67 protein-coding genes, 1 tRNA gene, 1 other RNA gene and 1 riboswitch (2 of these 70 running past the window's edge) are annotated in these 56,973 nt (G+C 31.2%); of the genes, 44 read left to right on the top strand and 25 right to left on the bottom strand.

What is annotated here, in order from left to right; all coding sequences use genetic code 11:
- Positions 1-141, top strand: partial view of an aminoglycoside 6-adenylyltransferase gene (locus AB1J10_RS04360; protein ID WP_069803760.1) — the 3' end only. Its footprint begins 699 nt before the window's first position; only the last 141 of its 840 coding nucleotides appear in the window; its start codon lies off the left edge, out of view; it ends in the stop codon at positions 139-141.
- A gap of 179 nt (positions 142-320) precedes the next feature.
- Here the strand turns inward: AB1J10_RS04360 and AB1J10_RS04355 are convergent.
- Positions 321-392 (bottom strand) — tRNA-Arg (locus AB1J10_RS04355).
- 150 nt (positions 393-542) lie between these two features.
- Between AB1J10_RS04355 and clpP the strand changes: the two genes are divergently transcribed.
- On the top strand, positions 543-1,127 hold the full coding sequence (gene clpP / locus AB1J10_RS04350) for an ATP-dependent Clp endopeptidase proteolytic subunit ClpP (protein WP_046207443.1): 585 nt from the start codon (positions 543-545) through the stop codon (positions 1,125-1,127).
- 141 nt (positions 1,128-1,268) lie between these two features.
- Here clpP and AB1J10_RS04345 read toward each other — a convergent pair whose 3' ends face one another.
- The 3 genes from AB1J10_RS04345 to AB1J10_RS04335 form a co-directional block, all read right to left on the bottom strand.
- Positions 1,269-1,466: a hypothetical protein gene (locus AB1J10_RS04345; RefSeq protein ID WP_046207444.1), complete on the bottom strand. Its 198-nt coding sequence runs from the start codon at positions 1,464-1,466 to the stop codon at positions 1,269-1,271.
- 18 nt (positions 1,467-1,484) lie between these two features.
- Entirely contained in the window at positions 1,485-2,381 is an 897-nt protein-coding gene (locus AB1J10_RS04340) for a TIGR01777 family oxidoreductase (RefSeq protein ID WP_064209495.1), read from the bottom strand.
- A 365-nt stretch (positions 2,382-2,746) separates the two neighbouring features.
- On the bottom strand, positions 2,747-2,935 hold the full coding sequence (locus AB1J10_RS04335; RefSeq protein ID WP_064209494.1) for a hypothetical protein: 189 nt from the start codon (positions 2,933-2,935) through the stop codon (positions 2,747-2,749).
- A gap of 281 nt (positions 2,936-3,216) precedes the next feature.
- Here AB1J10_RS04335 and AB1J10_RS04330 point away from each other — a divergent pair, with 281 nt between their 5' ends.
- A complete protein-coding gene (locus AB1J10_RS04330) occupies positions 3,217-3,864 on the top strand; it encodes a DUF4887 domain-containing protein (RefSeq protein WP_070039124.1) in 648 nt (215 codons plus the stop codon).
- A gap of 143 nt (positions 3,865-4,007) precedes the next feature.
- On the opposite strand, the gene AB1J10_RS04325 is transcribed toward AB1J10_RS04330, so the two are convergent.
- Entirely contained in the window at positions 4,008-4,235 is a 228-nt protein-coding gene (locus AB1J10_RS04325; protein ID WP_070039127.1) for a hypothetical protein, read from the bottom strand.
- A gap of 408 nt (positions 4,236-4,643) precedes the next feature.
- On the opposite strand from AB1J10_RS04325, the gene AB1J10_RS04320 reads away from it, so the two are divergent.
- The 13 genes from AB1J10_RS04320 (at position 4,644) to AB1J10_RS04260 (ending at position 17,880) form a co-directional block, all read left to right on the top strand.
- Positions 4,644-5,618 carry a sugar-binding transcriptional regulator gene (locus AB1J10_RS04320; protein WP_226857817.1) on the top strand — a complete coding sequence of 325 codons (975 nt, stop codon included), beginning with the start codon at positions 4,644-4,646 and terminating at the stop codon, positions 5,616-5,618.
- 39 nt (positions 5,619-5,657) lie between these two features.
- A complete protein-coding gene (gene gap, locus AB1J10_RS04315) occupies positions 5,658-6,665 on the top strand; it encodes a type I glyceraldehyde-3-phosphate dehydrogenase (RefSeq protein ID WP_019469448.1) in 1,008 nt (335 codons plus the stop codon).
- Positions 6,666-6,795: 130 nt separating this feature from the next.
- Positions 6,796-7,986, top strand: coding sequence for a phosphoglycerate kinase (locus tag AB1J10_RS04310; RefSeq protein WP_046207450.1), 1,191 nt, complete (start codon positions 6,796-6,798; stop codon positions 7,984-7,986).
- A gap of 64 nt (positions 7,987-8,050) precedes the next feature.
- A complete protein-coding gene (gene tpiA / locus AB1J10_RS04305) occupies positions 8,051-8,812 on the top strand; it encodes a triose-phosphate isomerase (protein ID WP_070039130.1) in 762 nt (253 codons plus the stop codon).
- A gap of 1 nt (position 8,813) precedes the next feature.
- Positions 8,814-10,331, top strand: a complete 1,518-nt coding sequence (gene gpmI / locus AB1J10_RS04300; RefSeq protein ID WP_046207452.1) for a 2,3-bisphosphoglycerate-independent phosphoglycerate mutase — start codon at positions 8,814-8,816, stop codon at positions 10,329-10,331.
- Between the two features lie 194 nt (positions 10,332-10,525).
- On the top strand, positions 10,526-11,830 hold the full coding sequence (gene eno / locus AB1J10_RS04295; protein WP_046207453.1) for a surface-displayed alpha-enolase: 1,305 nt from the start codon (positions 10,526-10,528) through the stop codon (positions 11,828-11,830).
- A 263-nt stretch (positions 11,831-12,093) separates the two neighbouring features.
- Positions 12,094-12,555 (top strand): hypothetical protein, encoded by a 462-nt coding sequence (locus AB1J10_RS04290; protein ID WP_046207454.1) that lies wholly within the window; start codon positions 12,094-12,096, stop codon positions 12,553-12,555.
- A 68-nt stretch (positions 12,556-12,623) separates the two neighbouring features.
- Positions 12,624-12,857: a preprotein translocase subunit SecG gene (gene secG / locus AB1J10_RS04285; RefSeq protein WP_019469442.1), complete on the top strand. Its 234-nt coding sequence runs from the start codon at positions 12,624-12,626 to the stop codon at positions 12,855-12,857.
- 140 nt (positions 12,858-12,997) lie between these two features.
- Positions 12,998-13,738, top strand: a complete 741-nt coding sequence (locus AB1J10_RS04280; RefSeq protein WP_046207455.1) for an alpha/beta hydrolase — start codon at positions 12,998-13,000, stop codon at positions 13,736-13,738.
- A 35-nt stretch (positions 13,739-13,773) separates the two neighbouring features.
- On the top strand, positions 13,774-16,146 hold the full coding sequence (gene rnr / locus AB1J10_RS04275; protein WP_046207456.1) for a ribonuclease R: 2,373 nt from the start codon (positions 13,774-13,776) through the stop codon (positions 16,144-16,146).
- A gap of 22 nt (positions 16,147-16,168) precedes the next feature.
- Positions 16,169-16,633: an SsrA-binding protein SmpB gene (smpB, locus tag AB1J10_RS04270; protein WP_046207457.1), complete on the top strand. Its 465-nt coding sequence runs from the start codon at positions 16,169-16,171 to the stop codon at positions 16,631-16,633.
- 98 nt (positions 16,634-16,731) lie between these two features.
- Positions 16,732-17,091: a transfer-messenger RNA gene (ssrA, locus tag AB1J10_RS04265) on the top strand.
- 495 nt (positions 17,092-17,586) lie between these two features.
- Positions 17,587-17,880: an antibiotic biosynthesis monooxygenase family protein gene (locus tag AB1J10_RS04260; protein ID WP_070039133.1), complete on the top strand. Its 294-nt coding sequence runs from the start codon at positions 17,587-17,589 to the stop codon at positions 17,878-17,880.
- 1,007 nt (positions 17,881-18,887) lie between these two features.
- On the opposite strand, the gene AB1J10_RS04250 is transcribed toward AB1J10_RS04260, so the two are convergent.
- The gene (locus AB1J10_RS04250) at positions 18,888-19,499 is read right to left on the bottom strand and encodes a hypothetical protein (protein ID WP_070039136.1); all 612 of its coding nucleotides are present in this window, start codon (positions 19,497-19,499) and stop codon (positions 18,888-18,890) included.
- A 1,584-nt stretch (positions 19,500-21,083) separates the two neighbouring features.
- On the opposite strand from AB1J10_RS04250, the gene AB1J10_RS04245 reads away from it, so the two are divergent.
- Together AB1J10_RS04245 and AB1J10_RS04240 are read left to right on the top strand one after the other, a co-directional pair.
- Entirely contained in the window at positions 21,084-21,293 is a 210-nt protein-coding gene (locus AB1J10_RS04245) for a hypothetical protein (protein ID WP_046207460.1), read from the top strand.
- 229 nt (positions 21,294-21,522) lie between these two features.
- Positions 21,523-22,278 carry an SGNH/GDSL hydrolase family protein gene (locus tag AB1J10_RS04240; protein WP_107365884.1) on the top strand — a complete coding sequence of 252 codons (756 nt, stop codon included), beginning with the start codon at positions 21,523-21,525 and terminating at the stop codon, positions 22,276-22,278.
- 102 nt (positions 22,279-22,380) lie between these two features.
- Here the strand turns inward: AB1J10_RS04240 and AB1J10_RS04235 are convergent, their stop codons facing one another.
- A complete protein-coding gene (locus tag AB1J10_RS04235) occupies positions 22,381-23,520 on the bottom strand; it encodes an MFS transporter (protein ID WP_070039139.1) in 1,140 nt (379 codons plus the stop codon).
- 364 nt (positions 23,521-23,884) lie between these two features.
- Here AB1J10_RS04235 and AB1J10_RS04230 point away from each other — a divergent pair, with 364 nt between their 5' ends.
- Entirely contained in the window at positions 23,885-24,268 is a 384-nt protein-coding gene (locus AB1J10_RS04230) for a YxeA family protein (RefSeq protein WP_046207461.1), read from the top strand.
- Positions 24,269-24,382: 114 nt separating this feature from the next.
- On the opposite strand, the gene AB1J10_RS04225 is transcribed toward AB1J10_RS04230, so the two are convergent.
- Both AB1J10_RS04225 and qac read right to left on the bottom strand, forming a co-directional pair.
- Positions 24,383-24,571, bottom strand: coding sequence for a hypothetical protein (locus AB1J10_RS04225; RefSeq protein WP_070039142.1), 189 nt, complete (start codon positions 24,569-24,571; stop codon positions 24,383-24,385).
- A 208-nt stretch (positions 24,572-24,779) separates the two neighbouring features.
- Entirely contained in the window at positions 24,780-25,103 is a 324-nt protein-coding gene (qac, locus tag AB1J10_RS04220; protein WP_046207463.1) for a QacCGHJ group quaternary ammonium compound efflux SMR transporter, read from the bottom strand.
- 216 nt (positions 25,104-25,319) lie between these two features.
- Between qac and isaB the strand changes: the two genes are divergently transcribed.
- The 5 genes from isaB (at position 25,320) to AB1J10_RS04195 (ending at position 30,111) form a co-directional block, all read left to right on the top strand.
- Entirely contained in the window at positions 25,320-25,799 is a 480-nt protein-coding gene (isaB, locus tag AB1J10_RS04215) for an immunodominant staphylococcal antigen IsaB family protein (protein WP_046207464.1), read from the top strand.
- Between the two features lie 696 nt (positions 25,800-26,495).
- A complete protein-coding gene (locus AB1J10_RS04210; protein WP_261660231.1) occupies positions 26,496-26,642 on the top strand; it encodes a glycerophosphodiester phosphodiesterase family protein in 147 nt (48 codons plus the stop codon).
- A gap of 212 nt (positions 26,643-26,854) precedes the next feature.
- Positions 26,855-27,226, top strand: a complete 372-nt coding sequence (locus tag AB1J10_RS04205) for a VOC family protein (RefSeq protein ID WP_046207467.1) — start codon at positions 26,855-26,857, stop codon at positions 27,224-27,226.
- Between the two features lie 179 nt (positions 27,227-27,405).
- Positions 27,406-29,472, top strand: coding sequence for a heavy metal translocating P-type ATPase (locus tag AB1J10_RS04200; protein ID WP_070039145.1), 2,067 nt, complete (start codon positions 27,406-27,408; stop codon positions 29,470-29,472).
- Between the two features lie 159 nt (positions 29,473-29,631).
- The gene (locus tag AB1J10_RS04195) at positions 29,632-30,111 is read left to right on the top strand and encodes a GNAT family N-acetyltransferase (protein ID WP_070039147.1); all 480 of its coding nucleotides are present in this window, start codon (positions 29,632-29,634) and stop codon (positions 30,109-30,111) included.
- 347 nt (positions 30,112-30,458) lie between these two features.
- On the opposite strand, the gene AB1J10_RS04190 is transcribed toward AB1J10_RS04195, so the two are convergent.
- Both AB1J10_RS04190 and AB1J10_RS04185 read right to left on the bottom strand, forming a co-directional pair.
- On the bottom strand, positions 30,459-31,889 hold the full coding sequence (locus AB1J10_RS04190) for a YfcC family protein (protein WP_070039148.1): 1,431 nt from the start codon (positions 31,887-31,889) through the stop codon (positions 30,459-30,461).
- 649 nt (positions 31,890-32,538) lie between these two features.
- Positions 32,539-32,811, bottom strand: a complete 273-nt coding sequence (locus AB1J10_RS04185; protein ID WP_070039149.1) for a hypothetical protein — start codon at positions 32,809-32,811, stop codon at positions 32,539-32,541.
- A 183-nt stretch (positions 32,812-32,994) separates the two neighbouring features.
- On the opposite strand from AB1J10_RS04185, the gene AB1J10_RS04180 reads away from it, so the two are divergent.
- A complete protein-coding gene (locus AB1J10_RS04180; protein WP_064209479.1) occupies positions 32,995-33,804 on the top strand; it encodes an alpha/beta hydrolase in 810 nt (269 codons plus the stop codon).
- 133 nt (positions 33,805-33,937) lie between these two features.
- Entirely contained in the window at positions 33,938-34,120 is a 183-nt protein-coding gene (locus AB1J10_RS04175) for a hypothetical protein (RefSeq protein WP_064209478.1), read from the top strand.
- A 251-nt stretch (positions 34,121-34,371) separates the two neighbouring features.
- On the opposite strand, the gene AB1J10_RS04170 is transcribed toward AB1J10_RS04175, so the two are convergent.
- Positions 34,372-34,572, bottom strand: a complete 201-nt coding sequence (locus AB1J10_RS04170) for a helix-turn-helix domain-containing protein (RefSeq protein ID WP_046207474.1) — start codon at positions 34,570-34,572, stop codon at positions 34,372-34,374.
- 234 nt (positions 34,573-34,806) lie between these two features.
- On the opposite strand from AB1J10_RS04170, the gene AB1J10_RS04165 reads away from it, so the two are divergent.
- Positions 34,807-35,193 carry a VOC family protein gene (locus AB1J10_RS04165; protein ID WP_070039151.1) on the top strand — a complete coding sequence of 129 codons (387 nt, stop codon included), beginning with the start codon at positions 34,807-34,809 and terminating at the stop codon, positions 35,191-35,193.
- A gap of 262 nt (positions 35,194-35,455) precedes the next feature.
- Here the strand turns inward: AB1J10_RS04165 and vraX are convergent, their stop codons facing one another.
- Entirely contained in the window at positions 35,456-35,620 is a 165-nt protein-coding gene (vraX, locus tag AB1J10_RS04160) for a C1q-binding complement inhibitor VraX (RefSeq protein ID WP_164996921.1), read from the bottom strand.
- Positions 35,621-36,041: 421 nt separating this feature from the next.
- On the opposite strand from vraX, the gene AB1J10_RS04155 reads away from it, so the two are divergent.
- Positions 36,042-36,272 carry a hypothetical protein gene (locus AB1J10_RS04155; protein WP_046207476.1) on the top strand — a complete coding sequence of 77 codons (231 nt, stop codon included), beginning with the start codon at positions 36,042-36,044 and terminating at the stop codon, positions 36,270-36,272.
- Positions 36,273-36,364: 92 nt separating this feature from the next.
- On the opposite strand, the gene AB1J10_RS04150 is transcribed toward AB1J10_RS04155, so the two are convergent.
- The 5 genes from AB1J10_RS04150 to tsaT form a co-directional block, all read right to left on the bottom strand.
- Entirely contained in the window at positions 36,365-36,553 is a 189-nt protein-coding gene (locus tag AB1J10_RS04150; protein WP_046207477.1) for a hypothetical protein, read from the bottom strand.
- 162 nt (positions 36,554-36,715) lie between these two features.
- Complete coding sequence (locus tag AB1J10_RS04145) at positions 36,716-37,678, bottom strand: arsenic resistance protein (protein WP_070039154.1); 963 nt, start codon at positions 37,676-37,678, stop codon at positions 36,716-36,718.
- A gap of 149 nt (positions 37,679-37,827) precedes the next feature.
- On the bottom strand, positions 37,828-37,962 hold the full coding sequence (locus AB1J10_RS04140) for a hypothetical protein (RefSeq protein ID WP_256277551.1): 135 nt from the start codon (positions 37,960-37,962) through the stop codon (positions 37,828-37,830).
- A 127-nt stretch (positions 37,963-38,089) separates the two neighbouring features.
- The gene (locus AB1J10_RS04135) at positions 38,090-38,338 is read right to left on the bottom strand and encodes a hypothetical protein (protein ID WP_046207479.1); all 249 of its coding nucleotides are present in this window, start codon (positions 38,336-38,338) and stop codon (positions 38,090-38,092) included.
- A gap of 568 nt (positions 38,339-38,906) precedes the next feature.
- A complete protein-coding gene (tsaT, locus tag AB1J10_RS04130) occupies positions 38,907-39,089 on the bottom strand; it encodes a type II toxin-antitoxin system toxin TsaT (RefSeq protein WP_064209474.1) in 183 nt (60 codons plus the stop codon).
- Between the two features lie 276 nt (positions 39,090-39,365).
- Here tsaT and AB1J10_RS04125 point away from each other — a divergent pair, with 276 nt between their 5' ends.
- Positions 39,366-39,572 (top strand): TM2 domain-containing protein, encoded by a 207-nt coding sequence (locus AB1J10_RS04125; RefSeq protein WP_019467917.1) that lies wholly within the window; start codon positions 39,366-39,368, stop codon positions 39,570-39,572.
- Between the two features lie 311 nt (positions 39,573-39,883).
- Positions 39,884-40,099, top strand: a complete 216-nt coding sequence (locus tag AB1J10_RS04120; protein WP_046207482.1) for a sterile alpha motif-like domain-containing protein — start codon at positions 39,884-39,886, stop codon at positions 40,097-40,099.
- A 9-nt stretch (positions 40,100-40,108) separates the two neighbouring features.
- Here the strand turns inward: AB1J10_RS04120 and AB1J10_RS04115 are convergent, their stop codons facing one another.
- The 5 genes from AB1J10_RS04115 to AB1J10_RS04095 all read right to left on the bottom strand — a co-directional run bounded on the left by AB1J10_RS04115 (position 40,109) and on the right by AB1J10_RS04095 (position 44,094).
- Entirely contained in the window at positions 40,109-40,345 is a 237-nt protein-coding gene (locus tag AB1J10_RS04115) for a hypothetical protein (RefSeq protein WP_046207483.1), read from the bottom strand.
- A gap of 352 nt (positions 40,346-40,697) precedes the next feature.
- On the bottom strand, positions 40,698-41,993 hold the full coding sequence (locus AB1J10_RS04110; RefSeq protein ID WP_070039157.1) for a CitMHS family transporter: 1,296 nt from the start codon (positions 41,991-41,993) through the stop codon (positions 40,698-40,700).
- A gap of 172 nt (positions 41,994-42,165) precedes the next feature.
- A complete protein-coding gene (locus AB1J10_RS04105; RefSeq protein ID WP_064209472.1) occupies positions 42,166-42,432 on the bottom strand; it encodes a hypothetical protein in 267 nt (88 codons plus the stop codon).
- 212 nt (positions 42,433-42,644) lie between these two features.
- Complete coding sequence (locus AB1J10_RS04100; RefSeq protein ID WP_070039160.1) at positions 42,645-43,181, bottom strand: GNAT family N-acetyltransferase; 537 nt, start codon at positions 43,179-43,181, stop codon at positions 42,645-42,647.
- 487 nt (positions 43,182-43,668) lie between these two features.
- Complete coding sequence (locus AB1J10_RS04095; RefSeq protein ID WP_046207487.1) at positions 43,669-44,094, bottom strand: organic hydroperoxide resistance protein; 426 nt, start codon at positions 44,092-44,094, stop codon at positions 43,669-43,671.
- Between the two features lie 174 nt (positions 44,095-44,268).
- On the opposite strand from AB1J10_RS04095, the gene aroD reads away from it, so the two are divergent.
- Together aroD and AB1J10_RS04085 are read left to right on the top strand one after the other, a co-directional pair.
- On the top strand, positions 44,269-44,988 hold the full coding sequence (gene aroD / locus AB1J10_RS04090) for a type I 3-dehydroquinate dehydratase (protein ID WP_369003014.1): 720 nt from the start codon (positions 44,269-44,271) through the stop codon (positions 44,986-44,988).
- Between the two features lie 66 nt (positions 44,989-45,054).
- Entirely contained in the window at positions 45,055-45,600 is a 546-nt protein-coding gene (locus AB1J10_RS04085) for a nitroreductase family protein (RefSeq protein ID WP_046207489.1), read from the top strand.
- A gap of 122 nt (positions 45,601-45,722) precedes the next feature.
- Here the strand turns inward: AB1J10_RS04085 and AB1J10_RS04080 are convergent, their stop codons facing one another.
- A complete protein-coding gene (locus tag AB1J10_RS04080; protein WP_046207490.1) occupies positions 45,723-46,043 on the bottom strand; it encodes a thioredoxin family protein in 321 nt (106 codons plus the stop codon).
- Positions 46,044-46,186: 143 nt separating this feature from the next.
- Between AB1J10_RS04080 and AB1J10_RS04075 the strand changes: the two genes are divergently transcribed.
- The 7 genes from AB1J10_RS04075 (at position 46,187) to AB1J10_RS04045 (ending at position 50,825) form a co-directional block, all read left to right on the top strand.
- The gene (locus AB1J10_RS04075; protein WP_046207491.1) at positions 46,187-46,540 is read left to right on the top strand and encodes an arsenate reductase family protein; all 354 of its coding nucleotides are present in this window, start codon (positions 46,187-46,189) and stop codon (positions 46,538-46,540) included.
- Between the two features lie 179 nt (positions 46,541-46,719).
- On the top strand, positions 46,720-47,100 hold the full coding sequence (gene gcvH, locus AB1J10_RS04070; protein WP_046207492.1) for a glycine cleavage system protein GcvH: 381 nt from the start codon (positions 46,720-46,722) through the stop codon (positions 47,098-47,100).
- 248 nt (positions 47,101-47,348) lie between these two features.
- The gene (locus tag AB1J10_RS04065; protein WP_046207493.1) at positions 47,349-47,741 is read left to right on the top strand and encodes a toprim domain-containing protein; all 393 of its coding nucleotides are present in this window, start codon (positions 47,349-47,351) and stop codon (positions 47,739-47,741) included.
- Complete coding sequence (locus AB1J10_RS04060; protein ID WP_046207494.1) at positions 47,738-48,037, top strand: thioredoxin family protein; 300 nt, start codon at positions 47,738-47,740, stop codon at positions 48,035-48,037. Before AB1J10_RS04065 ends, AB1J10_RS04060 begins: the two co-directional genes overlap by 4 nt.
- A 53-nt stretch (positions 48,038-48,090) precedes the next feature.
- Positions 48,091-48,196: riboswitch (SAM riboswitch) on the top strand.
- An 81-nt stretch (positions 48,197-48,277) separates the two neighbouring features.
- Positions 48,278-49,303 (top strand): methionine ABC transporter ATP-binding protein, encoded by a 1,026-nt coding sequence (locus AB1J10_RS04055; protein WP_046207495.1) that lies wholly within the window; start codon positions 48,278-48,280, stop codon positions 49,301-49,303.
- Positions 49,296-49,991 carry a methionine ABC transporter permease gene (locus tag AB1J10_RS04050; protein ID WP_046207496.1) on the top strand — a complete coding sequence of 232 codons (696 nt, stop codon included), beginning with the start codon at positions 49,296-49,298 and terminating at the stop codon, positions 49,989-49,991. Before AB1J10_RS04055 ends, AB1J10_RS04050 begins: the two co-directional genes overlap by 8 nt.
- Positions 49,992-50,009: 18 nt before the next feature.
- Positions 50,010-50,825, top strand: coding sequence for a MetQ/NlpA family ABC transporter substrate-binding protein (locus tag AB1J10_RS04045; protein WP_046207497.1), 816 nt, complete (start codon positions 50,010-50,012; stop codon positions 50,823-50,825).
- Between the two features lie 701 nt (positions 50,826-51,526).
- Here AB1J10_RS04045 and AB1J10_RS04040 read toward each other — a convergent pair.
- Positions 51,527-52,378: a DUF368 domain-containing protein gene (locus tag AB1J10_RS04040; protein WP_070039165.1), complete on the bottom strand. Its 852-nt coding sequence runs from the start codon at positions 52,376-52,378 to the stop codon at positions 51,527-51,529.
- A 365-nt stretch (positions 52,379-52,743) separates the two neighbouring features.
- On the opposite strand from AB1J10_RS04040, the gene sufC reads away from it, so the two are divergent.
- The 5 genes from sufC to sufB all read left to right on the top strand — a co-directional run.
- Entirely contained in the window at positions 52,744-53,505 is a 762-nt protein-coding gene (sufC, locus tag AB1J10_RS04035) for a Fe-S cluster assembly ATPase SufC (RefSeq protein WP_046207499.1), read from the top strand.
- A 98-nt stretch (positions 53,506-53,603) separates the two neighbouring features.
- Entirely contained in the window at positions 53,604-54,911 is a 1,308-nt protein-coding gene (gene sufD / locus AB1J10_RS04030) for a Fe-S cluster assembly protein SufD (protein WP_046207500.1), read from the top strand.
- 171 nt (positions 54,912-55,082) lie between these two features.
- Positions 55,083-56,321 (top strand): cysteine desulfurase, encoded by a 1,239-nt coding sequence (locus tag AB1J10_RS04025; protein WP_046207501.1) that lies wholly within the window; start codon positions 55,083-55,085, stop codon positions 56,319-56,321.
- The gene (gene sufU, locus AB1J10_RS04020) at positions 56,311-56,760 is read left to right on the top strand and encodes a Fe-S cluster assembly sulfur transfer protein SufU (protein ID WP_046207502.1); all 450 of its coding nucleotides are present in this window, start codon (positions 56,311-56,313) and stop codon (positions 56,758-56,760) included. Before AB1J10_RS04025 ends, sufU begins: the two co-directional genes overlap by 11 nt.
- 136 nt (positions 56,761-56,896) lie before the next feature.
- Positions 56,897-56,973: the 5' portion of a Fe-S cluster assembly protein SufB gene (gene sufB, locus AB1J10_RS04015; RefSeq protein ID WP_046207503.1), read on the top strand. Its footprint extends 1,321 nt past the window's final position; the window shows 77 of its 1,398 coding nt (coding positions 1-77); it begins with the start codon at positions 56,897-56,899; its stop codon lies beyond the right edge, outside the window.

The raw sequence follows: 56,973 nt of genomic DNA, 5'->3' as shown, positions 1-56,973 counted from the left end.
ACTAATGAAATAAAAGAAGCATTATATAAAATGACTGAAATGTTTGAGTATGCTGCAGTAATGGTCAGTAAGAAGTGTAAATTAAATTATGATACAGAAAACTATGCAGAAGTTAAGAAATATATTGGTTTTAATAATTAAAGTTCGTGCATAATGAGAGAAGTATTTACAAAACAATTGATTTTATAATGGGGACTAAATGGGGGCGCGAAATTCAAAACGCATCAAAACGAATGATACTATAAAATATAAAAATACCGACACCACAAGTGTTTTGACAACTAGTGATATCGAGTGAAAATGAGAAAATAACTTATTAATCCCCTCGAAGGGAATCGAACCCCTATTCTAAGAACCGGAATCTTATGTGTTATCCATTACACTACGAGGGGTAAATAACAATAATATTAGTGTACAAATCTTATAAGTGTTGGTCAACAATAATTTATAATGTTTAATGAAATTCTAAGCGTTATTTTTTGACCATATTTGACTTTTAGGTTAAAATAAATTTATCAGTTAGAAATAAGGAGGCAATATTAATGAATTTAATACCTACAGTAATTGAAACTACAAACCGTGGGGAACGTGCTTATGATATTTACTCACGTTTATTAAAAGACCGTATTATTATGTTAGGTTCACAAATTGATGACAACGTAGCCAACTCTATCGTATCACAATTATTATTTTTACAAGCACAAGATGCTGAAAAAGATATCTATCTTTACATTAACTCACCGGGTGGTAGTGTAACTGCTGGATTTGCTATTTATGATACTATTCAACACATTAAACCAGATGTGCAAACGATTTGTATTGGTATGGCTGCATCTATGGGTTCATTCTTACTTGCAGCAGGAGCAAAAGGTAAACGCTTTGCTTTACCAAATGCTGAAGTAATGATTCACCAACCACTTGGTGGTGCGCAAGGTCAAGCAACTGAAATTGAAATTGCCGCTAATCATATTCTGAAAACACGTGCTAAATTAAATAAAATTTTAGCTGAGCGCACAGGTCAATCAATTGAACAAATTGAAAAAGATACTGACCGTGATAACTTCTTATCAGCAGAAGAAGCTAAAGAATACGGTTTAATCGATGATGTTATGGTGCCAGAATCATAATATATCGCGTAAGATAATAATGACATACAAGTAACAAAAAACAAGTCACGACAATGTACGACCATTTCTAAAATGCATGATGCATATACGATGTGGTTGACATGTGTGGCTTGTTTTTTTAATAATATTTTGAAAGTATGATTAGTGTTTATTTAAGAGATTTTGTTTCTTTTTATAAATTAAAATAATCGAAATGACTAACGTCAATAATCCAATGATTACTAAAGACATAGAAATGACGATCATAATAGCAGGTTTTTCAAATGCCAAAATACCATTGGTGATGAGGAGTAAACCTGCAATGAATAATAAGATATGGCTAATACTATCTTGTTTCATTTTTAAATAGTCCCTTTCTTAATGAACTAAATTTTCTAGTGCTAGTTTCAGATTTGGGTATTTGAATTCAAAATCTAGTGCTTGCAACTTATTAGGTAAAACTTTTTGAGTATCAAGTACAACTGTCGACATTTCACCTAAGATAAGTCTGAGTGCAAATGAAGGTACCCATGTATAGTGTGGGCGATGAACTTCTCTTGCAATGGTATAACCAAACATATTTTGATGTTCTGCAATTGGTGATGTGAAATTAAATACACCGCGTGCTTTTTCATTATTTATGGTATAGAGTATCGCTCTTGTTAAATCTTCAATATGAATCCAAGAATACCATTGTCTACCACTACCTATTTTACCACCGACATTTAAATCATAAGGTAATTTCATCAATGGTAATGCACCACCTTGATTTGATAGTACCATTCCAAATCTGCCAATAATTACTCGTGTGCCTAATGATTCAAATTGACGTGCTAAACGTTCCCACTGATATACCACTTCAGATAAAAAATCAAATGGTAATGTTTGATACAGCTCAGTATATGTACGTGTTAAATCAGGTTTGTAATAACCTACTGCGCTGGCGTTAAAGAATACAGCTGGCTTTTGCTTTCTGTTTTTAAAAAGGTCGTATAGTGCCTGAGTAGATTGTAATCGACTTAACATAATATTTTGTTTATGTGAGGAGGTCCAGCGATTATTTAAGCTAGCACCGGCTAAATTGATCACGATATCAATATCTGGAATTTGGCTTTCCCAATTTGGTTCTGACCAGTTAACATATGTGATTTTAGGATGTGATGTAGCATTGTTTTGTCTTGTTAATATCGTGATTTTGGAATCACTTTGTTGTATTGCCTCGATTAGCTGAGTACCTACTAGACCAGTACCGCCTGTAATTAGATAGTGTTTCATAGTATCACCTCATAGAATTGTAGTATGGAATCGTTCAGGCTTTAAATGCAAGTAAATCTCATAAAGAGTATGACAAAATTTATTCGAATTTTGTTCAAAAATATGTCATTTACTATGTCAAAGATGTATTTAAAATAAAATCATATGTCGTTATGATAAAGGTACCTTCGATATTAATTAATCATCTCTTAATTATTTCGAGTATACCCCATAATATACTAGCGAAGGTAAAATTTTGACTCCCTTTAGTAGAGGCCTATACGATTATCGTGTAGGCCTAATTTTTTGTGATTCTTAATATACATCATTGAATCGGTAGAAATTATTTTGATGTCATTATAATAGTGTAATTGAAGTACTACATATTATAAAATAAATAAGCCGATAATGCCAAAAGCGATTAAAAGCAAAAATAGCACAAGTATAAAAAGTTTATAGCGTGTTTTAATTGGGATTTTTGATTCATCATTATCATTTTCGCTCATCATATGACGCAAATGGGTTGGCTTTTTTTGTGATTGATTTGATTCATTAAATAAGTCGTACTTTTTCAAAATCTAGTCACATCCTGTTATGATATTATTGATAGTAAAAGAATAATTTAAGTAAAAGTATTGAAACAATATTCGAAATTAGATTAGTATTAAGTTGAAGCAACAATAAAAGTGTTGTATGTGATTATTTTACTATAGTTTGGAAATCAAAGTAACATCTACATTAAAATGTGGTTAATAAGGTTGTTTAATCAATGAAATAGTGTAAAATATAGTTCTAACATGAAGTTAAATGCCATTTGAAAATGATGATTTGATATAAATTGAAGTGAGGGGAGCATATGCCTAAGCATAATCAAAATAACAATTTTGATGACAAAGATAATAAAAAAATGAGTGGTTTCGCAAAACTGATCAGTGGATTGATTGTCCTATTACTTATAGGTGGGTTAGTTTTTGCAATTTTTGCATTCGTAGATCATTCAAATAAAGCCAATGAACGTTTGGCAGACCAAAAACAAGAAGAAAAAGACAAAAAGAAAGAAAAAACTAAGGAACAAAAAGACAAGAAAAAAGAAAAATCAACTGAAGAAACAAACCAAACACAACAAACCCAACAGACACAGCAAACACAACAAGTTCCTCAGACGCAACAGACGCAACAAACTCAACAGACACAGCAACCTAGAACACAAGAAAGAAGAACTACGGAAGAAAAAGATTCACCTGAAAAAACAAAGGAAGAACGTACTACTGAAGAACGCTCAACAGAGGAAAAAACAAGTGAACCTTCAACAGAAGAAAAAACAACAGAAGAAAAGACGAGTGAACCTTCTACTGAAGAGCGTACATCTGAGCCATCAACAGAAGAGAAGACGAGTGAACCTTCTACACAACAACGCAGTACGCAACAAAATACTCAACAACGTTCAACGCAAAATAATAATTCAAACACAGAAAAAAGTTCGCAATCATCTGATGAAGATTAAATATAAAAAGAAAATTATATTTCTAGAACACGTGCTGTCACATACAGTGCGTGTTTTTTATAAATATTAATGTGAATTAAGCACTAAAATGAAACGCAGCTTATCATTTGTAGTAAGAATCATATGAAACAAAAAAAGAATGATTAAAATAAAAAGCTCACTAAATATGAAATGAATGACAAAAGCAGTATGATTGATAAGCATCCACCTAAACAACCAAATGGACCTAAATGACAACCAATGTGTTTGTTGTAATTAAATGATTGATATGGATTTTTTTGAGAATGTTCTTTCGTTTGTTTAAAGTAATCGTCATCTTTGTATCTTTTATCTTCTGGGTCTATAACTTCTGGTTGTTTATTATTAGACATGTATATTCCTCCTGAAAAATAACTCATTAAGTTTATATTTATTTTAAGCATAATTGGAGATTGTTTCAAAGAAACGCATGTTGATGATGTTATGTTTAACATATAATTAAAAAATGTCATGTGGAAAATGATTAATAAAAAAAGAAAATGGGTAAAATATTTATATAGAGAATAGAACTATAAAAGTATAAATTTCACTTTATTTAAGAACGAAGTATTTCTCTTGCTTTTTTAAATGTATAGTAGTATTATAGCAAATATAAGAGGTTATATTTTTTTGTCCCAGTAGGGACGTAAAAAGTCAATCTATGGTTAGAACTTGACCCTTGTATATAGAAACGGAGGAGGTTAGTAGTGAAGAACTTGATAAAAATTCAACAAAAGCTTGTCCCAGAAATTGTTGAAAAGATGTATCGTCGTTTTTCAATACTCACTACTATCGCTCAGTATCAACCCGTCGGTAGACGTAGTTTAAGTGAATATATGGATTTAACTGAAAGAGTGTTGCGTTCTGAAACAGATGTTTTAAAGAAACAAGCACTTATCAAAGTTAAACCCACAGGTATGGAAATCACTGAAGCTGGTGAAACGACAGTACGCCAACTCAATAGTTATTTTAACGTTTATTCAGATGATCATCACCTTGCTCAAATTATCAAAGAAAAATATGGCATTAAAGATGTTTATGTCATTCCTGGTGATTCAGACACTGATAAAACGGTTAAAATTGAATTATCTAAACAAGCCGGACAGCTAGTTGAAGATGTTTTATACGATCATGCAACTGTAGCAGTTACTGGTGGCTCAACGATGGCATACGTAAGTGAAGCTATGCATCGGCAACCTTACGACGTATTTTTTGTACCTGCAAGAGGTGGGCTTGGTGAAAACGTTGTATATCAAGCCAATACAATTGCAGCCAGTATGGCACAGCAAACAGATGGAGATTATACAACGCTTTATGTACCAGATAATGTCAGTGAAACAACGTATAATACACTTATGTTAGAGCCGTCAGTGATACACACTTTAGAAAAAATTAAAGAAGCAAATATTACAATCCACGGCATTGGTGATGCGCTGAAGATGGCGCGTAGACGTCAATCACCTAGTGAAGTTATTGAAAAACTTCAACATCACAATGCCTCGGGAGAAGCATTTGGATATTATTTCGATGAACAAGGGCAGATCGTTCACAAAGTAAAAACGATCGGACTTCAATTAGAAGACCTTGTATCGAAAAAGTTTATCTTTGCCGTTGCTGGGGGTAAATCAAAAGGAGAGGCAATTAAAGCTTATCTTTCGATTGCACCCAAAAACACTGTGTTAATCACAGATGAAGGAGCGGCAAGTATTATCGCGAATAATAGTAATAAAAAGTGATTCCACTTTTTAAATATCATTTTAAAGGAGGCCATTATAATGGCAGTTAAAGTAGCAATTAATGGTTTTGGTAGAATTGGTCGTTTAGCATTCAGAAGAATTCAAGATGTAGAAGGAATCGATGTAGTAGCAGTAAACGACTTAACAGATGATGAAATGTTAGCTCATTTATTAAAATATGACACTACACAAGGTCGCTTCACAGGAGAAGTTGAAGTTGAAGAGAATGGTTTCCGCGTTAACGGATTAGAAGTTAAATCATTTTCTGAGCCAGATCCAAGCAAATTACCTTGGGGAGACTTAGATATCGATGTAGTATTAGAATGTACTGGTTTATTTACAGATAAAGAAAAAGCAGAAGCACATATCAATGCAGGAGCTAAAAAAGTATTGATTTCAGCACCAGCTAAAGGTGACTTGAAAACAATCGTTTACAACACTAACCATGATACTTTAGATGGTTCAGAAGACGTTGTTTCAGGTGCTTCATGTACTACTAACTCATTAGCGCCAGTTGCTAAAGTGTTGAATGATGAATTCGGTTTAATCGAAGGTTTCATGACTACAATTCATGCTTACACTGGTGACCAAAGCACACAAGATGCGCCTCATAGAAAAGGTGACAAACGTCGTGCACGTGCAGCTGCTGAAAACATCATCCCTAACTCAACAGGTGCTGCTAAAGCTATCGGCCTAGTAATTCCTGAAATTGATGGTAAATTAGACGGTGGAGCACAACGTGTACCAGTTGCAACTGGTTCATTAACTGAATTAACAGTAGTTTTAGACAAAAATGTAAGTATCGAAGACGTAAATAACGCAATGAAAAATGCATCTAACGAATCATTCGGTTATACTGAAGATGAAATCGTTTCTTCTGATGTAATCGGAATGACTTACGGTTCACTATTTGATGCAACTCAAACACGTGTTATGACTGTTGGAGATCGTCAATTAGTTAAAGTAGCAGCTTGGTATGATAACGAAATGTCATACACTTCACAATTAGTACGCACATTAGAATATTTAGCAAGTCACGCTAAATAATTTGATGCTCACTTTAGTTTAACAAGTATAGCGTTGTGAAATTGAATCAATAAGCTTAGGAGTAAGCGGGGGAGCTCAACGCTTCTCCGCTTATTTTACTTTATTCATCCATCTAAAGGAGGAAGATTACATGACAAAAAAAATTGTATCTGATATCGAGTTAAAAGGTAAAACTGTACTTGTACGTGCAGATTTTAACGTACCTATGAAAGACGGTGAAATTACGGACGACAACCGTATCGTTCAAGCTTTACCAACTATAAAATATATTATTGAACAAGGTGGTAAAGTCGTTTTATTCTCTCACTTAGGAAAAGTTAAAGAAGAAAGTGATAAAGCAGAATTAACTTTAAAACCTGTAGCTAATGCATTAGCTGAAAAATTAAATAAAGACGTGGCATTTGTTCCTGAAACACGTGGAACACAATTAGAGCACTCAATTAAAGATTTAAATGAAGGTGATGTGCTATTAGTTGAAAATACACGTTTTGAAGATTTAGAAGGTAAAAAAGAGTCTAAAAATGACCCTGAATTAGGTGAATACTGGGCATCATTAGGTGATGTATTTGTAAATGATGCATTTGGAACGGCACACCGTAAACATGCGTCAAACGTAGGTATTGCAGCTCACTTAGAAACTGTAGCAGGTTATCTAATGGAAAAAGAAATTAGATATATCGGCGGCGTTGTAGAAAACCCAGATAAACCTGTAGTTGCAATTCTTGGTGGCGCTAAAGTTTCAGATAAAATTGGTGTAATCACTAACTTATTGAAAATAGCAGATAAAGTGCTTATTGGCGGCGGTATGTCATACACATTCTTCAAAGCGCAAGGTAAAGAAATCGGCTTATCTTTATTAGAAGAAGATAAAGTAGACTTTGCAAAAGAATTGTTAGAAAAAGCAGGAGATCAAATTGTATTACCTGTAGACTGTAAAGTTGCAAAAGAATTTTCTAATGATGCAAAGATTACAGAAGTTTCCGTCGATAACATTCCTGCCGACCAAGAAGCGATGGATGTTGGTCCGAAAACTGTAGAATTATTCAAAGAAAAACTACAAGGCGCTCATACAGTAGTTTGGAATGGACCTATGGGTGTATTTGAATTCAGTAATTTCGCAAAAGGTACAATTGGGGTTTGTGAAGCAATTGCTGAAATGAAAGACGCAAACACAATTATCGGTGGTGGCGATTCAGCTGCAGCAGCGATTTCATTAGGATATGCTGATGACTTTAGTCACATTTCAACTGGTGGCGGTGCTTCATTAGAATATCTTGAAGGTAAGGAATTGCCAGGTGTCGTTGCGATTGCTAATAAATAATCGTTAATTTACGAGCAAAACTTGATTAAAAATTAATCATAATTTACTAATAGGAGTGTATATAATGAGAAAACCAATTATTGCGGGTAACTGGAAGATGAACAAAACAGTTCAAGAGGCTAAAGATTTTATTAATGAATTACCAGCATTACCAGATACTAAAGAGGTAGAATCTGTCATTTGTGCTCCAACAATTCAATTAGATGCCTTAGTAACAGCAGTTAATGAAGGTAAAGCACAAGGTTTACAAATTGGTGCACAAAATGCTTTTTATGAAGATAATGGTGCATTTACAGGTGAAACATCACCAGTAGCATTAGCTGATTTAGGTGTAAAATACGTTGTTATTGGACACTCTGAGCGTCGTGAAATCTTCCATGAAACAGATGAAGATATTAACAAAAAAGCACATGCCGTATTCAATCATGGTATGACTCCAATTATTTGTGTTGGTGAAACAGACGAAGAACGCGAAAGTGGCAAAGCTAATGAAGTTGTTGGTAACCAAGTGAAAAAAGCTGTTGAAGGATTATCTGAAACACAATTGAAACAAGTTGTCATTGCATATGAACCAATTTGGGCAATCGGTACTGGCAAATCATCAACTGCAAAAGATGCCAATGAAATGTGTGCATTTGTAAGAGAAACGATTGCAGACTTATCAGGACAATCAGTTGCTGATGCAACACGTATTCAATATGGCGGTAGTGTTAAACCTAACAACATAAAAGAATACATGGCAGAATCAGACATCGATGGCGCATTAGTAGGTGGCGCATCACTTAAAGTGGATGATTTTGTACAATTGTTAGAAGGTGCAAAATAATATGGCTAAACAACCAACTGCATTAATTATTTTAGATGGTTTTGCAAATAGAGAAAGTGAGCATGGTAATGCTGTGAAACTAGCTAATAAACCTAATTTTGACCGTTATTATAATCAATATCCAACAACACAAATCGAAGCGAGTGGCTTGGATGTTGGACTTCCTGAAGGTCAAATGGGTAATTCAGAAGTTGGACACATGAATATTGGCGCTGGACGCATTGTTTATCAAAGTTTAACACGTATCAATAAATCTATTGAAGATGGCGATTTCTTTGAAAATGATGTATTGAATCAGGCGATTCAACACGTAAAAGGCAATCAATCAGCACTCCATATTTTTGGTTTATTGTCAGATGGTGGTGTGCATAGTCATTACAAGCATCTATTTGCTTTATTAGAATTAGCCAAAAAGCAAGGCGTTGACAACGTTTATGTACACGCGTTCTTAGATGGACGTGATGTCGACCAAAAATCAGCACTTAAATATATCGAAGAAACAGAAGCTAAATTTAAAGAATTAGGCATTGGCCAATTCGCATCTGTTTCAGGTCGTTATTACGCAATGGATCGTGATAAACGCTGGGATAGAGAAGAAAAAGCTTATAACGCAATTCGTAACTTTGGCGGAGAAACATTTGAATCAGCTAAAGCTGGTGTTGAAGCAAACTATGCTAAAGATTTAACTGATGAATTTGTCGAACCATTTATCATTAAAGATCAAAATAATGGCGTGAATGATGGAGATGCAGTCATCTTCTATAACTTCCGTCCTGATAGAGCTGGTCAACTGTCTGAAATCTTTACAGATAAAGCATTTGAAGGCTTTAAAGTAGACCAAGTTAATGACTTATTTTACGCTACATTTACAAAATATAATGATAATGTAGATGCAAAAATTGTTTTTGAAAAAGTCGACTTAACAAATACAATTGGTGAAGTTGCACAAGATAATGGCTTGAAACAGTTACGTATAGCGGAAACTGAAAAATTCCCGCATGTCACTTATTTTATGAGTGGTGGTCGCAATGATGAATTCGAAGGTGAACGTCGTAGATTGATTGACTCACCTAAAGTTGCAACTTATGATCTTAAACCAGAAATGAGTGCTTATGAAGTAAAAGACGCACTGATTGAAGAGTTGAATAAAGGTGACTTAGACTTAATCTTATTAAACTTTGCCAATCCTGATATGGTGGGGCATAGCGGTATGCTTGAACCTACAATCAAAGCGATTGAAGCAGTTGATGAGTGTTTAGGTGAAGTCGTAGATAAAATTATTGATATGGGTGGTCATGCCATCATTACAGCTGACCATGGTAACTCAGATATGGTACTCACTGATGATGAGCAACCAATGACAACACATACGACTAACCCAGTACCAGTGATTGTTACTAAAGAGGGTGAAACTTTACGTGAAACAGGTCGACTAGGTGATTTAGCGCCTACACTATTAGATTTGTTACAAGTAAAACAACCTGAAGACATGACTGGTGAATCACTTATCAAGCATTAAAATAATATAAACACAATATGGTCTAAAAACCAGAAATATAAGGGCGTGTCATTGTTTAAGATTTGCTTAAATGACTGATGGCACGCATAATCAAAATGAAGTAATTAAATTATTTGTATTTATAGTATTTATAGCTATAATAAAGATGAAATTTAATATTTCTAAACTACTTATTTATAAAGGAGATTACAAACATGCCAATTATTACAGATGTTTATGCTCGCGAAGTCCTTGACTCACGCGGCAACCCAACAGTGGAAGTAGAAGTATTAACTGAAAGCGGTGCATTTGGTCGCACACTTGTACCATCAGGTGCGTCTACTGGTGAGCACGAAGCAGTTGAATTACGTGATGGAGACAAATCACGTTATTTAGGTAAAGGTGTAACGAAAGCTGTTGAAAACGTAAATGAAATTATTGCACCTGAATTAGTTGAAGGTGAATTTTCAGTATTAGAACAAGTTTCAATTGATAAAATGATGATTCAATTAGACGGAACTGAAAATAAAGGTAAATTAGGCGCAAATGCTATTCTTGGTGTTTCTATTGCAGTAGCACGTGCAGCAGCTGATTTATTAGGCCAACCACTTTATAAATATTTAGGTGGCTTCAATGGTAAACAATTACCAGTTCCAATGATGAACATTGTAAATGGTGGTTCTCACTCTGATGCGCCAATCGCATTCCAAGAGTTCATGATCTTACCAGTTGGTGCAGAAACATTTAAAGAATCATTACGTTGGGGAGCAGAAATTTTCCACAACTTAAAATCAATCCTTAAAAACCGTGGTTTAGAAACAGCAGTAGGTGACGAAGGTGGTTTCGCTCCTAAATTTGAAGGTACAGAGGATGCTGTTGAAACAATCTTAGAAGCGATTAAAGCAGTAGGTTTAGAACCTGGTAAAGATGTGTTCTTAGGCTTTGACTGTGCTTCATCAGAATTCTTCGAAGATGGTGTTTATAACTATGCTAAATTCGAAGGCGAAAATGGTTCAAAACTTACAGCAGAACAACAAGTTGACTATTTAGAAGAATTGGTTAATAAATATCCAATTATTTCTATTGAAGATGGTATGGATGAAAATGACTGGGACGGTTGGAAAGTATTAACTGACCGTATCGGTGATCGTGTTCAATTAGTTGGTGACGATTTATTCGTTACAAACACTGTTAAATTATCAGAAGGTATCGAAAAAGGTATCGGTAATTCAATCTTAATTAAAGTTAACCAAATTGGTACATTAACTGAAACATTTGATGCTATTGAAATGGCTCAAAAAGCTGGTTATACAGCAGTAGTATCACACCGTTCTGGTGAAACAGAAGATACAACTATTGCTGATATCGCAGTTGCTACAAATGCAGGTCAAATTAAAACTGGTTCATTATCAAGAACTGACCGTATTGCTAAATACAATCAATTATTACGCATCGAAGATGAATTATTTGAAACAGGCAAATTCGATGGTATTAAATCATTCTACAATTTAGATAAATAATGTTTATCTAAAAATGAGTTCACGCGCTAACACGTAAACCCTATGGGTTTGCGTGTTTTTTGATTGGATAAAAAATCATATACCAAACGTATGATGTAGTTAGGTTATTGCGATACCTGTCGATTTCAGTTATGATGACCATTTGTGTCAGAGAAACATACATATTAATGAAATACATGATTTACATTGTCTAATTTGTTCATCTTTGTTTGTGAAACTGATATAATTAATAGTGTAAATTATAGAAGGAGCATTGACTGATTATGAAGGCACAACCTAAAACAAAAGAAATTCGAACAGGTCATTTTCTTGCATACACTTCACTAATTATAGCAATACTTTATGCGATTCATTTATTCGTTATTTTAGACGATAGTGTAATAAAACAAATGTTAATAAATAGTAGACAAAAGCCTTCTGAAAACGCAATTGGTGTGATAAAAAACAGTTTCCAATTTACAGGTATCATGTATGTGATTGCTAATTTAACAGGGATTATTGCGATTTGGAATAGGCATACTTATTTGTGGTGGTTTATGTTTGCAGTATTCACTTCACAAATTTTATATAATTTAGTTAATATCAATGCGGTTTATGAAGCGATATTAGATACAAAATCAATGATTAATATCTTACCGTTAACAATTGTATTGATCATGTCACTTATTTTAGCGATATATATGTTGGTTGTTTCAATTAAACGTAAAAGCACTTTTAATAGATAGAAGTTTGCTAAATAAGATAAACGTGTGATATAATGCGGTTCGTATATAATGAATGGAGGACAATTTTTATGCATACATTTTTCATGATCATTTTAATTTTAGATTGTATTGCATTAGTGACTGTTGTATTACTCCAAGAAGGTAAAAGTAATGGACTATCAGGTGCGATAAGCGGTGGCGCTGAACAGTTATTTGGTAAACAAAAACAACGTGGCGTTGATTTATTCTTGCATAGATTAACAATTGTATTGTCTGTCATTTTCTTCTTGTTAATGTTAGGCATAAGTTATTTTGGTTTATAAGGTCCGACAATGTAAAAGTCGGGCTTTTTTATTTATAATGGAAGTATTCGACTTTTAAATGATTCGAAGTAGGGAATATATTTTGAGTACAACTGATATCATAATTATTTTAATAGCTTGGATGAAGGGATTGAGTCACAATGCAAATTAGATTACCAGAACCATTCTTTTTTGAAGAAGGTAATCGTGCTGTATTACTTTTACATGGTTTTACAGGGAATTCTTCAGATGTAAGACAGTTAGGTAGATTCTTACAAAAAAAGGGTTACACTTCTTATGCACCACAATATGATGGTCATGCAGCACCACCAGAAGAGATACTGCAATCTAGTCCATTTGCATGGTATAAAGATGCAATAGATGGATACGAATTCCTTGTTGATAAAGGATATGATGAAATTGTGGTTGCTGGCTTATCACTGGGTGGTTGTTATGCATTAAAAATAAGCTTAGATAGAGATGTAAAGGGTATTATAACAATGTGTTCACCTATGCATATTAAGACTGAAGGTGCAATGTTTGATGGTGTCTTAACGTATGCGCGTAATTTCAAAAAATACGAAGGCAAAGATGAAGCGACAATAGAAAAAGAAATGGATGCGTTTCATCCAACAGATACGTTAAAAGATCTACAAGGTCAGATTCAAAGTATACGTAACCAAGTAGACGAGGTAATGGATCCGCTACTTGTTATCCAAGGTGAGCAAGATCAAATGATTAATACCGACTCTGCTAATATTATATACAATGACAGCGAGTCTGATGATAAAGAAATTAAATGGTATGCGAATTCAGGACATGTCATTACAATTGATAAAGAAAAAGAAAAAGTTTTTGAAGATATATACCAATTCTTAGAATCATTAGATTGGTCCAAATAAATTTTTAGTATTTAATTATAGAAAGGAGGGGCATAATGAATTTAAAGCAATCCATAGAAGAAATTATTAAGCAACCAGATTATGAACCCATGTCTGTATCAGATTTTCAAGATGCATTAGGTTTAAATAGTGCCGACTCATTTAGAGACTTAATCAAGGTACTTGTTGAATTAGAACAAACAGGATTAATTCAACGTACGAAGACAGACAGATACCAACGTAAGGAATCTAAAAAATCAAAACAATCGAAATTAATACAAGGTACGCTTAGTCAAAATAAAAAAGGCTTTGCATTCTTACGTCCTGAAGACGATGAGATGGATGATGTCTTTATCCCACCTACAAAGATTAATCGTGCAATGGATGGAGATACTGTACTTGTCGAATTACAAAACTCTAAAGGTGAACATAAAGGTAAGCTGGAAGGTGAAGTAAAATCAATCGAAAAACACTCCGTTACCCAAGTGGTGGGCACGTACAGTGAAGCTCGACATTTTGGATTTGTCTTACCAGATGATAAACGCATTATGCAAGATGTGTTTATACCTAAAGGTCATAATTTAGGTGCGATAGATGGGCATAAAGTATTAGTACAAATCACGAAATATGCGGACGGTACCGATAACCCAGAAGGCCAAGTTTCAGCAATTTTAGGTCATAAAAATGATCCAGGTGTCGACATTTTGTCGATTATCTATCAACATGGTATTGAAATAGAATTTCCAGATAAGGTATTAGAAGAAGCTGAAGCTGTACCAGATGAAATCAAACCATCTGAAATCGAAGGACGTCGTGATTTAAGAAATGAGCTAACTATTACAATTGATGGCGCAGACGCTAAAGACTTAGATGACGCAATTAGTGTCAAGAAGTTAGATAATGGTCATACACAATTGACAGTGAGTATCGCTGATGTCAGTTATTATGTAACGGAAGGATCAGCACTAAATGAAGAAGCATACGACCGTGCAACAAGTGTATATTTAGTTGACCGTGTAATTCCAATGATACCTCATCGACTTAGTAACGGTATTTGTTCATTGAATCCACAAGTAGATAGGCTAACTTTAAGTTGCCAGATGGAATTAGATGAACGTGGTCATGTGGTTAATCATGAAATCTTTGATAGTGTGATTCATTCAAATTATCGTATGACATACGATGAAGTGAATGAAATTATTACAGATCAAAATGAAGATACGCGCAAACAATATAACGAAGTTACACCAATGCTTGATTTAGCTAAAGACTTGTCTGAACGTTTAATCAACATGCGTAAACGCCGTGGTGAAATTGACTTCGATATCAGTGAAGCCAAAGTACTTGTCAATGATGAAGGCATTCCAACAGACGTAGAATTAAGAAAACGCGGTGAAGGTGAACGTCTCATCGAATCGTTTATGTTAGCAGCCAACGAAACGATAGCAGAACATTTCGATCGATTAAATGTACCATTTATATATCGTGTACACGAGCAACCGAAATCAGAACGTTTACGCCAATTCTTTGACTTTATTACTAACTTTGGTTTAATGATTAAAGGTACTGGCGAAGAAGTACATCCATCAACTTTACAAAAAATTCAACAAGAAGTAGAAGGTCAACCAGAGCAAATGGTCATTTCTACTATGATGTTACGTTCAATGCAACAAGCACGTTACGATGATGTGAATCTAGGTCACTTCGGCCTGTCAGCAGAACACTATACACACTTCACATCACCGATTCGGAGATATCCAGATTTAATCGTGCATAGACTTATTCGTAAATATCTTATTGATAAAACAATGGATGATAAAACACTTAATAAATGGGAAGAAGCATTACCAGAAATTGCTGATCATACATCTCAAAGAGAACGTAGAGCGATCGAAGCAGAACGTGACACCGATGAATTGAAGAAAGCAGAATATATGGTTCAACATATCGGAGAAGAATATGAAGGTATCATCAGCTCTGTAGCTAATTTTGGTATGTTTATCGAATTGCCAAATACAATCGAAGGTATGGTACATGTATCAGAGATGACTGACGATTATTATCACTTCGATGAACGTCAAATGGCAATGATTGGAGAACGCCAAGCTAAAGTCTTCCGCATTGGTGATCCAGTTAAAATCAAAGTTGTTAACGTAGATGTTGATGAGCGTATGATCGATTTCCAAATTGTCGGTATGCCATTACCGAAAAAAGAGCGTAGTCCAAGACCTTCACGTGGTAAGACGATTCAAGCGAAGCCACGCGGTCAATCATTAGATAACTCAAATAATGATAAAAAAGGCAAGAAGAAACAACGAAAAGGTAAAAACCAACGCAATAAAAACAAACAAGCAAGTGGTAACACCAAACACAAGCCATTTTACAAAGATAAAAAAGTGAAAAATAAAGCTCGTAAGAAGAAAAAATAATTCAACAAAGAGGTGAAACTCAATGCCAAAGAAAAAATCACCAGGAACATTAGCTGAAAATCGTAAGGCCAGACATGATTTTAATATAGAAGATACGATTGAAGCGGGCATTGTGTTGAAAGGGACAGAAATTAAGTCCATTCGTCGTGGCAGTGCAAACCTTAAAGATAGCTATGCGCAAGTAAATCGTGGCGAAATGTTTTTAAATAATATGCACATTGCCCCATATGAAGAAGGAAATCGATTTAACCATGACCCACGTCGTTCACGCAAATTACTATTACACAAACGTGAAATAGCAAAATTAGGAGAACGTACTAGAGAAATTGGTTATTCCATCATTCCTTTAAAACTCTATTTAAAACACGGTCAATGCAAAGTTTTACTTGGTGTTGCAAGAGGTAAGAAAAAACATGATAAACGTCAGGCATTGAAAGAAAAAGCAATGAAACGTGACGTAGATAGAGCGCTTAAAGCGCGTTATTAAGCGAAAATATTGCCAAAGACTTCGATCTTTGGTAATATAATATGTGCTTTCTGAAAAGATAGATGATTAAATCTGCAGAAAGTACATTATATTATTAAGGGGACGTTTTTGGATTCGACAGGGGTCCCCGAGCTAGTTAAGCGTGTCGGAGGGTTGTCTCCGCACCAACACACACAGTTAAAAATTAACTGACAAATCAAACAATAATTTCGCAGTAGCTGCCTAATAGCACTCTGCATCGCCTAACTGCATTTCCTATGTGCAGTTAACGCGATTCAACCTTAATAGGATACGCTAGGCATTGCCGTTTGAAGTCTGCCTAGAAGAGATTAATCGAACTAGCATAATGTCGGCTGTCTATCACCTAACATTATGCGAAATACCTTGATAGACTACACACGTAGAAAGATTAGTATCAGGACCTCTGGACGCGGGTTCGAATCCCGCCGTCTCCATATTAGAGCTCTCAACCACAACGGTTGAGGGCTTTTTTCATGTATAAAAATTTTGAAATTTATTGAAAGTTGTTCTAGAAAGATACGTGTGTAATTATCATAATATGGTAGATACTTATAAGAATAAATCACATGATATGGAAAAAATTCAATATATGAACTTAGGAACGATTGTAAAAGGTATTACAGCAGTTTATAAAGATTGTGATGTTAAAAAGTACAACAGATTATTAAATTGTCATTGTGGGGCGTTTATTTGAAGTATCAGATAAGAAAGTGAAACAAGTATTTGATAGGGTGTTGGATAAAATAGTAGAAGGGTAAGCACTTATGTGTTTGCCCTATTTTTTTATGCTATCATTAAAATAAATTATTGCGAGGCTCAACGTCAATAAAGCAATTGGAATAAAGCAAAATAGATTAATGATATAAAAGTGGTTAAAATAAAAGGAAATCGTATTAATTTCTTTCAAAATATATTTTAAGGGGGATTTTGCATTGGTACTTGAAGGAGCGATGTTACAAGTTAAAAAGAATATGGAAAATGAATTTGAGGAATCTTTTATAGAAGCCTCTAGTATTATTAGTTCAATGAAAGGCTATATAAATCATTCGTTAAATAAATGTTTTGAAGAAGAAGGTAAGTATCTGTTATTGGTTGAGTGGGAAACATTAGAAGATCATACAATAGGTTTTCGTGAGTCTGAAGAATATAATAATTGGAAGTCTTTATTGCATTGTTATTATGAACCTTTTCCTGTAGTTGAACATTTTTATAAAATAGAAATTTAAGTGATTTAATTAGGTCACTTGAACAACAACTGTGATATATAAAGTACAACAGATTATTCAATTGTCATGGTAGGACGTATATTTGAAGTATCAGATGAGAAAGTAAAACAAGTTTTTGATAGGGTAATGGATTGATTATCAAGGATATACACTTATGTGCTAGCCTTATTTTTGTGTTAAAATAAAATTGATTCGTAGCTCAATGTCAATAAAGCAATTATATTGAAATTTTAAAGAATGGGTGATTTTGTGAAGATAAATCCTGAATTAGACACAAGTTATTTTATATCTATTTGGTTAAATATTTTATTTTTATTTGGTCTTATTTTTATTACACAATTAGAAAATTTGATTATATTAATACCTTACGTTCTTATAATGGGTGTAAATTCAATATACATAGTTATTAAAGCAATGAAAATTAGAAATAATCGTAGTTTATGAATGTTTTGTATAGTTAATTGAATATTTTTGTCTTTCTAATAAGCCACTCACACATGTCAATGGGTGGTTATTTTTTATTTACATATAATAACAAGTGTTCCGTCAATATTTATTGAAGTAATACTATGACTCCAGATAATTATAAAAATGAAACTGATTATCGTAAAACACTACGTGAATATCTTAATCACGAATACTACCAGAACATGGATTAGTTAAATTACATCTTTTCAAGTTTATGCACGAAAAGTATGAAATGTTAGAATAGTATGTTGAAGATCAGAATAAAATAGTTAAGTCTTTATTTAGCGATGATCAACTATATGAATAGAATAAACTTTAACGCTCGAAATGCTCAATGATTCAGAAGTGATTATTAGTTATTATGAAAGTGGATATATTAAAAATATAGAAGGATATATTCGCAAAGTAGATGACTATGTACAATTGTTTTATTTATATGAATGAAATGGATTAAATAGAATTAGTTTGAAGGATATTGCGGAGTTAAAATAAAAAGGGCATAGTTTAATGCCCATATAAAAATATGTTAAATAGGATTATCAATCATATAATTCAAGATAACTATCCGTAAATTCTTCTGATGAAATTTCTCCATTGTCTCTTTGTTGTTGTAATTCTGCAGCTTTATTCTGAATTTCATCGTACTCTTCACGAGAATATCCTTGATTTTCCATCTCTTCATAATTTGCTTCTTCTTGGTCTTTTTGTTGTTCAGGTGTTAAACAACCACCAACTGTACAATAAGTACCATCTTCTTTATATTCACCAAACATTGCGTCACCAGCAGGTACATTTGATTGCTCGTTATTAGCCACTTGTGAGTTTTGTTGTTGTTCAGATTCAGATTGTTCTGCTTTCTCTTGCGACTGAATAGGTTGTTGTGTCATTTGTTGCTTTTGTGTATTCACTTGTTCTTGTGATTGAACAGGTTGTTCATTAATTTCATTTTGTTTTGTTACTTCATCATTAGAACTATCATTTGATTTGTCTTTGCTATCTTCAGATTGTTTAATATTTTTCTTTTCATCATTTGATTTCTTATTACTTGATGATTTTGTTTCCTTACTATCATCTGATTTACTTTCTTCTTTATTGCCACATGCTGCTAATACTAAGAAACTTGCTAATAATAAAAATAAAATATTTTTCATTTAATGCTCTCCCTTAAAAATAAATTATTAACTTAATTGTACTATACCTAAAAAATAATAGTGATAACAAAAGGTTATAGTTAAATTTAATATTTGTGAATATGCTTATGGTTATTTAATAAAGCGAAAAGTATACGTAAATTCATTGCCCGATGTATTACAGAGTAAATGTCAGAAATATATATTAAGTAACTTAATGTATGATGGGATATGTAACGAAAGTTATTAATCTAAAGAAGAATAGCAGATTTAAAAATTGTAATCATTTTAGATAGTGAAAAACAATATGTAAATAATTAATGATAGGACATTATATTTTTTGAATAACATTATTGTTGAATGAAAGTGAAAGAATGTTACAATATTCTTTGTTAAATTTTAAAACAGTATAAGGAGTAGTAATGAGGATAGAATGGATTTAATTGGAATTTTTACTATGTTATTGATATTACTTATAGGGATCGTTGTTACTGTTGTATTTTGGCTAGTAATCTTTAAAATATTGCATTGGGCTTTGGGTGATACTGGGTGTATTGTGGTTATGGTAATAATTGGTGGACCAACTATTGGATTAATATTATATGTTATATATAAATATTTTGGATATTAATATTTAATTATGTATTTTATGTTAAAAACATCTCTACTAAGTTATATGTACTAGGAATATAGATAAGAGTTTATTGTGAAATTAAAAGTTTGTTTATTTCAGCATTGGTAACTATAATTTTTTTGAGTGGATGTGATTTTATTAGTCTGGATGATGTGAGGAATTCAAATGAATCCAATGAAGACCATAAAAAGTCGAATGAAAATTATAAAAGTAATTCAAAACATAACAAACAAAATGTCGATGATAAGTCACATGATTAAGGTGGAAAATTAACTATCAATCAAGCGAAAACAATTGCTAATGAAAAGTTATAAACGGAAAATCAAGTATTTTTTAATAAGAGTGATTAATATATCACAAAGGCAAAAGTGACGAAAATCACTATTACATAGAAACACCTTTTTATGGTCAAAATGAGGCATCTTAAGCATAAGTAATTGTGGACAAAAATAAAGGAACGACTCTTGAAAATACATAAGAAAAACGTACAATTGGGAAGTCTATAAAAAAAGAGCAACATTCTGAAAATACAACCGAAGAAAAAAGTGCTGAGCCAGCTACTCAAGAACGATTTAAAGAAACAGATTAATAACATTATTAAGTATTTAAGTAATTAACTCTTGCATGCGGGAACGAATACATTAAGAGTGCACAAATTTCTTTTGTTTTTGCAATTTTAATATTTTACACTACAGCATCAAGACAATGTAAACGTTGATATAGCAATAGTTATAAAAATGTATAGTTAATCGCTTTAATGAACTCCCAGCGTCTTCATAGCCGAGCCTTCACCCATTGCGGTTGAGGGCTTTTGTTTTATTAAAAATCTATATGCTATGTGCTTGTGCATTATTTTTGAAAGCAATTAAATTATTGTAAGAATGTATTTCGATTTAGGAATGTATCTAATTTGCAATGCTAAGTAATTAGTTGGATAATTAATTTATAATACTTACACAGGGTGAATATAGATGGACGAAATTTTTGTTTTTAAAATAAAAACGAACGATGGAAATATGTTTCGTGAGTATGTAGAAAATATTTGGGAAATTAGTGAAGCATTGGCTTTAAAAAGGTTTGAAAAAGCAATTAAGAAACATGAATACTTTTACTTAAAAGACAGTGGTAGATATATCAATGTGAGTAATATTATTTCAATAGACGTAGAACTTTTGAACTAAAAAGATTAAATTATATAAAATAGAATACTTAAATAAGATTATCAATGTGAAATATAAAAAATATTGATATCATGAGTTGTTTTTCATTGACTTATGCATACAGTTAGACTATAAACTTTCTGTCATAATCAAGTTATAATATCATGAAAATTAGTAATTCAATGTACCTAACTAATTAAAATGTATATTTGAGAATTTAATATGATAATGTCCAAAAGGAGCTATAAAATTGAAAAAGGTAATAATGTTAATTAGCGTGTATATTGTTGGGAAATTAGCTTCTGCAGTGACAAATTTTGTTAATGATATACGAAAAGGCAATAAAAGTAGTTTTAAACCGAACTCCCAATTTTTTAAAAGAGAAGATGGTTTAGCTGATAAAAACATTCTTTTTTTAGGTTCTTCAATTACATATGGTGCGGCTTCTCATGGGATTTCATTTGTTGAATTTTTAAATATAGAATCTCATATGAACACAACGAAAGAAGCACTTTCGGGTACAAGTTTGGCAGGAACAGAAAAAAATTCATATGTCCAAAGAATAAAAAAAGAGAAGTTAAGTAAAAACAAATTTGATTTGTTGATTTGTCAGTTATCAACGAATGATGGTAGGTTAAATAAATATGTAGGTGAAATAAAAAAAGAATATGATCATAATGCTTTTGATGTAGAAACAACAATTGGCGCAATGGAATATATTATTAGTTACGCTAAATTAACCTTGGATACGCCTATATTATTTTATACTTGTATTAGAAAAGCAGATCCTTATTATGAATTTTTGGTATATAATTTATATAAACTAAAAGAAAAAAGGGATATTGAAATTTTAGATGTTTGGGGCAATCAATGGGCAAATGAACAAATAAAATATGATAATACACTTTTTGCTGATGATGCACACCCAACTTTAAAAGGCTATCGCTATATTTATACACCACTTTTTAAAGAAAAGATAAAAAATATATTGAGCAAAGAAATATAAAAATGAACTACTTTTTACGAATCAGAAAAGCTAGCAGGTCATTTTGGATTTAATGCAGAAGGATAGGCAAATGAATGCCTATCCTTTTTAATTATCCAGTATTTACTTTTTAGGAAAAATGAACAAAGTAAGAATACTTAAGACAATAGAAATCATAGCAAGATAAACTGGTGCATTTATATTTTGAGAGTAAAAATAACCAGCAATAATTGGTGCTATTAAAGTACCTAAAGAGGTAAAAGTAGAGTTTATTGAACCTGCTAAACCTTGTTTGTTTTGAACTAATTTTGATAGATACACTGTTATAGTAGGGCGTATGATATCAAATCCAATAAATATAATCCAACTTATTAATATGAGGGATATTACAGAATTTAAGAATAACAAGCTAAATAATATGACGATCGAATACATAGAACTAATAGTGATGATCGAAAGTTCACTCAAATACTTTGAAATTTTAGGATATAGAAAATATTGAGTGAAAGCGCCTAGCAAAGATCCACCTATAATCGCGGCAGCTATATTAATAGATGTAAACGCAGCTTTATCGACTAAGTATAATGGATAAAGCTCTTCTATAGCAGCTAGTCCAAATGCTAATAAGAATATAATTATAGAAGGTAATAAATATAGTTTTAAGTCTTTGAATTTTATTTTGAAATTTTTATTTTTTGGTACATCTTCATTTTTAATATGTGGAATACTTAACTTTAAATTTATAACTAACATGATCATACCTATTACCATAGCTATAAAATAAGGTAATCTTATGTGGATTGATGAAAACAACGCTCCTATACCTGGTCCAATGATAAAGCCTAATGATGTTATAGCTGAAAATGTGCCGAAATTTTTATCACGATTTTTTTCATCAGAGATATCTCCGATAATGCCAATAATAGATGTAGTCATTAAGGCAGCACTTATGCCTCCCAATACTCTGGAAACAAAGAGTGTATAAAAATCCATACCTATCCCGAATAAGCATTCTGAAATTATATAGAATAACAATCCAAACGATAGAAAGTGCTTTTTGGGGTACTTGTCAGAAAAGTATCCAATTATAAGTGAACAAATCATTTGGAAAAAAGAAAAAACTGCAATAAGTACTCCAAAAGCATTTCCAGTTATAGATAAATCTTTAATTATTAAAGGTAAACTTGGAACGACTAGTCCTATGCCAGTAAATGCCAAAAAAATATTGATATAAAGTGGAATAATTAAACTTCTTTTAATCATTATAACTCCTTATTGGAATAAATGATTAAAAGTAAGATTTCAATCATATATTGTTTGCAAATTTATACAATTGATTGATTTAATCATTTATTCCTCCTGTTGTTTTAGTTTTAATTTGAATTATTAATGTATTTTTTCTGACTAGCATAAAATCTCCTCCTTTTGATGATTATATTATACAATATTTTATTTTTTACGAAAATAATTACTTAGAATATTTCTATTTATTTAAAAAGTATGGTTAAAACTATATTAGTTTATATATCCAACTGAATTTTAAGTGAAAAAAGATAACAATATTGTAAGTACAGTTAATTCATATTGATTGATAAAATATTTTATATAACGAAAGGAATGATTTTAAATGAAAAAGATATTGATTTTAATGCCAGTTGTAATACTAGGTTTAGCAATAATACTAATAGGCATGTACATAGTATCTAATGGAAAAAAGCAAGAGGGAGAAATTGCCGGCATAATTGATCAAATTAACCCCCTAGTGAAACAAGAAAATAGTTATGTAAAAACAAAAAAGCCTGATAAATTTCTCGAATATGATAGAGTTAGCTACACACAAAATGCTTATAATAAATATGGTGAAAGTAGAGATATAACTTTCACAGCTGCAAAAACTTTAAAGCTAGACAAATATTTGAAAATCACTCATAAAGGAGCCCATGTGGCTACGTATGAAGAAGTGAATAAAATGGATATACCTAAAAAGGCATTGAAGGAAATTGAAAATTAAAAATTATAACTTGGTAACTCACTTTAAAGGGACTTTCAAACAGTTCCTTTTTTATTATGAACATGAATTAGGATTCTATAGTAAGTCGTATTTTTACTATAGATAAGGCACATTTCAATTTTTCAGAAACGAATTTACTATGACCATGTTTATATTCATTCTTCCTTTGTATTCGACAAGTTCATATACAAAATTTAAATCTAATATCGCATCGACTTTACGTAATAAATGACTATTAGCGACTAAGTCAGAGATAGAAATCATTTCATATTGATCTCTTTTATCAATTGATTTATTCAGCATAATAAACACCATCACTGCTTAATTTACATATATTATAATGTTGGCAGTGATTTATGCCGACTCCTGCGGGAATAGCACTAGACGAAGACTACAGATAAGGCAGTGCCCGCGGAAAGCGTGTATAAAAAAACTGCCAACAAAGTTGGAGACTTTGTCGACAGTCTGTAGCCACCTATCTAAGGTGGCTAATAATTTAAAAATTAAGTGTCTAATGAGTTGACCCAAAAGTATTAAGTAATACAACACCCACAATAATAATAGTAATTGAAATGACACTCATCAAATTAATTTGTTCTTTGAAAATTACAACTGACACAATCGTTGTAAGTACCAAACCAAGTCCAGCCCAACTAGCATATGTAATATTTAATGGTAAATATTGTAAAGTTTTGCTTAAAAAATAAAAGCATGCAAGAAATGAAATAATTGTTGCCAAAGTTGGAAAAAGCTTAGAAAAACCTTCAGATGATTTAAGAAATGCACTACCTATGACTTCTCCCACTATAGCTAAAATTAATAATAAATAAGGCATGATATTTTCTCCTTTATAATTGATAATTTCATTTTACTTGTTTAATTAATGAATAATAGTCTTGTAATTTTCTAACGTTATGTGAGGTGTCAATTTTTGTGAACTCAAAAATTTTGGGGATTATATTATTCAGTAAACAATTGACTTTTTGTAATATAAGTGTAATATTACAATTGAATCAACTGAGATTCAAAATTTTTACAGGGAGTGTTTAATATGAATAAAGTGTCAAAGATAATGTTATCTTGCGGCCTTGTATTTAGTACAGCAGTAGGTGCAGCAGCAATCGATTCACATCAATCACAAACCCAAGCAGCAGAAACGCCATATTATAACTACACAGGTTATACATCAGCAAATAGTGAATTTATTTTGGATCAAGATTTTATTAATGCAATTAAATACAAAAATTTAACAATTAATGGTTATAAAATTACAAATAGCGATGCAGAAACAGCGGAGATGGTAGATATATATGATCAATCATTTCGTAAAACTGGCGAAAATAAAGCAGATGCTGTTACTTTTGATTTAGATGGTAAAACTGTTTCAAAAAATGATTTATTAACAGTATATGGACCTTCAGATGTAACGGACACACCAGCAGGGAATATGTATGAACGTAATTATAATGGTACATCAATTAAATTTTATGTAAATGATGGCTATGTAACTAAAGTACAAATTAATACTTAAAATGTAGTTAATAAAAGTAGGTTGCACATTATTCCTTAAATTTTTTAGCAGTGTGTACTTTACAAATGCATAGTCATAAAGTGATTAATAGATGATGCTTATGCTTCTTTTTATAAAACTAAATTTCAGTAAACAAACGCTCACCAATTGGTGGGCGTTTTTGTAATAAAAACTATTTTTAGAGTGGGTTTAATAGGTTAAGGCTAAATGAATGAATATAATTATATGTATAATTTTAGAAGTAAAGATTTAAGCATGTGCTTTGAGAAGCATTAACTTTTTAATTACAAATTTATTTTTAACAATTTTTTGCGTTGTAATAAGAGATAAGTACGTTTGTCCAAAAAATCATTTAGCATATTAATCTTGTTGAGACCTTAAAATATAAAAATAAAAAACCAAAAATATGATGATTGATGGTGGTAAACTTATAGATATTGTTTTTATAAATTCGTTACTAATCAAAAGCAATGTATTGAAATTAGAAGCGTTCATAATTTCATTTATTTTTGTTTCTGATGGTCTAGTTAAAATTGTGATAAATGTTATTATCAAGAAAAAAATAGTAGAATATTTTAGACTTTTTTTAAATCTCATAAAGCACCTCATTTTGATTTAGCATATCATGATTTTGAATTAACTATGACAAATGAATTATTTGTTCATATTATATAATAATAATTTATTTATGTCACAGTGTTGCTGAATTTTACTATAAAATTGTTGATTAAACGAGCTCACAAAAACGGTTTAAAAGTTCATGTGTTTACATTGAATAGTCAAGAAGAAGGAAAAGAAATGAAAAAAATGGGTGTTGACGGTGGTTTTAGTAATAACACATAGATAAAATAATAAATTCATCCCACCAATGATATATATAACCACACTGCGTTTAGGTAGGAACTTGAATCCTTTAGAAGATTAAATTATTAATGAGAATACTAAAATTTAAATTTATATACTTATATACAGGGAAAAATTTTTTACATAAATCGTTTATATGTATATCGTTTTGGCTATATTTAAGCATGTCTAAAATTGAAAGGTGTATTGAAATGGAAAAATTAAATCAAGTCATGCTATATGTAGATGATCAGTCAAAAGCTGTTGATTTTTGGAAAAATACCATGGGATTTGCAGTTTTATCAGAAGAAGCATTAGCGGAGGGATATAAAGCAGTAGAAATTGCTCCCAATAATGAAGTTGAAACATCTATCTCTATTATGGAAAAAGAATTTATAAAAAAATATAGCCCAGGCGTTAATCTGGGAACACCATCACTGATGTTTAAAGCTTCTAATTTTGATGAGCTTTATACAAAATTAAAAGACATGGGTTTAACTGGACATGATATTATTGAAATGTCAGGAACGCGTGTATTTAATTTTCAAGATGGACAAGGTAATTATTTTGCAGTAAGTGAATAACATTTAGTGCTTCTTAAAATAAATAGCTGTGATCAAAAGGACTGAAATCAAGGCGATGAAATTCGTTGGTTTCAGTCTTTTTTAGTAATTGTAAGCATATTTATTATACCTTATAGGGGTATGTGTTATAATCGTTTATGTTAATAGAATAACGATACACTTTGTAAGGAGGATATAATATGACAAGTTCCAATAATCATGAAGCACATGATAGTCATGAGCATCAGATGCACGAAGGACATCATACACATCATCATGAAGGACATGAAATGCATGAACACCATGGGCATCATCATGGTAATTTTAAGCGTAAATTTTTTATATCATTATTATTTGCCATACCAATCATCATTTTATCACCAATGATGGGAATAAAATTACCGTTTCAGTTCTCATTTAATGGTTCTGATTGGATTGTATTAGTACTTGCCACAGTTTTGTTTTTCTATGGTGGCAAACCTTTTTTAACTGGTGCAAAAGATGAACTTGCGTCTAAAAAGCCTGGTATGATGACGCTTGTTGCGTTAGGTATTTCTGTAGCATATGTTTATAGTTTATATGCATTTTATATGAATCAATTTAGCAATGTATCAGGACATGTAATGGACTTTTTCTGGGAATTAGCAACATTAATATTAATTATGTTATTAGGACATTGGATTGAAATGAATGCAGTTGGTAATGCAGGCAATGCTTTAAAGAAAATGGCAGAACTTCTACCTAACAAAGCAATAAGAATCATAGATTCAGAACAAAAAGAAGAAGTTTCTATTTCAGAAATCGAAGAGAATGATATCGTAGAAGTGAAAGCTGGAGAAAGCATACCGGCAGATGGTGTGATTATTCAAGGTAGTACTTCTGTAGATGAATCATTAGTCACAGGAGAATCTAAGCAAGTGGTTAAAAATGTACAAGATCAAGTGATTGGTGGTTCAATAAATGGTTCAGGTACGGTAAATGTCAAAGTAACTGCTACAGGTGAAAATGGCTATTTATCCCAAGTAATGGGGTTAGTCAATCAAACACAAAATGACAAATCAGACGCTGAACTATTATCAGATAAAGTAGCAGGCTATCTATTTTATTTTGCAGTGAGTATTGGTTTAATATCATTTATCGTGTGGATGATTATCCATAATAATTTAGATTTTGCTTTGGAACGATTAGTGACAGTATTGGTTATTGCTTGTCCGCATGCATTGGGATTAGCAATACCACTTGTTACAGCACGTTCTACTTCTATTGGTGCACATCATGGCTTAATCATAAAAAATAGATCTTCTGTTGAATTAGCTCAGCATATTGACTATATTATGATGGACAAAACAGGGACTTTAACTGAAGGTGATTTTTCAGTTAATCATTATGAAAGCTATACACCTCAAAGTGATAATGAAGCAATCTTATCTTTATTTGCCTCATTGGAAAGTAATTCTAACCATCCACTTGCTTTAGGCATCGTGACGTTTGCAAAAAATAAAGGTATCACAATCAAAAATCCTCAAGAAGTAACAAATATACCAGGTGTTGGTTTACAAGGTATAATAGAAAATCAAAAATATAAAATTACCAATGTAAGTTATTTAGAAAAAAATAATTTGAAATATGATATAGAACAGTTTGAAAAACTTGCTAAACAAGGTAATTCAGTTAGCTTTTTAATTCATAATGAAGCAGTCATTGGAGTGATTGCACAAGGTGATAAAATTAAAAAAAGTTCGAGAAAAATGGTTTCAGATTTATTATCAAGAAATATTACACCAGTGATGTTAACAGGTGATAATAATGAAGTGGCAAATACAGTCGCTAAAGAACTAGGTATTAATGATGTTCATGCTCAACTATTACCTGAAGATAAAGAAAAGATTATTCAAGACTATCAAGCTGAGGGACATAAAGTAATGATGGTTGGTGATGGAATCAATGATGCACCTAGTTTAATTCGAGCGGATATAGGTATGGCTATTGGTGCAGGTACGGATGTTGCTGTTGAATCAGGAGATGTGATCCTTGTTAAAAGTGCACCATCAGACATTATTCATTTCCTTACACTTTCTAAAAATACTATGAGAAAAATGGTTCAAAACTTATGGTGGGGCGCTGGATATAACATTATTGCTGTACCGCTCGCAGCTGGCGTTTTAGCATTTATTGGCTTAATCTTATCACCTGCTGTCGGAGCAATTTTGATGTCTTTAAGTACGGTTATTGTTGCCATTAATGCGATGACATTGAAATTGAAATAGCACTATAAAAATTTTGAATAAATGTGCGAATATAGTGACTTTGATAAAGTGGAACGACACTATCTTTTTAAAGGTAACGTGTTTGTTCCACTTTTTTTAATTCGTAAACGAAAAATGAATTATGCTAAACTAGTGTTAATTTAAAGAGAGGGGGATGACATGTCGTTAACACTAGAACCAATGACGCAACGAACTTTTGATAAAGTTTATGAAAAGAGCATACATGAATATGCACATGAACATATAAAAAGCGGTGTTTGGGAAACAGAAGGAGCTATTGAAAGGGCACGTTCAGATTTTGAAAAATTACTGCCCCACGGATTAGCTACTGATAATCAATATTTATTTACTGTTGTTTATTTGAATGAAACGATTGGATATTGCTGGCTGCATTTTGCGGAAAATAAAAAGATAAATAAGTGTTTTATTTATGATGTACATATTTTTGACAATTATAGAGGGAAAGGATTAGGTGAGAAAACTATGCTTTGTATCGAAGATTATTGTGAAAAAAATAATATACATCGTATCGGTTTACATGTGTTCGGTCATAATAGGCGGGCAGTGTCCTTGTATCATAAGTTAGGGTTTCAAACTACTAATTATAGAATGGAAAAAGTGATAGAGAATGATGATTAACATAAAACATTAATTTAAAAATAAGAGAATAATCTTGCAACTGGAATTTAAAAATTAGTAATCAAAGAAAATGAAAACCGTAGTATTTTAGAATGAATTAATGATTGATTGATTTTTAATAGAATGATGATTGACTGTATCCATAGGGGAAACGTGAACTTGAATTGATTCTCAAAGTTTGCCAAAAAGGTTAATCGTTCAACAGCATATCATTTTTTATAAAACAGAAGAAACGTCAATTTCTATTTCATCTCAATAGAAATTGACGTTTATGTACTCATTAAAAGTTATAAAAGACTAAAATTTTATCAATAGCGCTGATATACGAATGACCAGTATTAGCATATTTAGGACCAGCCAATTAATTGCGCAATTACCAATGTAGCAATAGAAATAAGTCCCCATATAATAAATAGTGGAAAGAAAAACTTGATCCACTTGGTATAAGACACGCCACCAATAGCTAATGCAGCCATGAAATAACCGCTTGTGGGGTAGAATACATGTGTGAAACCATCGCCTAATTGGAAAGCCAAAACGGCTGTTTGGCGAGTAATACCTAGCATATCGGCTAAAGGTGCCATGATAGGCATAGTGACAAGTGCTTGACCACTTCCCGATGAGATGATGAAGTTAATTAATACCTGAACGATATACATACCAATGACTGCGACAGTCGGTGTGGCCCCCTCAATAACAGAACCTAATCCATAGACAATACTATCCATAATTTTACCATCTTCAAGAACTACCACGATAGAACGGGCAAGCCCAACAATGATAGCGCCCATCAAAACATACTTAAATCCGTCGTTAAATGATTCGCAAATTTCACGTGTAGTCAACCCGGTAACTAATCCAACGACAATGCCCATAATGATAAATAAGCCGGACATTTCAACCATAAACCAACCTTGTGTAGTCACGCCATAAACAAGTATGACGAAAAAGGTTAATACTATAGCAATACCGATTTTTTGACGTTGAGTGGCAACCAATGGTTTGTGCTTCGTAATATCTTTATATGTCTGTCTTTTTTCTGTGTCTTCTTGATAAACTAAACTGATATTTGGATTTTGTTTTACTTTTTGAGCGTATCTCATTATAAATAATATTGTTACAAAGAGCACAATGATAAAGAGTGTGAGTCGTAAGCCAATACCAGAAAAAACAGGTACACCGGACAATTTTTGAGCCAATCCAGTGTTGATTGGATTTAATACACCAACTGTAAAACCGACTACAGTACCACATAACGCAATTGCAGTAGCCGTTATAGAATCATAGCCTAAGGCAATAATTAACGGAATGATAACTGGTATGTATACAAGCGAAAGTTCAGCTGTACCAATTAAAGTAGCAATAATTGCAAATACAGAGGTCAATACTGGAATGATAAAGATACTATGATTTAAAAATTTACGCGCGAGTTTATCAACACCAATTTCAATAATGCCAGTACGTCTTAATACCATAAACATACCACCAATAATAAGTGTGAAGAATACGATTTCACCTGCTGCTATGAGTCCTTTAGGAATAATGGATATAAAGTCTATTATATTGACTGGTGTAGCTTTTATGTAATGAAATGAATCTGCATCAACCATTTCTCTGCCTTCAGGTCCTTTAATTCGATTAAACTCTCCGGAAGGAATGAGGTAAGTGGAAATGGTAGCGATGGCACCAAATATAAATAATATGACATAAATATGAGGCATTTCGAACTTTTTTCTGTTTTTATTTGTTGTTTTCCCTTTGTTTTTTAAAAATTTCATTGATACACCCCTTTGAGTTAACATAAATTTTGAACTAATATCATTATTTTATATAAAATAGAATCTTAATATTCTGAAAAATTATTTTAAACTTAATTATAACAAAATTTTTATAAAAGAATTAAATAAATATGATTTTAGTTGAAGAATGTAGTATGAATTAATGAGAATAAAAAAATCTAGTAAATGAACTTTGCAGATCATTTGCTAGACTTTGTTAGAAATATTGTATCTATTTGATAGTTAAAGACAGTTAAAAGAGCTGTCCTCTTAATAATTATAGGTATATATTACTTTGTTCGGTCAACATTAATACACAATATATTCAAATAACGATGAACATTTTGTGATGTTGTATCCTTTGGTAGAGCGTGGGAAAACGTATGTCCGTTATCCGTTTTAACAGTATAGATTATATCATAGTTACTAATTTTGAAATCAATAATTTTCATAAATATCCCCTTAACAATGGTCATTGTTTTAAAATTATGAAATTGCAAATGAAACTGTGAAATAGGTTGAAGTACAAAACTGACCATTTATATAATTGTACTATACATAAATCTTTTAAGTAATAAAAAGTATAACATATTTATGAAATTAACTTAAATAATACAAATAAAAAACACATTCAAATTTAAGAATATGTTTAATCATTAAGTAAATTTAATATTTCGTCGTACTTTTGTGCACTCAAAGTGCCCAAAGGACTTTGATTAATTTCAAATATTAAAAAATCATCATTTGAATTGAAAGCACTCTTTATATTTTCACAAATGCTATTTTGATCCAAGTCACTTTTTAATAACCACAGTCCTTTATAAATGTACAATGGTTTACCTACAAGATTTAACTTTGATGGTAACTTTTCATATCCAAAAGAAATAGAATTTAAATTATAGGATAATATATATTTCGCCATTCATATCGCCCTCCAATATAATCATATCATTAACTAAGATTTAAAGGTTGAAAGAAGGTCGAGGTCAATCACCATTTACGAATTTATGGAATATTATAGGCAGATTAAGTTTGTTTTTAATTTGAAAGGGGGACTTTAATAGTATAAATAAATTTATTTTTAATACTATGAGGTGAAGTGAAAATGAATTATATAAAATATGTATTGTCCAAAGATAACACGAAACTTTATACAAAAATAAATGAAGTTGAAAAGGCTAAAGCAAATATTATCATTGTCCACGGATTAGCTGAACATCTTGATCGTTATGATGAAATAACTAGTTATTTGAATGAAAATGAATTCAATGTCATTAGATATGATCAACGCGGACACGGCCGTTCGGAAGGAAAACAGACATTTTATAGTAATAAGGATGAAATCGTAGAAGATTTGTCTGCAGTGATTGATAAAGTTAAAGAAAATTATGAAGGTAAAATTTATTTAATTGGTCATAGTATGGGTGGATATACTGTAACTTTATTCGGTACACAACATCCGAATGAAGTAAGTGGCATCATAACATCAGGAGCTTTAACGAGATATAATAAAAAATTATTTGGTGAAGTAGACAAACAGATAGATATGAATAGTTATTTTGATAACGTGCTTAGTGAAGGACTATGCTCTGATCAAGAAGTTGTTGAAAAATATGCATTAGATGATTTAAACGCTAAACAAATTTCAATGGGACTAGTATCAACACTCATTGAGGGAATAAAGTATTTAAAAGAAAATGCCTCTAAATTTATTGATTCTACATTAATATTACATGGTAAAGAGGATGGTTTGGTGAGTTATAAAGATTCACTACAATTATTTGATGAAATAGGTTCAGAACACAAATCAATTCATATATATGATGGTTTACAACATGAAATATTTAATGAATCTTCTTTTAATAAGAGTATTTTTAAAGAAATTGTTGATTGGTTGGATAATGAAATGCAGTAATCATAAGTTTTTAAAGTATATTTACAAATTTATAGTTTATTAAGTTCTCAAATATTTCAAAATGTTTGTTTCAGTAATTTGGAAGATTTATAATAAGAAAATAATTAATACAAAATAATAGAAGGAGACAAATATGTTTATTAAAACTTTGCATATGGAATACGAAGAAAGCTTTGAAGAATTTGATGGACGAGTGAACCAATTTTTACATGAAGTGGATGATAAACAACACTGGGAACTCGTATCAGTGACACCTTCTGTTACGAACACTGTGGAAGGCGTAGATTATTTTATTACAATTGTTTATAAAAAGTAATGAATAACACTACAAAAAAGAGCCTGAAAATGTTTCAGGCTCAAACAACATACAGACTCTGAACAGTTAGAAAATGGCTGTCATTGCATGACTTTCATTAACAATAAACATACATTAACTATCTGTGACTTTGCATGTCGACTAGACGATTTAATAAATGATAGTTGTCTAGTTTATCTATAAATAGTGATACATGATAACAATCTAATCAATAATTATATAAATTCAATATTCGTACTAAATTCATATAATTATTGATTAAATGTTTTTTGAGATACGTTGAAATAATCAGCTAGTATTTTAGTGTCATTCTCTGATGGTTCTCTATATCCATGTTCCCAATCCCAAATTTGACATATTCTGTAATTTTTCTCATAACTTTTGTTTAAATTAATCGCTAATTTAGACAAACTTAAGTGCTTTTTTTCGCGTAATTCAGTTAAAGCTTCCAAAATTTAAACCTCCCATAATTAAATACATAAGACTTACATTAGTTATTTTAGTACAGATAAAAGGTATGTTCAAATTACTAATAATTTAGTATTCATTGGCATTGTCATTACTAACAACTTTAATATTTTTAATTTAACTATGAATCATTGGTTGAATATTTAAAGTGTTAGGGGACAAGAATTGGGTATAAAAAGAAGACATTAAAAATATTTATAAATAAAGGAGGAAATAAATTGAAAATAATTGCTACGAGTATTTTTGTAGATGATCAAGAAAAGGCAAAACAATTTTATACAGAAAAGCTCGGTTTTGAACTTGTACATGATATGGAGATTGGTGGCGGGTTTAAATGGTTAACTGTAAAAGAAAACAATTCTGACAACCCGGTAGAAATTGTGCTTGAACCTAATGAGAATCCTATAGCAAAAACATATCAAAACGATTTATTTAATGCAGGTATTCCTGTCACAATGTTTGGCGTTTCTAATTTAGAACAAACATATCAGTCATTGTCAAATCTAGATGTGAAATTCCATACAGTACCAAAAGAGGTTGAAGGAATTAAATTAGCAATCATTGATGACACTTGTGGTAATTTAATTCAATTGATTGAGCAATAATTATATATTTACGAATAGTTTCCGTAATTTTTTGTTAAGCACTAAATTTAATTTATGTTGATATAAATTAAACTTGGTGCTTGTTATTTATTACATCAAAGTATTTTATAAAATGTGATTTCAGTATCAATCATTGTTAAAAAAGCATTATATAATATATAAAGACTCAGTTATGATGCCTAACCAAGCAGTAAAATAACGATGATACTTACGATGTAACCCCTTTGTCCATCGTAAACATCATCGTTCAAAATTTGATTATTTATTTTTTCATTTTATCAATATCCTCTGCAACTATTGTTAATAATTCTTCAGTTTCTGCATCGGTCAATTCGTCAGAACCTTTAATTCTAATAACAGAACCTTTATCGGTTTTAACATGGTAAATTGGTTCTTCGTCTTTATAAACTTTCCGTAATACTTTCATCTCATCACCCTTTTTTTCTATAAAACAATTCACTACAATATAAAATAATGCATAAATAGAAACATTACTTTTATAAGACGAATAAATTATTATTTTATAATTGAAATGATTAATACTTTAACTATAGGATAACTTTTTATTAAATTCTTTTCCACTGGTATGATTCAATTAATTTAATTAACTTGTTGAATCTTATTCAAAACAATGCATTTTTAACTGTTAATTATAATTCATGATAATTTTTTGGAAAAATTAGTTTTTTGTGTTTTTATTTTATAAAGAAGGGTATAACTAACCAAGCACAAAAAGTCCTCCAAACTTTAGTGTGGAATATATTTTCGAGATTGACGTCGCTTTTCGAAGCGGCGTTTTTGTTTTATACTGCATATAGTATAACTATTTATAAAAAGGGATGTATATTGTGAGATTATTGAGTATATTGTCATTTTTATGTAGCCTAGCGATAACGATTGTTGTTATATATGGCGTTATAATGATGGCTGGTGATTTAATGGGGCTAACAACGTTTAATAATCAATTATTAATTGTAGGTTTAGCATTTGTATTATTGAGTGGTTTGTTTGGAAAAAGTAAGCCAAGACTATCAATGTTAGTGCTATTTATTGGATTTATCATTGTGCTTGTTAATTAATAAATAATAAAAGGAGTGAAAAGGAATCCATATTTTACTGATGGTTTCCTATTTTCACTCCTTTTTGTATGCATACATTTATTCAAAAATCACTAAGCTTTAAAAGATTCAACATTGCCTTGGAGTTTTTGATCCATGTCGTTAGCTATTTTTATTAGTAAAAGTTTGTTATCTTTAGAAGTTAATTCATTATCAACAGTAACTTTAATAATTAAGCCTAAATCCGTTTTAATGTGGAAAGTTGTACGGTTATTTTCAGATACGCTTCTTAAAATTTGCATCTTAATCACCCCGTTTTCAAATTAAAAAATTAGCGTTTGGCTAAAATGAGACAGAGTTCATGAACTATTTAATGATAGTGGTGTAAAATGTTAATTATATATTAGTTTAATATATTTAAGAGTAAATGAATAATAATTAGCCTCTGATAAATAGTAATATAATTATTTAATGTATTTAGGTATCATTTTGATGTAGATAAGTTCGCCTAATAATTCACATAATGTTTGCGTAATAATGACAGTAGTTGTAATGGTTACCCAATGGTTTGGTAAACCTAAAGCTAAAGGTAAGACAACAAGTGCATTTCTTGTACTTGAACTAAAAGCTATCGTTCTTTTAGTTTCTTGTGTTACTTTAAATAATTTTCCACATAAAGTACCTATAAAAGGGGATACGATTAAAAAGCAAATATAAATAGGTATTACTGAAAAGACAATATTTAAGTTATAAACAATTTTATTTATTTGTGAACCTACAATTGAAAATAAAACCAGTGCCATGAAAATTTCGGGAAGCCAAGATGTTAACTTTAATATTTGATTTATGCTCTCAGATTTTTCACTGGTATATTGTAATAAAAGTGCTGATAATAAAGGGAAAATTATGAACATTAAAAATGACTTTAAGAATGGCAAAATATCTATTTGTGAAAAAATATCAATGTTTAGAAACAACGTAAAATATAAAGGTAATAATAAAATTTGGCCTATAAACAGCAGTGGTGTAGCAAACAACATGAGTTGTTCATTTCCTTTTCCTAAAGCATTAAAAACGATTACGTAGTCAATACAAGGCGTTAGTAAAACAAGGTACAACCCTATGATGATAGGAACATTTGAAACATCAAACAATTGAATTAAACCAAAAACAAATAATGGTATAGCTATAAAATTTGATGTTAATAATGCCAAAATAGATTTTATATTAAGTAAGTTGTGTTTGATGTTAAAAAATGGAATTTGTGAAAACATACTAAACATAAGGATACACAAGCTAGCAGAAATAATAGTTTCTAATATATTAGCAAAAGCATTGGATATTAAGCCAACGATTATTCCACTAAAAAGTGCAATAAAATAAATATAAATTTGGTATTTTTCAATTTTAGATTTTATGTATTGCATAATAACCTCTCGTATATTAATTTTTGTTCTTGGATTTGGTACATACACAGTCAGTGATACAGAATAGTTGAAACAAAAAAAGTGGAGAGAAATCATGTATGACATTTGATTTCTAGTCCCACTTCTTATATGAACAGTTAGTTTAGATTTTATTTTTTGTTTTTATCTTGAACGCTCACTTTATTTTCGATTTTATCATCGTTTGTGTTATCAATACTTAAAAGCAATGCACGAATCACTAAAACGCCAGATATAAGTAATAACAGATTTTTTAATAGTTTCATCTTTTCACCTACCTGTATGAATTTATATGTTTGTTTCAAAGTAATTATATTTGTATATATCATACACTAATCATCGACTAATTGAATAAAAATACGGTGAAGTGAGCTTCTTTCATGTTTGGTTTGTTTAAAGGTCGAAGATATAAAGTGTTAAATTTTCTTCATCGACAGTTACTTTCAATTCATCACTATTATTTTCAATCGTAGTATTAACAACATTGCCTTGCTCAATCGTAAAATAAATTTGGCTTAAAATGCCCATCGCGTATTCATTAATTGGACTCACAAGAGAAATAGATGTTGTATCTTCTTGAATCATAAAATTTTTTTGACTTTGATTTATTATTTGCCATTTAGGTAAATAAGTTAACTTCATATTTTTCTCTCCTTATGATTGTGCTTTTTTAAGATTTTTCTACAGTAGAATCTTAAATTTTGAATTAATTGAACTCGAAAGGGAATAAGTTCAATAAATATATTGATATGAGGTGATAGCATGATTGTTTTATTATCTATTATATTAGCATTAATTTTTGCTTTTTTAGCAACGATGCCATTTTTATTTATAAATACGAGGTTGCATGAAAATGTCAATCACTCTAAGGAAGAAATACGCCATGAAAAAATCAGAGCGATTAAACGTTTTATATATTTCTTTATATTAATTATTATTCTCTTAATGGTTTTTCATTTTATTACAAACTGAATCGATACGTTCGATACTTAAACATAGGTATAAGCATACTTGATTCGTTTTTTAAATGAGTTAAGGTTTTAGGAAGAAAAATGAACTTTAAATATTATATGAGCGAAAGCTTATACTAAAGCACCACTTATTTAATTTGTTTTAAGTGGTACCTCAAGAAGTTTATAATATCGTTTGGTTTAAGTTAAGCATGTTTGATCGCTACACTTTACACGTATATTGAAAGTTTTAAAATGAACTAACCGAAAATGATAGTGAAGAGTATACCTACAACACCAAAAATAATTAAAATAACAGTCAGTCCGAGTAAAGATTCTTTTGTTTGTTGTGTACCTTTTAACTTATAGATTATTAAGGAAATAATTCCACAAACTAAAAATATGAGTGAAAGCCAAAATATAATCATGAAATGTAAACTCAAAGTCTTGTCCCTCCTTTGCATTTCATCTTAATTGTACAATTTGATGATTTTATTCAATAACTTAAAAATTAATTGTTTTTAGATTAGTAAGCTAGTTTGAGTCTTATTTTATCATTTATTCATAAGATGCCATAGTATAAGATATTCTAATGCGTTTAGTTTGAAAAGTGTCTGCGCATTAGAAAAGAATAAGCGTATGGCATTAAAATTTTAGATTTTATTTAGTATAACATTGTATAATAGTAGTGAATCGAATAAGTAAGGAGATAGAAAATAATGAATGAAGTCAATAAAGTGATTTATATTGTTTTAGCAGTGTTTTTAGGAAGTTTTGGAATTCATAAGTTTTATGCTAGAAAAACCGGAATGGGTCTCTTGTTCCTTGTATTTTGTTGGACAGGTATCCCGCAAATTTTAGCTATCATTGGTGCAATTATTACGGTATTCAAACCTGCAGATCAAAATGGTAATGTTTTAGTTTAAAATTATTGTATAAAAAACAGCCTAAGCGAAACAATTTCGCCTAGGTTGTTTTTATATTGTAAAAGAATAATGACTACAATAAAATTTAAGTGAAAAGATATAAAATTTTTATTGCTTTAGTAATGAAACCCATAAACTTTACAATATTTACAATTTTAGTTAAATACTATGGTAACAACAATTAAACTCATCATTTTTAATTTTAAAAATGAACAGTGATAGACAAATAAATATTATTTGTTATGATTATGAAAATGCTTTAAATAGTAAGACATGTAACGATTAAAATTTAAGTAATCGAGGTAATGCTTATGACATTTTATGATTTTATTATTGACTTTGTTAATGACGACACGCCACTTGGTCAACTTGCCTATTTTATAAATAAAGATAACAATTTCCCTAAACATGCAACTGGTTATCAGGAATTATATGCATACTTTAAAACGAATTATAATTACAATGAAGTAATGACATCTGCAAAAAGGGCATTAAGTTTATATCTGAATAATTTAAGTGTCAATTAAAATAAAGATTCAGTGTTCGTAATACCAATTTCTTATTTTTAAAGCATGTTTAATGTCTTCCGTTCTAAAGTTAATTTCATTATTTCTTATTGAAAAAGGTTCAATAATATTTTGAGCCATCCATGTATTAATAAGTTCTGTAGGTAAACCATCCAATTCCATGTCACTTTTACTTAGAACAAAACATTCCCAATCGAGAGAAATTTTTGAAGGATTAATATATTTGCACTCATGAATCTGATCCATAAAAACACTCCTTAACATTGTTAATCCGACGTTAAGTTTTACCCAAGTACCTATAAAATAAAACGACAATTTTATGTTATTTGTCTACTTATTGATGAAAAAATAATAAATGATTGAAATTTGTTATTATGCAGTGTTTTAAAGCTTATATTTATCATCGTTAATATATAAATATAAGCACAGTACGAAAAACGTATCATCGACTAATTAACTTGGTGAGGCAAATTATTCATCTCGTATACAAATAAAGCACTCATCCAAACTAAAAAATTGGATGAGTGCTTTTTATATTCAAAAGCTAACGATTTTGTTTACTTTACATATATTCTAGTTGCAAGTTGTGAATTACATTTTACCACGGTATAATTCCTAAAATACAAGCAATTAAAATCATGAATAGACTAGAGCCAACTGCCCATTTTATTACAATACGCTGATTTTGACCGTATTCTATATCTAGCATACCTACAAGTAAATAACCAGCAGCATACAATGGACTTAATACATGTAAGGGTTGACCAAGAACTGAAGCTCTGGCCATATCAACTTTAGAAATGCCAAATTGTTGTGCAGATTCAGCTAAAATAGGTAATACACCATAATAGAAAGGATCATTTGCCATAAAGTATGTAAATGGTCCGCTCAGAATTGCAGTGATTAGTGCAAAGTGGTTACCCATAGCATCTGGTATAATTTGTACTAAGGTATTAGCCATTTCGTTAACCATTTTTGTCCCATTCATTACGCCTGTAAATATACCTGAAGCGAAAACAAGACTAATTACAGAAAGTACGTCGCCAGCATGTTTTTTCACAACAGAATTTTGGATACTTAAATTAGGATAGTTTAGTAAAATTGCAAAGCCAAACCATAGCATAAACATAACTGGTATTGGCATTAAGCCGATAACCAGACAGATGATTAATGAAATTGTAAGTATCGCATTTGGAATAAGCATTTTAGGTCTTTTTAATAAAGATTCTTCTTTTGTATCAGTAGGTTTTATATCGTTTAAATCAATATTTGTATTTGATGTGAGATATCTTTTTGAACGTTTTCCAAGTATGTAAGCAACTCCAAAAGCAAATAATATACCAGCAATCATTGCAGGAATGATTGGTACAAAGACTTCCTCAGTAGTTACTTGCAAAGATGAAATCGCACGTGCAGTGGGTCCGCCCCAAGGTAACATGTTCATAACCCCGATAGATAAAAGTGCTAATGTAGATAAAGTATACAGACTCATACCAATTTTTTTATAAAGCGGCATCATTGCAGTTACAGTTATGATAAAAGTAGTGGTACCATCACCATCAAGTGCTACCATTGATGCTAATATTACGGTCCCTATTGCTATTTTTACTGGATCCCCTTTAACGACTTTTATAATTTGATTAATGACTGGTTCAAATAATCCTGCATCTATCATAACGCCAAAATAAAGTATGGCAAAAGTCAGCATAATTCCAGTTGGTGCAACAGTTTCTATGCCATCTAGCATAAACTTACCTAAACCTGAGTAGAAACCACCGATTAAAGCAAAAATGGTTGGTATAACAATTAATGCAGTCAAAGCTGACATTTTACGAGTCATAATTAATACCATAAAGATGATAATCATAATAAAACCGAGAATTGCTAAGTTCATATATTCAATTTTCCCCCTTTGTTTTAATCATTATATACTTTTCAGAAAATTTTTAAAATAAAATTTTTTTCTTTTTTAAAAAATGTATATAGAAAAAACACTTCATAACTAATATGTATAGTTATGAAGTGTTTTGATAATTAAATATTATAAAAAATATGTATTCATAAAATTAAATGAAAAAGTTTATTACATACGATTTCCAAAATGGATAACTTAATAATGCTAATGAAAATAACGATACCAACATTGCAAATATATTAGCAATACGATCCCCACGTAAACATGCATATAAATTAATGAGTAGTACACCTAAAATGAATAATAGACCAGCTAATAATTGCATATCTTCTTCTAAAATTTTATTAACAGCTAATAATGGGGTAGTTAATGTAATTAATGACAAGAACAGTGATAATAATGTCGTTGCATATTTCAAATTGTTCAGTCCTCTCTAAGAAATACTTTTATTAATCTAATGTTTTAAATGATAGCTTAATAAAATAATATTTGCTTAACAATTTAATTGCAAGTCATTTTTAAATATGTCATAACATTTATTAAAAAGGTTATTAACAAAAATGCTAAATGATCATAGGTAGTGGAACGTATATTGATTGAATGAGGTGGTTTCAATAACTATGTCATATGTTATTCGAATAATGCCATATCTTCTCCGTTGAAATAATAAATCAACCAGTGTTCGTCAACATAACCCACTTCATATTTCCGAGCAAATTTTTCTATTGCAAGTAATTCAAAATTTAAATTGCTAAAAAAGACTTTACCACTAATATTATTTGATATAAGTGAAGTCATTAGAATTTCAATTTGTTTTTTTTGACAGATTTGGAATACATATTCCATTAATTGTTTAGCAAGATATTCTCTAGATTCATGGTTTTCGCCCATAACACACATATTCTCAATAACTGCTTTGTGTGCCAAGCTATAACTCTGATTAAATATAAGTGTTACAGCACCTATCAAAACGCTATCTTGAAAGGCTCCAATGACAATTGATTTATTTGAATTGGTAGAAAGTAAATCTTGTAAATTTAGTTCGGCCAAGCAGCGATCATTTTGCAATTTCCATGCAAATACGTCAAGATCTTCATGAATGCCACGTTTTAATAATGTTCTATAGTTGGATATATCATCGATTGATAAGTAACGTATATTTGTCATTGAGTGCCTCCTAAATTTTATAAACCATTTATATAATAGTTTAATTAATTTTAATGCCGTATTAAATTTGATTTTAAGGGAAAAAGTAAAATTGAGCAACACTATATTTAATTTTATTCAAAAACATGGAATCATGTTTATTTCGAAAGCCAAAAAAATATAAAATTATTAAGTGTTTAATTGTATTTTATTTAATTTTTAAATGACGCGAATGGATAGGATGGTTATGGTATAATATGGTGAGTGATATATTATGAGCGGAGGCACGATAAGTGGAATCTTTAATGACTATTATAGTTTCGCTAATTTTGCTTATCTTGATTTCTTTTGCCATATTAATGATTTACATATGGATTAATTATAAAGATGAAGACAATTAAAAAAAGAGGAAATGATCAAAAGACATCACGACATAAGCATAAGCAGTACTAATTTAAAAATAAAAGCCCCCAAAATTCTAATCGAATTTTGGGGGCTTTTATTGTTACTATTCTACTACTTGTACATTTAAATCTACGTCAATATTACCGCGTGTCGCTTTTGAATATGGGCAAAATTCGTGTGCATCTTGTAGATATTTTTCAGCATCTTCTTGTGATAAAACATTTTTAACTTTTGCATCTATTGAAACACTTAATTTAGGGCTTTCTGCATCTGGGTCATCTTCTAAACGTACAGTTAAAGTGACTTCAGGTTCAGCGCCTCTGACTTTGTTTTGTTTAAGAATTAAATCAAATGCACCATTAAAGCATGATGCATAACCTGCTGCAAATAATTGTTCAGGATTAGTACCTTTTTCAGCATCAGCTTGTGCTGGAGGAATGACTGCTACATCAATTGCTTTATCATCTGTTTGCACGTGACCGTTACGACCACCTGTATTCGTTGCTTTTGTTTCATAATTTACTGCCATTATATTACCTCCTAAATTACTTATATAACAACAATACCCTTAAAATTAAATTTAAATCATATAAAAGGTGAATGGATTTTTGTTATTTGTTTAAATGTACGCTTTAAAGATTGTGTAAGTTCTTAAGATTGTTATACAATAATTTTAATGTTGATTGAAAAGGAAGTTTTTAAAATGTCTGAAGTAAAAATTGCGGTAACGATAGAGCCAGAAAATAAAATTTCACAAACTTTTTTACATGAATTAGTAAAATATCAAACTTCTATCGATATAATAGAATTGAGAGTTGATCATTGGGCAACACCAGAGATAAATGATATAGCTAATGTCATTGATAAATTATATGAATTAAATTTAAATAAAAAACTTTTAGTTACGTATCGGACACAATCACAAGGGGGTAAAGGTGATTTGACGTTTGATTCGTACATTAGATTACTTGAAAGCATAATTGAAATAGATCACATAGATATGATTGATGTAGAATTTGAAATTAACCAACAATCTCAATATATATTGAACTTGATTGACCAAGCACACAAAAATAATATTGAAGTTATATTGTCTTATCATGATTTTCAAAAAACACCAGCACTCACACAGCTAAAACATTTATATTTTAAAATGCATCAAATGAATCCAGATTACTTAAAAGTCGCGGTCATGCCTTTAAGTAAAGAAGATGTTTTAAATTTATTATATGCATTATCAGCAACAGTAGATACAGTTCCGCAACAAGTCATTGGCATTGCAATGTCGAAATTAGGCACCATTTCGAGAACTGCACAAGGTTTATTTGGAGGCGCAGTATCATATGGTTGTTTAGATAATCCTAAAGCATCTGGACAGATTCAAGTTGAAACTTTAAGCGCGCAATTAAAGTTATATCAGTAGTTTGAAAATCTTATCGTCCTGTCTTATAATTGAAAATAGTTATCAATAGTGAAAGGGCGATATTAGATGGAACTACAAGATGCAATAGCTCAACGAAGAAGTATAAAGGTCTTTAGAAGAGATATGAATATAGATGACGATGCTTTATATGAAGCGATACAGCGTGCTACAGATGCACCGAATCACGGTTTGAGAGCACCTTGGAGAGTGGTTCATATCGCAAAAGATAGATTGGGAGATATGAGTAAGCAATTAACTGAAATTGCTTTTCCTAATCTAAGAAAAAAACAGGAAGATCACTATAAAGTTGCTACTAATTTAGGTGGTATGCTTGCTTTAATCGTTAAAGAAGATCCAAGACAAAAAGAAAGTTTAGAGAATAATATGGCATTTGGTGCATTTGCGCAAAATCTCATGTTATTACTTTTTGAAGCAGGTATTGGTACATGTTGGAAGTCTCCGGCTTATATATTTAATCCTGAAATACGTAAAATATTTGGTGTGAAAGATGATGAGCGTTTAGTAGGGTTATTATATTTAACAGATTTGGAAGATTTAGAAAGAATGCCACACAGAGAACGCCAACACAATCAAATTATTGATAAGTTCTAATTTTGAAAAAAGGGAGTGGATCAGAAATCTTTTAATAAAAAGTTTTCTGATCCACTCCCTAATAATGTCTATTTCAAAATTTTGATTGTTTAAAAGTTAAAATAAAAGAATTAAAGCAAAAATTACTCAAATGTTTCAGCTAAGAATGATTCAACTTGTTCAGGAGATTTTGCATTTGCTGAATGTAAATGTGCTAATTTCTCCCCATTTTTAAAAACTAATAAACTTGGAATACCCATAACGTCATTTTCAGCCGCGGCATCTTCTAATTCATCGCGGTTTACAGTATACCAATTATAATTGTTGTATTTTTCTACAATTGGGTCAATCCACATGTCCATAGCTTTACAATCTGGGCACCATCCTGCTTCAAATTTAACGATGACTGGTGCGTCGCTTTGTATTGTGCTTTTAAATTGATCATTAGTATTAATAGATTCCATAATTAGACTCCTTTATAAAAGATATTAGTATTGACATTATAACTGACAAATTGCAGTAAATAAAAAAATCAGCTTAATAATTAGAGCGTTTTTGTTATAAGTTTGTTATATTAGTGTTAACTAAGCATAGGAGGTTCTGAAAAATGATAAAATTTTACCAATATCCTAATTGTACAACTTGTAAAAAAGCAGCTAAATTTTTACAAGAATACGGGGTAAGTTTTGAACCCATCGATATTGTGCAACATACACCAACTAAAAATGAGTTTAAAGAAATCATAAATACTACAGGTATAGATATCAATAAACTATTTAATACACATGGTGCAAAATATCGTGAACTAGGCCTTAAAGATAAATTGAAAGACCTTTCTGACGAAGAAAAACTAGATTTATTATCCTCAAATGGTATGTTAGTGAAACGACCACTCGCAGTATTAGGGGATAAAGTAACGGTAGGTTTTAAAGAGGAACAATACAAGGAAACTTGGTTGTAAACACACATGCTTTTACAATTCATTTTTAACAACTTTTGAAAAAACCGTTATATACTTCGGAAAAGTTTTGTGCGATGAATTGTAAAACATGAGAAGTATTGTAAAATCAATTAAATAGTTGATTGTAAGCCTTTCATATGGCATCATGAATATGTAAAAACATTTAGGAGGGGATTCTCGTGGCAGTACCAAGTGAATTAAAATATTCTAAAGAACATGAATGGGTAAAAATTGAAGGAAATACAGTAACAATTGGTATCACTGAGTATGCGCAAAGTGAATTAGGTGATATCGTATTCGTTGAATTGCCTGAAACTGATGACGATATTGATGAAGGTGAATCTTTTGGCAGTGTTGAATCAGTGAAAACAGTTTCAGAACTTTATGCACCTGTTTCAGGAAAAGTTGTAGAAACAAATGATGAACTAGAAGATAGTCCAGAATTCGTTAATGAATCACCATACGAAAAAGCATGGATGGTTAAAGTTGAGTTAAGCGATGAAAGTCAATTAGACGAGTTAATGTCAGCTGACCAATATTCTGAAATGATCGGTGAATAATATGAAATCAAACTCCACGATACGATATATCATGGAGTTTTTATTTTTCTATAACAAAAGATTAAATTTCACTTGAATATATTAATTGATTTTGAAGTGTCAAAAACATTAAAAAGTTCAATGGTGACAAATGGATGGTTCAATTATAAGATTTTAATAAGAAACTATAATAAATGTTTATGTTGATAATGTATGGTGTAGAACTAAATATAAATTTGAATTTACTATCACATTTAGAGGTGACTGTCATGGCGATATTAAACCAAGTTATAATTGTCGAAGGTAAAACAGACAAGAAACGGGTGAAGCAGGTGATTGACCAACCGATTGAAATCATTTGTACAAACGGTACTATGGGAATTGATAAGTTAGATGAGATGATAGAATCGTTATACGACAAGCAAGTTTATGTGCTTGCGGATGCAGATGATGAAGGTGAAAAGATACGTAAATGGTTCAAAAAATATTTAAGTGAAAGTAAACATATTCGCATAGAGAAACAATATGGTGAAGTAGCGAGATGCCCTAAAGCCTATTTGTCAAAAGTGTTAGCAAAACATGGTTTTATAGTGAAAGATGAAGAAAAAGTAGCAAAAGCCAAATTAGATTATATTGCTGAAAGGGTCAGTTTATTAACATGAATGTAAAGAATGAAACGCGTGTTAATGTTTTCGAACACGTAGATAAAGAAAAATATCTAATTTTTGGTTATACGCCAACTTGTGGTACATGTAAAGTGTCAGAACGCATGTTAGATATTGCGAATGAAATTTTAAAATTACCAATTACTAAAATAGATTTAAATTTTCATCCTGATTTTAGTCAACAACATGAGATACAATCGGTACCGATACTTATGCTTATGTCTAAAGGTGAAGAACAAAAAAGAATTTATGCATTTCAATCAGTGCCTTATTTGTTAGAAAATTTAAAATAATTATTGACGAATCTTTAGTACAATGGTAGGATTATGGATAATTAAATAATGTACTCTTATCACGAGAGGTGGAGGGATGTGCCCTATGAAGCCCGGCAACCGTCTGTAATAGAAATGGTGCCAATTCACATAAAGTAGATAAACTTTAGAAGATGAGAGAAGCGACATTGCTTTCTCTATTCTTCAGTGAAAAGAGAAAGCATTTTTTAATTGAATGAGCAATACAAGGAGGAAACGACAATGATTGAATTAAATCAAATCGTTAAGAGATACAAGACGAAAAAACACGATGTGTTAGCAGTAGATCATGTTGATTTAAGTATTCAATCAGGCTCGATTTTTGGTGTGGTTGGTTTTTCGGGTGCAGGTAAAAGTACTTTGATAAGACTTTTAAATAATCTTGAACAACCAACTTCAGGAGATGTCATCATTGATGGAGATACGATTGGGAAATTATCAAAATCAGAATTGAGAAAAAAACGTCAAAAAGTGAGCATGATTTTTCAACATTTTAATCTATTGTGGTCACGTAATGTTTTAAATAATATTACTTTTCCATTAGAAATTGCTGGTGTATCACGCAATGAAGCCAAAAAAAGAGCGATTGAACTGGTGGAATTGGTAGGACTAAAGGGTAGAGAAAACGCCTATCCATCAGAGTTATCGGGTGGACAAAAACAACGTGTAGGTATTGCCCGTGCGTTAGCAAATGAACCTAATGTTTTACTTTGCGATGAAGCTACAAGTGCATTAGACCCGCAAACAACGGATGAAATACTAGAATTATTATTAAAAATTAAAGAAGAAAGAAATTTAACAATAGTTATTATCACACATGAAATGCAGGTCATAAGACGTATTTGTGATGAAGTGGCAGTGATGGAAAATGGTCGCGTCATTGAACAAGGACAAGTGTCAAATGTTTTCGAAAATCCACAGCATGAAGTAACAAAACGCTTTGTGAAAGAGGACTTAAACGATGAGTTTGATGAGTCTATTTCTGAATTAATCGAATTAGATGAAACTGCTTATATCGTACGATTGAATTTTACAGGAAATAATACAACTGAACCATTGGTATCATACATAACAAAGACACATAATATAGATGTTAATATTCTTGAAGCAAATATTAAGCATACTAAAGATGGTGCTCTAGGATTTTTAGTATTACATTTATTAGATGTGAATTCTGAAAAATTCGAAAAGTTCAAAAATGATTTAGCAGCACAACATGTTTCTGTGGAGGTGTTAAAGCATGGGTAGTTCATTCGGCGAGATTCTACAGGAAATGCTAACAATGCCTAATGTAAGTTGGGATGAAGTTTGGTTAGCTACATATGAAACAATTTATATGACATTGATTTCTACAATATTTGCTTTTATTTTTGGTTTGATACTTGGTGTACTTTTATTCTTATCTGCTAAAAGCCAATCACCAGTAGCTAGAGTGTTTTACAGTGTCGTATCGTTTATTGTGAATTTATTCAGAGCAATACCATTCATTATTTTAATTTTACTACTTATACCATTTACGAGTTTAGTACTTGGAACAATTAGTGGTCCAACAGGTGCTTTACCTGCACTAATTATCAGTGCAGCACCATTCTACGCTAGATTAGTGGAAATTGCTTTTAAAGAAATAGACAAGGGTGTTATAGAAGCGGCTTGGTCAATGGGAGCTACAACATGGACAGTAGTTAAGAAAGTGTTGTTACCTGAAGCTATGCCAGCATTAATATCTGGAATAACTGTAACAGCAATAGCATTAGTAGGCTCTACTGCAGTAGCTGGTGTGATTGGAGCTGGAGGTCTAGGTAACTTAGCATACCTAACTGGCTTCACACGAAACCAAAACGATGTCATATTCGTTTCTACAATTTTAATCTTAATTATTGTTTTTATCATCCAATTTATTGGAGATCAAGTTACTAATAAAATAGATAAACGTTAAGTTAAAGGGGACAATTATATGAAAAAATTATTTAGTTTAGCTTCAATCATCGCTTTAGCATTAGTATTAGCTGCTTGTGGTAATGGCGGCGGAGGTAAAGATAAGACAATTACAGTTGGCGCTTCTCCGGCACCACATGCTGAAATATTAGAAAAGGCAAAACCAATTCTAAAAGATAAAGGTTATGACTTAAAAATTAAAACGATTAACGATTATACAACACCTAACAAATTATTAGATAAAGGTGAGTTAGATGCAAACTTCTTTCAACATACGCCTTATCTAAATACTGAAAAGAAAGACAAAAACTATAAAATTGAGTCAGCAGGAAATGTACATTTAGAACCTATGGCTGTTTACTCAAAGAAATATAAAAGTTTAAAAGAATTACCAAAAGGTGCTACTGTTTATGTTTCAAACAACCCTGCAGAAGAAGGACGTTTCTTAAAATTCTTCTCTGACGCTGGATTAATTAAAATTAAAAAAGGTGTTAAAACTGAAGATGCTAAATTTGATGACATCGTAGAAAATAAAAAAGATATCAAATTTAATAATAAACAATCGGCAGAATACTTACCTAAGATTTATCAAAAAGAAGATGCTGACGCAGTAATCATCAATTCAAACTTCGCAATTGATCAAAAATTAAGTCCTAAAAATGATTCAATTGTTTTAGAAAAAGCAAAAGATAATCCATATGCTAACTTGATTGGTGTAAAAGAAGGCCATAAAGACGACAAAAAAATTAAAGCGTTGATGGATGTATTACAGTCTAAAGAAATTAAAGATTACATCAATAAAAAATATGACGGAGCCGTAGTACCAGCAAAATAATAGCAACACAATTAACAAACCCTTTAACTTCAATAGTTGAAGGGTTCTTTTTGTTTGAATTTAGTAAAAGGACAGTGTGTGAAATTATCAGTATAACTCGGAAAATTCGTCCAAACAGTTATATTGATCTAAATTTATTCACTCAAGATGATCATATTTTCTTATCAAAAACTATTTGATGCAAGTAACTTATGAAATATTACTCTATGGACTTAATGGTCTACAAAATGGCTTTTAAGTTGAAGCGGTATTCATTTGTTTTGTTTACAAGGTGATTTTATATAGAAAAATTGCATATTTGAAAATTAAAGTTTTATAGACTAAAATTAAATTATGTTTGAGTGAATTGCTTTAAAGCACGAAAATATTGAAGGCGTTATTCAATATTATATTATCATTCAAACTGTGACAGGGAGAACTTAAAATTGTGCGTAACTTATATCATGATATAGGTTGCGTCATTATATATATAAGCGTTCATCATATATCATTTCGCTGTTGATGTATAAGCATGAATGTAAAATAGCCCGGATATGGTATGGATTTGTAACTAAACTACTTAACTAGTTATTGCAACGAATCATTACCATTCCGGGCTTTTAATATTTTAATATGGGGAGAAATCAAATGTTATTACGTGATTTCAAAGTCAAAATCTTAGTAAGCTAGTGATAAATTAATATGATTTCTGCATAGAAGTATTAAAAATCATCACTCGTAATATGTCCTAGTTTATAGCTAATAAAGTAACCTGAAATTATTGTGATTATAGAAATAATCCATGTAGTAACATCGCTTGGTAACCCAGGAAATACTGCATACAGTGATCCTACAACAAAACCAATGATAATGGCATATGTTAAGTATGTGTAATGGTTTAAAAGGTACTGAATCAATTTACTAGAAAATAAGAAACCACAAATAATTCCAATACCTACAATCATTAAGATAGGTACAGCGTTAAAATTTAAAGACATAAATTCTGAAATTGAAAACATTACAGTACCATATACACCAAATACTAATAGCATAAAGGACCCTGAAATACCTGGCAGTAACATTGCACTAGAAGCACAAACACCTGCAATAAAATATTTAATAATAAGACCAGTTGATAATTCAAGTGTTTCTCCTGCATGTTTATCACCATCATTTAATAAGGTAATCACTACAATGATTATAATACCAAGTAAAACGAGTAAATAATGAGAAGTTTGAAATGTTTGTTTAACTCTTGCTGTGTTTAATAAATAGGGTATGATGCCTGCTATTAGACCAACAAATAAAAACATCGTTGGCACGGTATGTTCACTTAAAAGATAATTAATTACTTTACTTAATAAACCTATGGCAATGACCATCCCTAACCCAATAGGAATCAGGAATTTTAAGCTTTCCCAAAACTTCTTTGAAAATATTCCACTAATAGAGCGTATAAAATCATCATAAATACCTAGAAGTAAAGCGATAGTTCCTCCGCTTACACCGGGTACTAAATCTGATGTGCCCATTGCAAATCCTTTCCATAGATTTGACCACTTAATTTTTGACATATCATAATCCTTTCTATCTAAAATATATTAAAAATGATAGCACAATTTGTCATAGAACTATATTAAAAACAAAAGTTAAAATGAATAAATGATTATAGAATATGCTTTGTTCATAATGAATAATATAGGGATAAATGAGTTGAGAACATCATATCTTATATTATCAGTTAAAGAATTCTTTATTGCACTAACAAAAATCATTGTATTTTGATAACAATTTTAATTTAGCACTTGAAAAGGTTTATATTCCAACACAACTGCGTTATAATTAGAAGGTGTAACAAGGGCTCAGTCTTTTGACTGTAGATTAAAATTATTATAAACTGGATAGGAAAAACATATCATATAATACGGAGGGAATATGTATGCCATCAACATTAGAAATTAAAGACCTACATGTGTCTATTGAAGATAAAGAAATTCTTAAAGGTGTTAATTTAACAATTAATACAGGAGAAGTACATGCAGTAATGGGACCTAATGGTACAGGTAAATCGACGTTATCATCTGCAATCATGGGACATCCTAGCTACGAGGTAACACAAGGTGAAGTATTATTAGACGGCGTTAACATTTTAGAGTTAGATGTTGATGATCGTGCTAAAGCGGGATTATTCCTTGCTATGCAATATCCATCAGAAATTACTGGTGTAACGAATGCAGACTTTATGCGTTCAGCGATAAACGCTAAACGTGAAGAAGGCGAAGAAATTAACTTAATGCAATTCATTAAAAAGTTAGATAAGGAAATGGACTTTTTAGATATTGATCAAGATATGGCACAACGTTATTTAAATGAAGGATTTTCAGGTGGGGAGAAAAAACGTAATGAAATTCTTCAATTAATGATGTTAGAACCTAAATTTGCTATTTTAGATGAAATAGACTCAGGACTTGATATTGACGCATTAAAAGTAGTTTCAAAAGGCATCAATCAAATGCGCGGAGAAACGTTTGGTTCATTAATCATTACGCACTATCAACGACTATTAAATTATATTACACCTGACCATGTACACGTTATGTACGGTGGTAAAATTGTTACTTCAGGAGGACCTGAATTAGCGAAACGCCTTGAAGAAGAAGGTTATGAATGGGTTAAAGAAGAGTTTAATGCTGCAGAATAAGTCTTAATTCATATGAAAAAATATTATAGATGAAGATTTAGGTTTTGATTTATACCGATGAGTTAAATCATACAATCATCAAATGGGAGGAAAAAAGTATGACGACTGAAACTTTGAACATTTCTGAAGCACAACTTGTTGAATATTCACAAGCCCATAATGAACCTTCTTGGTTAACTGAATTACGTAAAGAAGCGTTGAAATTAACTGAAACTTTAGAAATGCCAAAACCAGATAAAACAAAAATCACGAGATGGGACTTTGATTCATTTAAACAACATGAAACAACAGGTAGCGTATATGAGTCATTAGAAGAATTGCCAAGTGAAGTTAGAGAGATAATTGATGTTGAAAACACTGAAAATTTGGTTATTCAACATAATAATACTTTAGCGTTCACAAAAGTTTCTGATTCAGCTCAAAATGATGGAGTTATCGTTGAAGGCTTAGCAGATGCATTAATAAACCATCCAGATTTAGTGAAAAAATATTTTATGAATGAAACTGTTACAGTTGATGAACATAGATTGACTGCACTACATACTGCATTGTTAAATGGTGGCGTATTTGTATATGTTCCAAAAAATGTAGTAGTTGAGCATCCAATTCAATATGTAGTATTGCATGACGATGAAAATGCCAGTTTCTTTAATCATGTCATTATTGCAACTGAGGAAAGTGCTGAAGTGACGTATGTAGAGAACTACTTATCAATCGCCAGTGGAGAAGGCAATCAACTTAACATTGTTTCAGAAGTGAGTGCTGGAGCTAATTCGAAAATCACATACGGTTCAGTAGATTATTTAGATAAAGGTTTCACTGGGCATATTATTCGTCGCGGTGTTACTGAAGCAGATGCCACTATCAACTGGGCGTTAGGTTTAATGAACGAAGGTAGCCAAATCATTGATAATACAACGAATTTAATTGGTGACCGTTCTGAAAGTGAACTCAAATCAGTTGTTGTTGGTACTGGTAGCCAAAAAATTAATTTAACTTCTAAAATTGTTCAATATGGTAAAGAAACAAATGGTTACATCTTAAAACATGGTGTAATGTTAGAAGGTGCGCAAACAGTATTTAATGGTATTGGTTATATTAAACATGGCGGTACGAAATCTATTGCGAACCAAGAATCTCGTGTTCTGATGTTATCTGAGAAAGCACGAGGAGATGCGAACCCTATCTTACTTATCGATGAGGATGATGTAGAGGCTGGTCACGCTGCATCAGTTGGTCGTGTCGATCCTGAACAATTGTATTATTTAATGAGCCGTGGTATTTCACGTCAAGAAGCTGAACGTCTCGTTATTCATGGTTTCTTGGACCCAGTTGTACGTGAATTGCCAATCGAAGATGTTCAACGTAAGTTACGTGAAGTCATCGAATTAAAAGTTAATAAATAATAAACACTGAATACAATTGAATCCGCAGCAAAATAAGATTAAGAGAATGTTATTGAACATGACTATAAAATGCTCAGATTAAATGAAATAAAATACGTTAGTTTGTTGTATTTCTTAAATTGCTACGGTTTCTTTATTGATTTTTTAAATTAAGAAAGGTCTGTGGATAATTTGACCCAATCATTAAATGTTAACGAAATATTAAAAGACTTTCCAATTCTCAACCAAAAAGTTAACAATAATCGCCTTGCTTATTTAGATACAACTGCTACTAGTCAAACACCAATACAAGTTATTGATGTTATAGCGGATTATTATAAGCGTTATAACTCTAACGTACATCGTGGTGTACACACACTTGGATCATTAGCAACTGATGGTTATGAAAGCGCACGTGAAACAGTCAGACGTTTTATTAATGCAAAATATTTTGAAGAAATTATCTTCACTCGTGGTACTACAGCATCAATTAATATTGTTGCACATAGTTATGGAGATGCGAATATTTCAGAAGGTGATGAGATTGTAGTCACTGAAATGGAACATCATGCCAATATCGTGCCTTGGCAACAATTGGCTAAGCGTAAGCATGCATCTTTAAAGTTCATTCCAATGACAGATGATGGTGAACTTACAATTGAAAATATAAAAGCAACAATTAATGATAATACAAAAATTGTCGCTATTACACACGTTTCAAATGTATTAGGTACAATTAATGACATTAAGACTATTACTGATATTGCTCATGAACATGGTGCTATCGTAAGCGTAGACGGTGCACAAGCAGCGCCACATATGGATTTAGATATGCAATCACTAGATGTTGATTTTTATAGTTTTAGTGGCCATAAAATGCTAGGACCTACGGGTATCGGAGTATTATATGGTAAACGTGCCTTGCTAGATAAAATGGAGCCAGTCGAGTTTGGCGGAGATATGATTGACTTTGTTGAAAAATATGATGCTTCATGGGCTGATTTACCTACGAAATTTGAAGCGGGTACACCATTAATTGCGCAAGCGATTGGTTTGGCTGAAGCAATCCGTTATATTGAAAACCTAGGTTTTGATGCGATACAAGCACATGAACATGAATTGACGACGTATGCTTATGATAAGATGTCTGAAATTGAAGGTATAGAAATATATGGGCCACCAAAAGACAGACGTGCGGGTGTTATAACGTTCAATATGGCTGATGTTCATGCTCATGATGTAGCGACTGCAGTGGATACTGAAGGTGTTGCAGTTAGAGCAGGCCATCACTGTGCGCAACCATTGATGAAATGGTTGAATCAATCGTCAACTGCACGTGCAAGTTTCTATATTTATAATACTAAAGAAGATATTGATCAATTAGTAGAATCCTTGAAGCAAACGAAGGAGTTTTTCTCATATGAATTTTAATAATTTAAACCAGTTGTATCGTTCAGTCATTATGGATCATTATAAAAACCCTAGAAATAAAGGGCGTTTAGATACTGGTGCAATGACAGTTGATATGAATAATCCAACTTGTGGGGATCGCATTCATCTTACGTTTGATATTGAAGATGGTTTTATCAAAGATGCAAAATTTGATGGAGAAGGTTGTTCAATTTCAATGTCTAGTGCTTCAATGATGACTGAAGCAGTAAAGGGTCACTCTTTAGCTGAAGCAATGCAAATGAGTCAAGAATTCACAAAAATGATGCTTGGTGAAGATTATGAAATCAGTGAAGCAATGGGAGATATTGAAGCGCTGCAAGGCGTTTCTCAATTCCCAGCTAGAATTAAATGTGCTACTTTGGCTTGGAAAGCTTTAGAAAAAGGTACAGTTGAAAAAGAAGGAAATACAGAAGACTAATCCATGTTGATACGTTGACATTGTGTAAATTTCCATTCACACTAGACATAACACCAAGATTAGTTGTAATACGATGTAACTACAAACGAAGTTGTCTTGACGCGAGTCGTTTTAATATATAAAAGGAGTGATTTAAATGGCTAAAAAAGCACCTGATGTGGGTAATTACCAATATGGTTTCCATGATGAAGATGTTTCCATTTTTAGATCAGA

This window comes from Staphylococcus cohnii species complex 1663 (genome assembly GCF_041008415.1).
Classification (GTDB): domain Bacteria; phylum Bacillota; class Bacilli; order Staphylococcales; family Staphylococcaceae; genus Staphylococcus; species Staphylococcus ureilyticus.
The sequence above is the reverse complement of the archived record's forward strand: the minus strand, read 5'-3'. Positions and strand labels throughout refer to the sequence as shown.

What these genes read in the sequence shown, in the direction of transcription:
- clpP (WP_046207443.1), top strand. Translation starts at nt 543, where the DNA reads ATGAATTTAATACCTACAGTAATTGAAACTACAAACCGTGGGGAACGT.
- AB1J10_RS04345 (WP_046207444.1), bottom strand. Translation starts at nt 1,466, where the DNA reads ATGAAACAAGATAGTATTAGCCATATCTTATTATTCATTGCAGGTTTA.
- AB1J10_RS04340 (WP_064209495.1), bottom strand. Translation starts at nt 2,381, where the DNA reads ATGAAACACTATCTAATTACAGGCGGTACTGGTCTAGTAGGTACTCAG.
- AB1J10_RS04330 (WP_070039124.1), top strand. Translation starts at nt 3,217, where the DNA reads ATGCCTAAGCATAATCAAAATAACAATTTTGATGACAAAGATAATAAA.
- AB1J10_RS04325 (WP_070039127.1), bottom strand. Translation starts at nt 4,235, where the DNA reads ATGTCTAATAATAAACAACCAGAAGTTATAGACCCAGAAGATAAAAGA.
- AB1J10_RS04320 (WP_226857817.1), top strand. Translation starts at nt 4,644, where the DNA reads ATGTATCGTCGTTTTTCAATACTCACTACTATCGCTCAGTATCAACCC.
- gap (WP_019469448.1), top strand. Translation starts at nt 5,658, where the DNA reads ATGGCAGTTAAAGTAGCAATTAATGGTTTTGGTAGAATTGGTCGTTTA.
- AB1J10_RS04310 (WP_046207450.1), top strand. Translation starts at nt 6,796, where the DNA reads ATGACAAAAAAAATTGTATCTGATATCGAGTTAAAAGGTAAAACTGTA.
- tpiA (WP_070039130.1), top strand. Translation starts at nt 8,051, where the DNA reads ATGAGAAAACCAATTATTGCGGGTAACTGGAAGATGAACAAAACAGTT.
- gpmI (WP_046207452.1), top strand. Translation starts at nt 8,814, where the DNA reads ATGGCTAAACAACCAACTGCATTAATTATTTTAGATGGTTTTGCAAAT.
- eno (WP_046207453.1), top strand. Translation starts at nt 10,526, where the DNA reads ATGCCAATTATTACAGATGTTTATGCTCGCGAAGTCCTTGACTCACGC.
- AB1J10_RS04290 (WP_046207454.1), top strand. Translation starts at nt 12,094, where the DNA reads ATGAAGGCACAACCTAAAACAAAAGAAATTCGAACAGGTCATTTTCTT.
- secG (WP_019469442.1), top strand. Translation starts at nt 12,624, where the DNA reads ATGCATACATTTTTCATGATCATTTTAATTTTAGATTGTATTGCATTA.
- AB1J10_RS04280 (WP_046207455.1), top strand. Translation starts at nt 12,998, where the DNA reads ATGCAAATTAGATTACCAGAACCATTCTTTTTTGAAGAAGGTAATCGT.
- rnr (WP_046207456.1), top strand. Translation starts at nt 13,774, where the DNA reads ATGAATTTAAAGCAATCCATAGAAGAAATTATTAAGCAACCAGATTAT.
- smpB (WP_046207457.1), top strand. Translation starts at nt 16,169, where the DNA reads ATGCCAAAGAAAAAATCACCAGGAACATTAGCTGAAAATCGTAAGGCC.
- AB1J10_RS04250 (WP_070039136.1), bottom strand. Translation starts at nt 19,499, where the DNA reads ATGAAAAATATTTTATTTTTATTATTAGCAAGTTTCTTAGTATTAGCA.
- AB1J10_RS04245 (WP_046207460.1), top strand. Translation starts at nt 21,084, where the DNA reads ATGGACGAAATTTTTGTTTTTAAAATAAAAACGAACGATGGAAATATG.
- AB1J10_RS04235 (WP_070039139.1), bottom strand. Translation starts at nt 23,520, where the DNA reads ATGATTAAAAGAAGTTTAATTATTCCACTTTATATCAATATTTTTTTG.
- AB1J10_RS04230 (WP_046207461.1), top strand. Translation starts at nt 23,885, where the DNA reads ATGAAAAAGATATTGATTTTAATGCCAGTTGTAATACTAGGTTTAGCA.
- AB1J10_RS04225 (WP_070039142.1), bottom strand. Translation starts at nt 24,571, where the DNA reads ATGCTGAATAAATCAATTGATAAAAGAGATCAATATGAAATGATTTCT.
- qac (WP_046207463.1), bottom strand. Translation starts at nt 25,103, where the DNA reads ATGCCTTATTTATTATTAATTTTAGCTATAGTGGGAGAAGTCATAGGT.
- isaB (WP_046207464.1), top strand. Translation starts at nt 25,320, where the DNA reads ATGAATAAAGTGTCAAAGATAATGTTATCTTGCGGCCTTGTATTTAGT.
- AB1J10_RS04205 (WP_046207467.1), top strand. Translation starts at nt 26,855, where the DNA reads ATGGAAAAATTAAATCAAGTCATGCTATATGTAGATGATCAGTCAAAA.
- AB1J10_RS04200 (WP_070039145.1), top strand. Translation starts at nt 27,406, where the DNA reads ATGACAAGTTCCAATAATCATGAAGCACATGATAGTCATGAGCATCAG.
- AB1J10_RS04195 (WP_070039147.1), top strand. Translation starts at nt 29,632, where the DNA reads ATGTCGTTAACACTAGAACCAATGACGCAACGAACTTTTGATAAAGTT.
- AB1J10_RS04190 (WP_070039148.1), bottom strand. Translation starts at nt 31,889, where the DNA reads ATGAAATTTTTAAAAAACAAAGGGAAAACAACAAATAAAAACAGAAAA.
- AB1J10_RS04185 (WP_070039149.1), bottom strand. Translation starts at nt 32,811, where the DNA reads ATGGCGAAATATATATTATCCTATAATTTAAATTCTATTTCTTTTGGA.
- AB1J10_RS04180 (WP_064209479.1), top strand. Translation starts at nt 32,995, where the DNA reads ATGAATTATATAAAATATGTATTGTCCAAAGATAACACGAAACTTTAT.
- AB1J10_RS04175 (WP_064209478.1), top strand. Translation starts at nt 33,938, where the DNA reads ATGTTTATTAAAACTTTGCATATGGAATACGAAGAAAGCTTTGAAGAA.
- vraX (WP_164996921.1), bottom strand. Translation starts at nt 35,620, where the DNA reads ATGAAAGTATTACGGAAAGTTTATAAAGACGAAGAACCAATTTACCAT.
- AB1J10_RS04150 (WP_046207477.1), bottom strand. Translation starts at nt 36,553, where the DNA reads ATGCAAATTTTAAGAAGCGTATCTGAAAATAACCGTACAACTTTCCAC.
- AB1J10_RS04145 (WP_070039154.1), bottom strand. Translation starts at nt 37,678, where the DNA reads ATGCAATACATAAAATCTAAAATTGAAAAATACCAAATTTATATTTAT.
- AB1J10_RS04140 (WP_256277551.1), bottom strand. Translation starts at nt 37,962, where the DNA reads ATGAAACTATTAAAAAATCTGTTATTACTTATATCTGGCGTTTTAGTG.
- AB1J10_RS04135 (WP_046207479.1), bottom strand. Translation starts at nt 38,338, where the DNA reads ATGAAGTTAACTTATTTACCTAAATGGCAAATAATAAATCAAAGTCAA.
- AB1J10_RS04125 (WP_019467917.1), top strand. Translation starts at nt 39,366, where the DNA reads ATGAATGAAGTCAATAAAGTGATTTATATTGTTTTAGCAGTGTTTTTA.
- AB1J10_RS04120 (WP_046207482.1), top strand. Translation starts at nt 39,884, where the DNA reads ATGACATTTTATGATTTTATTATTGACTTTGTTAATGACGACACGCCA.
- AB1J10_RS04115 (WP_046207483.1), bottom strand. Translation starts at nt 40,345, where the DNA reads ATGGATCAGATTCATGAGTGCAAATATATTAATCCTTCAAAAATTTCT.
- AB1J10_RS04110 (WP_070039157.1), bottom strand. Translation starts at nt 41,993, where the DNA reads ATGAACTTAGCAATTCTCGGTTTTATTATGATTATCATCTTTATGGTA.
- AB1J10_RS04100 (WP_070039160.1), bottom strand. Translation starts at nt 43,181, where the DNA reads ATGACAAATATACGTTACTTATCAATCGATGATATATCCAACTATAGA.
- AB1J10_RS04095 (WP_046207487.1), bottom strand. Translation starts at nt 44,094, where the DNA reads ATGGCAGTAAATTATGAAACAAAAGCAACGAATACAGGTGGTCGTAAC.
- aroD (WP_369003014.1), top strand. Translation starts at nt 44,269, where the DNA reads ATGTCTGAAGTAAAAATTGCGGTAACGATAGAGCCAGAAAATAAAATT.
- AB1J10_RS04085 (WP_046207489.1), top strand. Translation starts at nt 45,055, where the DNA reads ATGGAACTACAAGATGCAATAGCTCAACGAAGAAGTATAAAGGTCTTT.
- AB1J10_RS04080 (WP_046207490.1), bottom strand. Translation starts at nt 46,043, where the DNA reads ATGGAATCTATTAATACTAATGATCAATTTAAAAGCACAATACAAAGC.
- AB1J10_RS04075 (WP_046207491.1), top strand. Translation starts at nt 46,187, where the DNA reads ATGATAAAATTTTACCAATATCCTAATTGTACAACTTGTAAAAAAGCA.
- AB1J10_RS04065 (WP_046207493.1), top strand. Translation starts at nt 47,349, where the DNA reads ATGGCGATATTAAACCAAGTTATAATTGTCGAAGGTAAAACAGACAAG.
- AB1J10_RS04060 (WP_046207494.1), top strand. Translation starts at nt 47,738, where the DNA reads ATGAATGTAAAGAATGAAACGCGTGTTAATGTTTTCGAACACGTAGAT.
- AB1J10_RS04055 (WP_046207495.1), top strand. Translation starts at nt 48,278, where the DNA reads ATGATTGAATTAAATCAAATCGTTAAGAGATACAAGACGAAAAAACAC.
- AB1J10_RS04050 (WP_046207496.1), top strand. Translation starts at nt 49,296, where the DNA reads ATGGGTAGTTCATTCGGCGAGATTCTACAGGAAATGCTAACAATGCCT.
- AB1J10_RS04045 (WP_046207497.1), top strand. Translation starts at nt 50,010, where the DNA reads ATGAAAAAATTATTTAGTTTAGCTTCAATCATCGCTTTAGCATTAGTA.
- AB1J10_RS04040 (WP_070039165.1), bottom strand. Translation starts at nt 52,378, where the DNA reads ATGTCAAAAATTAAGTGGTCAAATCTATGGAAAGGATTTGCAATGGGC.
- sufC (WP_046207499.1), top strand. Translation starts at nt 52,744, where the DNA reads ATGCCATCAACATTAGAAATTAAAGACCTACATGTGTCTATTGAAGAT.
- sufD (WP_046207500.1), top strand. Translation starts at nt 53,604, where the DNA reads ATGACGACTGAAACTTTGAACATTTCTGAAGCACAACTTGTTGAATAT.
- sufU (WP_046207502.1), top strand. Translation starts at nt 56,311, where the DNA reads ATGAATTTTAATAATTTAAACCAGTTGTATCGTTCAGTCATTATGGAT.